Raw genomic sequence first — 57,671 nt, forward strand, 5'->3', positions numbered from 1 at the left:
ACAACGCCTTGGCCGAGACGATCAATGGCCTCTACAAGGCCGAGGTCATCTGGCGCCAGCGGTCATGGCCGAGCGCGTCGGCCGTCGAAATGGCGACCCTGCGCTGGGTCGATTGGTTCAACAACAACCGCCTGTTCGGCCCCATCGGGCACATCCCGCCCGCAGAGGCCGAAGCCAAATACCATGCAGCCCAAAAGACCCTCGATATGGTTGCATGACTCAAATGAAACTGCCTCCGGAAAACCCGGGACGGTTCAAAGTCATATAATCTAACGCAGATGGAAGGGCAGGTAGATGGTCGTGCTGGCGTGTTTGAATGGCTTGTTGATTCAAGCGGTCAACTGACACATCAAAGGTTTATTCCTGATGGCCGTATAACCGGTATGCCAAATCAAATTCCATCACGGCTACCGTAAGGGATAAGGGACTGAAATAATGAGCAAGATTGATGGCAGATTTTGCTATGAACAGGCGCCTTGGATTGGGTGGGCGGGACTTTGTTATGGGCTTGATCGAAGGCTTGTGGACGCGCGAGCTGTCGTTGATTTTGCCAAACTGAATCTGTCGGAGGAGTCCGTTCCTGAAGAATACGACTTGGCGATTTGTGATCCGAGTGATGAACTGGAAGTCTATCATGCTCTTGCAAGCCTTAGCAGAGATCAGCCTGCTGGCACAATTTTTATCAAAAAAGCATGGATTTTTCTTTTATTAAAGGATCTGTATGAGCGCCGGAACGAGGTGCTTAACCCATTTTCTTGCGTTGAAGAGATTTATGCGGATTTTGATTATCCCGATTTTATGAGTCCGATCATACATTACATGCCTGTGCAGGATGGGGAGCTGACAGGTGAAGATGAAATGCTCCGGAAGTGGGAAGACTTGCTCTCTCGGTTGCACAACGAGCTCACCTGCGAAGGTTCAAAGGTGTGCCTCTGATTGCCAAAGTGTACAGAGACGGTATTCGCCTGACAGTGCCGCATTCTGACTCAGGGTCAAGTGGCTCGGATTTCTGGCTGCATTGAAGCCTGTTTAGGTCTGACCGTCTTGACCTTGCCCCGCCGTCTATACCGGCGAAGCCACTGGCCTGAGGATTTCGAAGCACTGGAACGAGCCTGACCCGCGCCTTCAGAACCAGCTGAAGGGCGGGACGGCTGCCGTCTCTGTCTTCCTTCCCTCCGGCTCCATCAACATGCTCAAGCGCCTCAAGCTGGCAAAGGAGACCGGCCGGGTTGAGGAGGTGTTGGGCGGGGCGAACAGGGCGCCCGATGGCTGGCGTCAGGTGAGTGGCGTTAGCGCACAGATCAATGCGCCTGCAGGGTTTAAAACGTACCGAACGATTTAGGGCGATCTGGTTCATGTGTCGCCGGGTGGTTTGGTTTATGGTGCGGACCCAAAATTTGGAAATCGCGTGGACCACGTGCTTGATCACACCGCCCCCAATCCCAATAAGCCTGTTCACTCTGTGTTCAATGTGCAAGATGGGGGTGCACCAGCCCGCAGATAGATGGATCTCTCTATTTTGGCGTGGTGCATGCAACCCCCGGCTTTGCGTTGGCGCAAGGGTTAGTCCTCGGCCGTTCTCGGACCGGTGGGCTGGCCGGCGTGCTGCTTTGTGGCTTGGCGGCCTTGTCACGAGCTGCTACGCGCTGTGCCATGATTGCTTCCGCTTCGGAACGGGTTGGTGAATCGCAGCGCCATTCGACGGGAGGGATGGAGTTTCTATAGCGCTCTGGTGGACGGATATAGCCTGTCGCGCAAAGGGTGATGCCATTGCCCGGGCCGTTTCCGCCCGTTCTGCTGCCCGTTGCAGGTGAGGGGCCATTGAGTCTCCTGCGGGTCTCTTCAAAGCCTGCTTCCTGCCGCAGAAAGCCGGATGCTCCCTGCGCGATCCCCAGGCCGATCATCTGGCCGGTCGTTGTGCCGCGTGCCTGCCGGCCAGCTTCGACCCTGGCGCGCAGTTCGGCCTTCAACCGCCTTGATTCCGCAGCTTCAGATGCAAGGTCACGGGCAAGGGCGGCGCGCATTCTCTGTTGCAGATCCCGCGCAAGGGCCTTCACGGCTGCATGCTCTTCCGGCGGCATGGCGGCTGCAATCTCGCGCAGAACCTGTGCCGCTCCCTTGCCATCAGAGTTGGGCGGGACTTCCATCCACATGCGTACGCCTGACATGGGCAGTGATGAATCGGTGCCGGTGATCTCGATGACAGCCGGAGCCTGACCCGAGTAAAGCAGGAAACTGTGATGACGGACGTCACCGTTGTTTGTTCTGCCGGAACTGCTGGCGACAGCTACAGGAGGAAACATCCGCATGATGCCAGCGAGTATCGTCTGGGGACGCAGGCCGAGCGTTGGACGTGCCTGACAGCTAAAGACGGCCCCATCGCTGCGTACAAGTTCGCTGAGAAAGCCCAAATCGCTGTTGGGCCGGAAGCCGCGCCACACCACCCAGTTGATCGTGTTGGCAAGATCGGTATCCCTGTCTCCGTGGAAGAGAGGAGGGACGATTGTCCCCCGGGCAGGCCAACTGCCGCCAAACGTTGCTGCTTGGGCCTGCGCAAGGTCGAGCTGGCCGCACTTTTCGGCAAGTGCTTCGAGATAAACATTTGTTCGAGCTGTCATCGCAGGTTGAGATGCGCTCATCTTCCCTGAAGTGCCATTGCAGGCTGACAGGGCCAGCAATGCTATCGCAAAGCCGGTCTTCTGGTTTCGCATTCGAGCCCTCCGCAGTTGTACCGGCCGGCACACTAGTTTGGACCGTCATGCTGCAGCATCCCCCGTTCAGGGGATCAGCGTTGCAAGGCCTGGTACCGTTCGAAGGCTGCGAAGATCAGTTTCTGGGATGGCATGGCCATCTTGAGCATGGCCGACTTTAACTGGTCCTGAACCGTATAGAGGCTGGAACCTGTCCGGTTTGCGAAGGTGGAGAGCGGCAGGCTCGACAGAACGGCGTGCACGACCCTGCATTCTGCTGGTGTGATTCCGAATGGCCGGCAGAAGTCTGCAACCTGCTCTGGACTGGGCGCGGCGATGGTCAGAGGTGTGACCGTCAGGATCTGGCGGGATGGTCCAATCCGTGCCGTGCCGGCGCTCCAGCGCCGCAGGGCGTAAAGGGTGTTGCTGTCCGGGTGACGCAGATGCAGGGTGACCTGGCCGGAAGCCGCATCCGCAGACTGCTGAAAGGCTGCAAGACGCGCATTTTCGAGCGTATCGGTACAGGACAGCGTCCCGGCGGGGGAAAGCCGGAACCAGCCTTCATTCAGAAGCTGCCCGGCGAAGCGGTTCAGTTCTGCAAGTTGCTTTCCGTTGAACACGAAAACGGCTGAGGCGATCAGGTCGGCTACGTCCGTGCGGGTGCCGGGGGCATCGTCAAGGCCGAGCCGTGCCATACCCAGCTTGAACGCGCGCAGCAAATGCGGTGACAGTGCCGTCAGCAGCTTGACGGCCGGTGGCTCGATACCACGGTCCCGCCGCGACGAGCCAATGCCGAACCAGCCGATGTTTCCATCAAAGCTCAGATTGCTGCCATGGATGTCATGGATGCCGAAGCGGGGCAGAAGTTCCTGATGGATCCTGCTTTTGCGCGCCTCTGCCTCTGATACATAAACATGCTCGGAGCAGAAGCTGCCTGCTTCACGTGCCATGACACGCGGCACGCGGAAATCGTCTCTGGCGTAGCCATCCAGATAGACGGGCGCGAAGTCAGGGTCGCCGCCCACATAAAGGTTCACATGGGCGTGGCCGGATGATCCGGACACCAGAAACATATGAACTGCCGCCCCATCCACCAGTCCTGCAAGACTCTCGGCAACCGGCTGCCAGCCCTCCGGCTCCAGCGCTGCTTCATAGATCTGGTGAAGGATCTTGGCTCCGGGTTCTATGGCTCAGGCCTTTCGGTTGCGGGACGTTTGCAGGTGGCTGGATGATGTTCAAGGCATCCGGTATGCTGATGCATTATGCCCCGGAAAAAACCCGGATGCCTCAAATTCTTGTTCTGTGCTTCCGGCCCTCCGCCGCAAGCGCCGCTTGCTTCAGCTTGATGAAATCCACCTAGACAAGCCAAGGGTTTTTATAAAATTGTCCTGGCGCGGATATGGTCCAACGTGAAACGAGTAATCCTGGCTGCTCTTGGGATGATGGTTGTTCTGCCGCTGACGACCCGGCTTCCGCAGAACGCATGGGGCCTGCTTGAAGGGCGCGGGAGCTATTTCATCCCGGCAGAAAGCAGCATTTGGACCTTTCGGGCCGATGTTGAGAATGCAGGCTCAGGGAGTTTCTGGCTCCGGGGGAGCGATCGTACCCGCTACTATGCGCTGTCCGAAACGGGGTGGGAGTATTTCCATATTGAAAAGGAGAACGGGTGCGAGCGATTTGATCTGGGCGATATCGCCACCTGGTGCGAGCTGCGGACGGCGCCCATTCCACTGCCAAACTGAGTTACGCTGCGTCAAGGGGCGCACTCTTCGTGCCTTCGCGCGTCAAACGGCCCGGGGTCCTATAATATCAAGGCTCTGAGATGCTGACGCATCACGCCTTGAAAATGCTCAAGCGCCGCACGGGCTTAACCAACGCTCGATGAGCCAAGCTCATCGAGCGTTGGTATAACTTCGGCATGAGCTGTTCGTACTCATGCACAAAACGCCGTTCACCTGAGAGCCACTCCTCCCGTCCCCGCCTCACTTCAAAAATTGGATATGCGGGCCTTTGTGGTGGTCGGAGGGGCAGACGTGGGCTCTGACGCAGAAGACGCAGCGGAGCAGGTCTTCGGTCAGGATCTCTGCCGGTGTGCCATTGGCGACGATGCGGCCCTGTTCCAGCACGATGATGCGGTCGCAGAACATGGCGGCGTGGTTGAGGTCATGCAGCGCGATGATGCTGGTGACGGGCAGGCCTGCAATAAGCTTCAGCAGGCTGATCTGGTGCTGGATGTCCAGATGGTTGGTCGGCTCATCAAGGATCAGCTCGCGCGGGCTCTGGGCCAGTGCGCGGGCGATGTGCGCACGCTGCTTTTCGCCGCCCGACAGGTGCTGCCAGCGCTCGTGCCGCTTGGCGGACATGCCGGAGCGCTCCAGCGCCTCTTCCACCGCGTGTTCATCGGCCTTTGTCCAGCCGGAGAACATGGACCGGTGCGGGAAGCGGCCGAGCTTGACCACATCCTCGACCTTGAGATTGGCATTGGTGGTGGCGTGCTGTTCGACGAAAGCCACACGCTGGGCCACCGTCTTGCGGGAAATCTTCTGAATATCCCGGTCTTCCAGCAGCACGCGGCCGGAATGCGGCAGCTTGAGGCCGGCCAGCAGGCGCAGCAGCGAGGTCTTGCCGGAGCCGTTCGGGCCCAGCAGGCCAAGCATTTCGCCGGGCCTTGCCTCGAAGGAAATGTCCTCCAGAACTGTTTTGACGCCAATCTTCCAGGCGATGTTTTCAGACCTGATGCTCATGATGCACGCTGGAAACGGTAGAGGATGATGGAGAAGACCGGCACGCCGACAAGGGCCGTCACGACGCCGATCGGCAGAACCTGCTGCGGAATGAGCAGGCGCGAGGCAATGTCCGCCAGCACCATGAAGATGGCCCCGCCAATGGCGCAGGCCGGCAGCAGCCGGATGTGCAGCGGCCCCACAAGGAAGCGTGCTGCATGGGGAATGACCAGCCCGACGAAGCCGATGGAGCCCACCATGCTGACGATGGTGGCGGTGAGAAGCGCGGTCAGGCAGAACAGGCTGAGGCGGGCGCGGCTGACGTTGACGCCGAGCGCTGCGGCCGATTCATCACCAAAGGCAAAGGCGTCGAGAATGCGCGAATAGGCGAGGCAGGCGATGAGGCCGAGGCCGACGACGATGGAAACGAGCGTAAACTCCGGCCAGCGCACGCCGCCGAAGCTGCCCAGCAGCCAGAACATCACGTCACGCGCCTGCTGGGCGTTGCCTGCCGTCGTCACCACATAGGACGTGGCGGCATTGAAGAGCTGGGAGGCGGCAACACCGGCCAGAATGGTGCGGTCTGCACCGCCTCTCGTGCCGTTGGACAGCAGGGCGACGAAGAGAAAGGCGGCAAAGGCACCGGCAAAAGCGCCCGCAGACAGGGAAACCGTGCCAGCGCCGATCCCAAGGATGACAATGCAGACAGCGCCGGTCGATGCACCGGCCGAAATGCCGAGCACATAGGGCTCGGCCAGCGGATTGCGCAGCAGCGACTGCATGATCGCGCCGGAGATCGCAAGGCCTGCCCCGCAGAAGGCCGCAACAAGAGCCCGGCTGAGACGGTAGTCCCAGATGACGGACTCATGAATGCGGTTCAGCTCGACTGCAGTCCAGCCGAGCTTGTTGGTGATGGCGGTGTATGTGGTGGCAAGCGGGATCGGCATGTCACCGATCCCGACGCTGATGCCGACCACCAGAGCAATGGCTGCAAGGCTGGCAAGCAGCAGGCCCAGGGTTACCAGGGTCTGCCGCAGTGCATAGCCAGACTGGCTTGTCTCAATCACAATGCTCACCGCAGGCCGAGCGCCTTGAGCTGCTCAGCCACCTGTTCGGCGCCGAAGATCGTGCGCACGGTCGGGTTCATGGCCTGGCCGTCCATGATCACCATCGCCTTGTTTTTCACGGCGGGCATCTGGCTGGTCGCCGGGTCGGTGGTCAGGAACTCAATTTTGGCCTCGGCCTTGTCGAGTTCCCAGCGGTTACGGTCAACCCGGGCGACGACGATCACATCCGGGTTGGAGGCGATGATGCTCTCCCAGCCGAGAGCGGGAGACTCGGCTTCCGACTGAATGGCATTGGTGCCGCCCAGGACATCGGCGATGAAGCCGGATGCGCTGAACTTTCCGCCCAGATAGGCATCTGCGGACGGTGACGGGCTGGAGAACCAGAACACGTAGGACAGCTTCTTGCCATCCTTGGGGGAACCGGCGCGCAGATCGGCTTCGCGCTTCTTCAGGTCGGCGATCAGGGCCTGACCCTTCTCCTGCACGTCAAAGATCTGGGCGAGTTCGTCGATCTCCTTGAAGAGCGTGTCCATCTGCCAGAGTGTGGAGCGGTCGCCATAGCCGAACTTGTCCTTGGCTGCACCTTCCGCGACGCAGGTGCTGGGCGAAAGGTAGACCGGAATTTCCAGCTTTTCAAAGTCTTCGCGCTTTGCAACCTTGCTCGAAGCGCCGATCAGGCTCGGCAGGGCGGCGGTCACAAAATCCGGGTTTTCCGCCAGAATGGATTCGAAAGTCGGAAACTCGACCGTCAGCACCTTCACCTTGGCATTGGCTTCCTCCAGCTGAGGCAGAACCTTGTTCGGCCAGAAGGCAGTGCCAACCATCTTGTCCTCAAGGCCGAGCAGCAGCAGGATTTCCGCGCTGTTCTGGCCAAGGCCAACGGCCCGCTCCGGCGCCTTGGTGAAGGTGACCGGCACGCCGCAGTTCTCGATGGTGAGCGGATACTGTGTCTGTGCAGCGGAGGCTGCCGTTGCCGTAGCGGCAAGGCAAGCGATGACGCCCGAGGCGATCAGAAGAGATTTCATGGGGATGTTCCGGCCAAGCTGTTGAAGCTGGCGCCTTATAACTGCACGTGCTGAAGCAAACAAGACTCTGAAACTCATATTTTGTGGGCGGAAACACGCTTCCACGGCATCCTCAACTGCCCCAATTTCGCCGTTTCTGTCCTCCCGGTCCGGCAAAAAAGATCGTTCGTGCAGCGGCTTAACCGGTTCTTGGTTTCACCGCATTGGCAGCGTCTCATTTGCGTCTGCAGGGGCTGCGCGGCGGCGGGCCACAGGCCACAGGCACGAACAAGGAGCGGGCATGACGGTTTCACGGGCGGTGGTTGCCGGGGTGCGCTTCGGATTTGGCCTGACACCGGGCGAGGCACCGGAGGGCGATCCGGACGCGCTGCTGGAACAGTTGCGCAAGGCCGGGAACGCAAAGCTTCTGTTTCCCCGGGAGGGGGGTGAGACGCGCAAAAGGCGCATCCGGGAGTACCGGTTGGTGCGCCAGGATCTGACGCAGCGTATGAAAGACGGCGAGGCACTGGGAGAGCGGGAAAAGGCGCTGAACCGGGACGTCTCTGCGCGGCTCGATGCCGATGTTTCGGGCCGGATCGCCCAGGCCGCAGGCTCTCCCTTCGGCTTTCAGGAGCGGCTGGCCAGCTTCTGGCTCAATCATTTCACCGTCAGCGCCAGCAAGTCGACGGAGATGCGGCTGATCGTGCCGCTCTATGAGGCAGAGGCGATCCGTCCCAATCTGTCCGGGCGTTTTGCGCACCTGCTGAAGGCGGTGTCGCTGCACCCGGCGATGCTGGTGTTTCTGGATCAGACGCAATCCATGGGGCCAAATTCGCGGCAGGCGCAGAAGCGCGGCGGCGGCGTGAACGAGAACTTCGGCCGCGAGGTGATGGAGTTGCACACGCTCGGCGTCAACTCCGGTTACAGCCAGGCGGATGTGCGCCAGCTGGCGCTGCTGCTGACCGGCCTCGTGTCTAACCGCGAAGAGGTTCAGGCCGGTTTTGACCGCGGCAGGGCGGAGCCGGGCAGGTTCAAGGTTCTCGGCAAGACCTACGAACGCGGTGAAGGCGTCTTTGACATTTCTGGAGCCGTGCTGGAGGACCTGGCGTCGGATGAGCGCACCATGCGGCATGTCAGCACGCAGCTTTTCACTCATTTCATCAGCGAGACGCCCGATGAGGGGACGATTGACGCCATGGTGAAGGCCTGGAAGGCGAAGGACGGGGATCTGACGGCCGTCTACCGGGCCATGCTGCAGAGCAAGGCTGCCTGGGAAGAGCCGGGGCAGAAATTCAAGAAGCCCTTTGACTATGTCGTCTCCACCTTGCGGGCCGCAGGGCTGACAGAGCCTGAGGATCTGTTCAACGATGAGGACAGGCCCCGTGGCGCCTTTGACCTGCCGGATGCAGAGCCGCAGCGGCTGGCGATGGCGGAGGCAGATGACGATGAAAACCGCAAGGGCATGGAGGGCAAGGATGGCGGCGAGGATATGAAGGCCCGCCCCAAGGCCAAGCGCTCGCTTGCCCGGCAGGCCGGGCAGATGATTGCCGCCCTTGGAGAGCCTGTGTGGCGGCCAAGTGATGCGGCTGGCTTCAAGGACAACAATGCCTACTGGTTCAACCCGGCGCAGCTTTCCATGCGCATCGAATGGGCGCGGCAGCTGGTCCGGCGCATTCCCGGCAAGCCGGACCCGCGCAACTTTGCCCGTGACGTGCTGGCCGATCTGGCGCGGGACGACACGGTGCGCCTCGTCTCCCGCGCGCCGAGCCGTGAGGCCGGGCTGATGCTGGCGCTTGCTTCACCCGAATTCAACAGGAGATGAGCCGATGGCTGGCAAGCTGACCGACACGCTTTCTGGCATGACCCGCCGCGGATTTCTGGCCTCGGCCTGTTGTGCTGCGGCAGCGCCTCTCTTCACGCCGCTGGCGCTCGCCGCCATGCCGGGGGACAACCGGTTCGCGGCCATCATCCTGCGCGGCGCCATGGACGGACTGGATCTGGTGCAGCCGGTGGGCGACAAGGGTTTTGCCGGTCTCCGGCCCAAGCTGGTGGAGGCATCCGCCCCCAGGCTCATCCCGCTGGATGATTTTTTCGGCCTGCATCCGGCAGCGAGCCCCCTGCTGCCACTGTGGAAGGTAGGGGAGCTGGCCTTCGTGCATGCGGTTTCAACACCCTACCGCAACATCCGCAGCCACTTCGACGGACAGGACATTCTGGAGGCGGGAGGAACGGAGGGAGCTGCGAAAACAGGGGGATGGCTCAACCGCACCCTGTCCCTCACCGGTCAGCCTCTGAAGGCGATCAGCGTCAGCACCGCGCAAGAGGTCATTCTTTCCGGCGCCAATCCAGCGGATGTCTGGTCGCCGCGATCGGACATTGCACTGGGGCGCGATGAGCTGAGCTTTCTGGCGGAGCTCTACAAAGGCGACCGGGCCTTTTCAGAGGCCTTGCAGCAGGCGGTTGGCATCGACAGTTTCATCGACGCACTCTATGCCAGTGAAAAGCGCAACGGCAGCGTTGCCCATGTCGCGCGCATGGCGGGGGCCTTGCTGAAGGACGAGTACCGCATCGCCAGCTTCTCCATCACCGGCTGGGACACGCATGTGCAGCAGGAAAAAGAGTTTGCCAGTGCGGTGAAGGACCTCTCCACCGCCATCCTGTCCCTGCGCGATGAGATGGGGCCGAAGGTCTGGGCGAAGACGGCGGTGGTGGCAATGACCGAATTCGGCCGCACCGTGCGTCAGAATGCCAATGACGGGACGGATCACGGCACCGGTGGCTGCTGCGTCATTGCGGGTGGAGCCATCCGTGGCGGCAAGGTTTATGGCCGCTGGCCGGGGCTCGGGGATGGCGATCTTCTGGATGACCGGGATCTCACCCCCACAGGAGATGTCCGCGCGGTGGCCGCTGCCCTTCTTGGCCAACAGTTCGGCATCAACGCCTCCGTGCTGACGAACACCGTGTTCCCTGGCCTTGAGTTGGGCGATAGGCCCGGTTTCATGTGAACCGGCGCCAGTCAGTACCGGCGCCTGTTGAAGTGAATTTTTCGGGTGATTTTCAGCCCTCGTTCCCGAAACGGTCTAGATCTCGCGTGTGGCTGGGTGCCTTGTGGGCAAACGGAAAATCAATTTTCAGCTTGTCTTTTTCAATCCTTCGAAAGGGCGGTCTCCGGGCCGCCCTTTTTTCTTGCATCTCGTGCCGAGTGCTTCCGTTTGAAGCTCTTTCCGCAACGTATTCCCCATTTGGGGGATGAACATGACGCCTCTCCCTGTTGAGATGCCTTCCGGGCAGTCCGGTTCATGAAAGAACCGGGTGAGTGAGGTTTCTCTAGGCTGGAGCGTGGGCGCATCCGGCACGGGGCCGGGACGGAAAGCATGACGGCAAGGCAGCAGAGCGGCTCAGGTGCGGATATGACGCCGTATACAGAAGGCGCATTCCTTTCGAGTAATATTGCCAGAGCCATCCGGTGGTGCGTTGTGGTGGCAGTGATTGCGTGGGCAGCGGTATTCCCTGCCGCATCCCCCCTTGCGCAGTTCGCGACAGGTGCCGTGTTTGACGAGCAGGTCTATGGAGCCGTGCCCAAGGGAGCGCCCATGGCGCGGGGCAACTACGCGTTCCTGCCGCCTCGCGTGTCGCTGAAGGCTTTTGCCCCCACGCCGGGCGATCAGGGCCGGCAGGGAAGTTGTGTAGGCTGGGCCTCTGCCTATGCCGCACGCACCTTGAGTGAGGCCAGGCGTCTGGAGATGACGTCCCGGAACGATATCAACCGCAGCGTTTTCTCGCCGGCCTTTATCTACAACCAGATCCGTCAGGGCGGTTGCGATGATGGTTCGCTGCCCGCTGATGCGCTGGAACTGATGGCAGAGGACGGGGTGCCGCTGCTGCGCGATTTTCCCTACACGGACAAGAGCTGCAGCGCCCGTCCGGGGCCGGAGCATCTGAACCTTGCAGCCTCCTACCGTATCGGCGGTTACAAGCGTCTGTTTGACCGGCGCTCCAACGCAAAGCATGTGGCGGTGCGCCGGGCGCTGGCCAATGGCAATCCGGTCGTTATTGGCATGCTTGTTTCAGATGCCTTCATGGGCTCGGGCGAGCGCTACATGCGCGGCAGCGAGGATATCGCCCTGCGGGACCGCCGCGAACTTGGCGGGCATGCCATGGCGGTGATCGGCTACGATGATACGAAGTTCGGCGGAGCCTTTGAGCTGATCAACAGCTGGGGCACGGATTGGGGCAACGGAGGCTTTGTCTGGGTCTCCTATGACGACTTTAATGCCTTTGTGATGGAGGGCTTCGAGATGATCCCGCCGCAGCCGGCGGAGCCTGAAAAGGTGGTGGACATGAGCGGCAGCCTGCGGCTCATCCATATCTCGGGCAAGGAGCTGCAGGTTTCACGGCTCGGCGAGACCTCGCAGCTGACCGACCCCATGCCGTCTGGCACGCGCTTCCGGGCGGAAATTTCCAGCAGGACCGGTGGCTATATTTACGTTCTGGGCGGCGACAGCGCCGGGCACTATGTGGAGCTTTTCCCGAGAAACCGTGGCCTCAATCCCAGGGCAGAGGCGGGTAATGCGCTGCTTGTGCCGGGGCCGACGGAGGATTTCTTCACACGGCTGAATGATGACACCGGGCGGGATCACTACGTCGTGCTGTTCTCGCGCGAGCCGCTGGATGCCAGCGCCATTGCCGGGCGGATGAATTCTGGCCGGGCGGGTCCGTTGCCGCGTCTGGAGGCGGCGCTGGGTGCCGCTCTCGTTGCGGAACAGGACATCACGCGCAATGGGCCGCTCTCCTTTGAAGCGGCGAGCGGAGAGGCCACGGTGGTGCCGCTGATCGTCGATATCGAGCATGTGGCTCCCGAGCAGAACATGCAGGACCGCACCGCGCCAAGGCTGGTGGTGTCGGAACCTGCCGCTGATGAGCTGGAGGTCATTGCCGGGCAGGCTGCCATCCGCCGTATCTCTGAAGCTTCCTTTGTGCTCAAGGGCAACGCACAGGATGAGGGGCTGATCCAGTCCGTCACCATTGCTGGTGCCCTTTCATCGAAATTCTCCTCACGCGGGCCATTCGAGGCCAGCGTGGAGGTGCCTGCGGATGGCAAGGCCCATCCCGTCACGATTGTTGCCGTTGATGCTGCCGGCAACCGGTCCGAGACAACAATTGAGGTGCAGGTGGCCCCATGACTCAGACCCTAGCACCCCGGACCGCCCTTTCTTCTCCGCTTTCCAGAACTTGCTGGAGCCTGAACCGAATGACCCGTCTTCTTTCCGCGCTTGCAGGTGCCAGCCTGTTTCTCGCCATGCCCTTTGCGGGTGGTTACACTCTTGCGCAAGGCGTCTCTCCCTACCAGGGACTGGAGCCGGAGCAGCTGCTGGATCTGAGCCTTGAAATCCCCGGCCATTTTGAGCGCTCGGCCATGCGCAAGCATTTGGCAGACACCTTTCCGGACACTCCGGAGGGCCTGTTTGCCCGGACCTGGATCGAGGACCGGAACTTTGCCGACCGGCAGGAGGTGATCGCCAATTATCTCAAGGTCATCAATCAGCGGCCGGATTTTCCGACAGCTTATGTCTACCTCGGTCTTACCTTTGAAGAGGTCGACGATTTCGACCGTGCCCGCGACATCTATGAGAAGGGTCTCGAGGCTGTTGGCTTCGAGACCGATCTCATCCGTAATCTCTATTTCCTGCTGCGGGGAAAGTTGAAACAGCCAGCCGAGGCTGACACCTTCCTGCAAGGCATCGAGCGCAACTTCGGTAACCGGGATGGTGACGTGACCTTCATCCGCGCCATTGCCGCCCAGTCAGATGGCAATACGGAGGAGGCGGAGAAGCTCTTCGATGCCGCCCTGAAGGATGGCGCGCCCTTCGAAGCGCTGAAGCGGCTGACACAGCTCCGGATGACACGGCTTGAGCGCAGTGGTGCCACTGCCGAAACACGGGCTGCAGAGTTGAAGCGTGTTCTGGAGTATGCGGTGGCGGAACGCAGCGCCGAAGCGCTGATTTTCGCGGCAGGTGAACTGAAAGACCGGTTCAATGCCCGCCAGCAGGCCATGAAGCTCTATGAGCAGGCCTATGCCATGTCAAAGGTGGCGGAAGCTGCACTGGATGGCTTCGAGATGATGGCCAGTTATGACTTTGACCGCAGCTATACCCTGTTACAGAAGGCCTATCAGGATCTGCCGCAAGTCAGCCAAGTGGCCACGTCCATGTGCTGGGCCAATTTCGCCTTTGCGCTCAAGCCGGAGCAGGCTCTGGCTTATTGCCGCGAAGGTGAGGCCAAGGCTGTGCTCGTTGAGTACAGGCACAAGGCTGTGCGCCAGACTGCCGACCTGCTGGAGACGGCGGGGCGCATGGATGAAGCTGAATCTGCCCTGAAGGCGGCTCTGGATGACACCCCGTCAAGCCGGAAGTACTCGATTCTGGCGGAGCTGGTGAAGAACCGGATCTGGGCTCAGGACTATGCGAAGGCTCGAGCCTATCTGGACGAGGTGTCAGGCGCCAAGGGTCTCAGCGGCACTTGGCTGGCTCTTTGGCAGCAGCGCCTCGGTATTGCGGAGGCGCTGGAAAACGAGCGGCAGGCCTTCCTCAAGGCCAATCCGTTCCTGAAGGACTGGGAAACCCGTATCGGAGTCAGCCTGACGCTGGCTGTGGAGTTCGAGACGAACTCGGACGTGATCCGGGCGGACACCTATCCGGCACTCGATAAGGCGGCTGCAGCACTCAATGCACCGGGCGGAGAGAAATATGTCTTCCTCATCGAAGGGCATACGGACAGCCGCGGGTCTGACGAAATCAATCTGCCGCTGTCTGCCCGCCGCGCCCAGGCCGTTGCTGCCTATCTGGAGACACGTCACGGCATCCCGGCAAGCCGTTTGCGGACTGCTGGCCACGGTGCGGGCCAGCCTATTGCGGGCAATGACAGCGAAGCAGGGCGTCAGCGCAACCGGCGTGTCGAGGTCCGGCCCTATGGCAATGTCAGCGAGCCGGAAATCGCAGTCACAGGCAGGCTTGACGCCGGAGGGCTGCAACTTGCGCCAGGCGGGCGTCTCGCGGCAACAGGCTTTGAGCCTGTGCAGCTCTGGGATCTGCAGCAGAAGGTGAAACTGCGGGACTTCTACCGGGGCGGATATCATCGCGCCTTCTCGCCCAACGGCCGGTACTTTGCCACGATCTCGACCTATACAGAGGTCAGCGGCAGCAAGTCCTTCGTGCTTTATGTCTACGACACAAAGACCGGGCATGCGGTGGCGCAGGTTCATGGCGAGGTTGAAATTGCCAAGTTTGCCTGGAGCCCTTACAGTGATGAACTGGCCTATACGGATGGTGAGGGTTTCCTCAGGGTCTACAATGTGCAGTCCCGCAGCCAGCGTGCCTTCACCCGGCTGAGCACCACACGGATCAGTGGGCCACTGGTCTGGCTGGCCGGCAGCGGCAAGATCGTGGCGGGGCAGGCACAGCGGGAAGGTATCAGGATCTTTGACGGGCAGACGCTTCAGATGGAGCGTCATCTCCCCGGAGTGGACTGGCCTCACGCCATGGCGGCGAGCCGTGACGGCCGCTATGTGGTGGCTATCGACAACCGGCGCCAGATGGTGATCTGGGATGCGCTTGACTGGAGTGTGGTTGCCTCCAGCCGGGTGCCGGTCATTCCCAACAATATTGCTGTGCATCCCTCCCGGCCATTGGCTGTCATGAATGATACCTTCAACAGTGAAACGAGCTTGATGCTGGTGGACCTGTCTGACGGACAGATCCTTGCAAAGCGCAAGGGTGCGCAAGACATTTTCCTGTCTTTCACGCCCGATGGAAAGCGCATTGTCGCAGGCAGCGGCAGCTCCGTGGAATGGCTTGATGCAGCCTCTCTCGAGCCCGTGGCGGAAATGACCGGCCTTGCCCCTGAGGGACGGGGTATCTCAACAGACAAGACGAATGCACTGCTTGTTTCGCGCGACAGCTCTGCCAGCCACGTCTGGGACCTGACGACAGGCCAGCGCGTGCATACCTTGCAGGCAGCCTCCAAACTTGGCTGGAGGGCGCTGGAGAAGGATGGATCGCGCCAGTTCATGGTGGATGCAGACAACCGGGTCGTCACCTTCAGCACGCAGGACTTCCGGGAAGACGTGGTGGAGGAGCTGGGGTTCAATGTCCAGTTCGTCAGGACCAGCGACAAGTATGTGGTCTTCGCCGGTCAGCCGACAGGCAAGACGGATTCCCGGACGGGCGTTCTGGAAGTACGGGAGCGTCCTTCCTTGCGGAAGTTGTCGCGTATCGAGTTCGACTTCGTCACCAGCCGCTTGCGCTATGACAAGAGCTACGAGACCTTGGTGAATGACATTTCCATCAGTGATGTGGATGGCCTGGTCGCACTTGCGACTAGCTGGCAGGACGGCTACGGCCACGGCTGGACCAATGGCAAGACCGTCCGTGTCTATGACATTGCCTCTGGACGCGAAACCAAGGTCATCAACCTGAACAAGGAAGTGCGGGACCTTTCGTTCCGGGATGAGGAACCCGGAAAGCTGCGCGTTCTGGAAGTCGCAGGCGGCTGGCGGATCTACGATGTAGCGAGCGGGCGGTATGAGAAATGGGAAGCAGACAACGGCCTCTGGACGCGCAAGCTGGATGATGGCCGGACGATCGAATGGTCGCGCGATCTTCTGAAACTGGGAGACCGGACAGCCTTCTTCCGGGGCACCTTGCGTGACATTGAGGTGCTGGAGCCGCGTAATCTTCTCGTAGCGATGACCTCGGGCAACGAACTTGTCTATTTCGACCTCAGAACGCTTGAGCGCCAGCTGACCGTGGTGATCAAGAACGGCAATGAGTGGATTGCCTACGCTCCCAGCGGTGAGTTTACGTCCTCACTGGGCGGGACAGACGGTGTCTTCTGGTCTCTGGGGGACAACTATCTGCCCTTTGATGCCCTGAAGCAGCGCTTTGAGCGGCCGCGTGTCATTCAGGAGCGTCTGAGCCGACTGACCGGGGAGGGCGGTTCGCCCTCCGTGCCTGAGACGCCGCAGGTGGAGCCGGAACTTTTCGAGGCACCTTACAAGATGTCCGTGGATGGGCCGCTGAAAGCTGCCTCCGTCGAAGACAGCTTCATCCTGAAACTGCGCATCGAGAAGACGGATGCCAGCCTGCCTGATCCGGAGCTTGTGTATACGCTCAACGGCCGGCCCATTCCGCGCGGGCGTGGATTCGATGAAGAGCCGGTCTATGAGGGCGGCGAGGTGATCGGCACGTCGCGTCAGTTCATACTGCAGGAGGGTGTCAACGTCATCGAGGCCAGCATCGCCTACAGGGATGCAAAGATCCTGACCCAGCGGCTGGAAATCACCCGTAAAGTGGAAGCGAAGCCGCAGAAGCGGGCATCCAATGTGCAGCTTTGGTTCTTCGGTGTCGGTATCTCGGACTATGAGATTGCCACTCAGAACCTGGAATATGCCCACAAGGATGCGCTGGAACTGGAAAAGGCCTTCAAGGCGCAGGAAGGCGTGCTTTACGGCAAGGTCAACACGCGGGTTCTGGTCAATGATCAGGCAACCGAGCGCAACATCCGGGTAGAGATGAACGATTTCCTGCGGCAGGCCTCCGCCGAGGATGTGATCGTGCTCTTCATTGCCGGGCATGGTGTGCAGGACAATGAGCAGCAGCTTTATCTCATCACCCATGACGGCGATATGCAGCGGCCTTACACGGGCATGCAGGTGGACAAGTTCCGCGATTTCCTGGAGGGCCGCCCGGTCAACCAGAAGGCCGTGTTCCTGATGGATATCTGTCATGCGGGTACGGTTGGACCGCGCAAGCGCGGGCGCGTGACGGCTGAAGATGCGGTGAAAGCGCTGACGGAAGGCACTGGCACCATTGTGGTTGCTTCATCAACCGGCGCGCAGTCCTCGCTGGAGGATGAAAGCTACCGGGGCGGCCATGGTGCCTTCACGGCTGCTCTGCTGGAAGGGCTTGACGGGGAGGCAGACCGCAATGCCGGTGATGCCAACGGCTTCACCAGCATTCAGGAGCTTATCAGTTACACCTCCCGCCGTGTGCCGCAACTGACGGATGGGGCACAGCATCCGACCATTCCGAAATCGGAAAATGTGCTCGACTTCCCCGTGGCTCAGGCCAACTGAACTGCCTTGCGGCGCAGGCGTCACTGCTTGTGCCGCAAGGCCCCGGAATTTTGCCGAACGCCGCAGTGGCGGGAGGCACATTCATACTTGGAAGTACTTTTCAGTTGATCGGAAGGGCGGCTCTTGCTGTCCTTCCTTTTTGTTACCGCAAGGCAAACAGGCAGAAGCGTTCCAGCCGGGAAATGAGTGCTTTCTGGCTGGTGACACCGCATTTTGCCATGGCGGACTTCAACTGCTTGCGGGCCGTATCGAGCCGGATGCCCTGCTGGCTTGCGTGATCATCCAGTCCTGTGCCTGCGGAAATGGCCTCGATCACCCGGCATTCGGCCGGTGTCAGCCTGAAGAGCGCACCAAAGCGGGCAACCTCTGCGGAACTGATTGCCAGACCCGGATTGATGGGCGTGAGCAGCATTAGCATGGCAGGGGCAGTGAACATCGGAAACTGTTCGAGAATAGGGGCCGCCGAAAGCACTCGGACACCCGTCATGGCGAGCGTTTCAGGGTTTCGGCCATGAAGCTTGCTGATCCCGCGCCTTCCCCGTCCTGGAGATCCTGCAAGGCGCGTTGCCAGGCCATTTCACTGTTGCGGTGCCGGAAGGTGACAGTGCCTTGGCGCACCGAAATGAGGCCGCTGGAAAACTGCGTCTCGGCAAGTGCATTGGCAAACAGCACCCTCCGGTTCATGTCCAGCACCACGCCCCCCTTGCCCTCAAGGGCAAAGAGATCAGCCAGCATCTGCCGTTGCAGTTGCAGCTGAATTTTGATCGTATAGAAGCTGAGCGCATTGCGCAGATGCGGCAGTAACCGGGCCAGCCGTGTCAACTGATCTGGTTCGAACGGGTCTGTATCATTCTGCGGGGCTATGCCGATGCCCATGAGAAGGCGGCCGCTGGACAGGTTGGCAAGCGCGAGATTGCGCATGCCGTTGCCGGCCAGAATCTCATTGTAGACCGTGTCCTGCCGCTTCTCTTCCTCGCTCAGCACATCCTGTTCCAGCAGGATCCTGCCGACCTGTGCCGCCGCAATCCGCGGCACCCGGCGCTCAATGGCGAAATAGTCACCGAGATAGCGGGCGTAGGCTGCATCATCTCTCCGGACAAAATGCTCAATCACCGGTGGCGCGCCGGGCTTGTCCAGAACGACAAGGTTTACAGAAGATCCGCCGGTGAAATCTGAAAAACCGGCGAGAGCCCTGTCCCATAGGTCAGGGTTGACAGCTGCCTCAAAGAATATGTCCCCCAGCTTGATGAATTCCGTATCCTGATCGTCCATGAAAGGTCCCCCGTCTTGCTGGCTGAGGCGCAGAATGATCTGATAACAGATCTACGAGGACTTTTGCCGCTACGAAAATTTATGTCCAGAAATTATCCGAAGCAGAACGCATCTTCTGAACAGCCCGGTGTGATGCTTGCGCAGCTCCCGGACAAAAAGAAAGCGCGGATGACCGGGGTCATCCGCGCCGAGGTGCGTCTTGGGAGGACTTTGAAAAAGGCCCGGACTTGCCGGCATGGCCGGTGTCCAAGCTCTTCTTGTTGTGGCGGTCCTCGGACCGCCGGGGTTCTTGTGGCGGGCGCTGCCGCCCGCCTCTGATGTCAGGCGGCCGGAACGGTGACCGTGGCGCCGTTTGCAGCCACAACGCCGTTCACTGTCAGCTTACGCGTTTCGCCGGCCGGCAGGATCACCTTTGCCTCAGCCCATGCCGGGGAGTAGGTGCCCGTGCGGGAGAGGGTGAGGCTGATGCTGTCTGCATCGCTGGTCAGTTCCATGCGGATCAGGGCATGGTTGCCGTCCAGCGCGTTCGCGGCAAAGCCGTCGTCCGCATATTCATGACTGACGCTGGAAGCTGCCCCTTGTGCCGGGAAAATGGCGAGGGTGCGGGCCGTGTCCTTGCGGCTGTCGGCGCGGGTCAGGCCTTCGGCCAGTGGCAGCACGCTGCCGGCGCGCACGAACAGCGGCATGGAGCCAAGCGTGACGGGCAGGGTGAGTTCCTGACCGCCTGCATGCCATTCGCCAGTCCAGAAGTTCCACCAGCCTATGCTGTTCTCCGGCAGATAGAGCTTGCGCGATGTGGCGCCCTTGTCCATGACGCTCGCCACCAGCAGGTCGCGGCCGATCAGGAATTCGTCGCTTTCGGCAAAGGTGAGTGCGTCACTCTCATGGTCGAGGAAGGTGGGGCGAAGCATCGGCTCGTCAGCCGTCACTGCCGCATGCAGCACCGTGTAGAGATACGGAAGCAGGCGGTAGCGGAACTTGATCGCGTTGCGGATGTGGTCCGTCACCTCCGGGAACATCCAGGGCTCGTTGACCGTGCGGTCGTCGTTCCAGGAATGGATGGTGAAGCGCGGGTGGAAGATGCCGTTCTGCACCCAGCGCACGAACAGCTCCGGCTCGGGACGCGGACCGGCAAAGCCACCTACGTCATGGCCGATGTTGTAGAGGCCGGAGAGCGACATTCCGAGGCCCATGCGGGTGTTGTAGCGCACGGTCTCCCAGGCGGTGCGGTTGTCGCCGGACCAGGTCTGGGCGTAACGCTGCAGCCCCGGTGCACCGGAACGGGAGATGAGATAGGGGCGCACATCCGGCTGGTGGCGCACCTGCGCCTCGTAGCTGGCGCGGGTCATCAGTACCGGCATCAGCGGACGGATCAGGCCAATGTCGATGGTCTCGCCAAAGCCGTTGCAGCGGGCGTGGCTGTCCCAGATCTCGTATTCGTTGTTGTCGTTCCAGGTGGAGTTGATGCCGTAGCCGAGCAGTTTCTCGGTCACGTTCTGCTGCCACCAGGCGATGGTTTGCGGGTTGGTGAAGTCGAGGTGCGCGCCCTCGTCATCCCAGAACACCGAACGGGCGGGCGTGCCGCTCTCGCTGTCGAGAACGAAAAGCTTCTTCGCTGTCACATCGGCGAACATCGGGTGGTCCTGCAGCAGGCAGGGCTTGATGTTGGCCGCCAGATGCAGACCGGCGGCGGCGAATTTCGCCGACATGCCTGCTGGGTCCGGCACCTTGTCCGTGTTCCAGTTGAAGACGTAGCGCTTCAGGCCAATGGAGGTGTAGCCCGAGGACAGCTGGAAGCTGTCGCAGGGAATGTCGTGCTCTTCCACCAGCCGGACGAAGCCTTCCAGCTGCTCCTGCGCGTTGTCTGCATCGGTGTAATGCATCGTCGAGCCGGAGTAGCCGATGGTCCACAGCGGTGGGAAGGCGGTGCCGCCGGTGAGGCGGACATTGGCCTTGACCACATCCAGAACCGAGGCGCCCCAGCTCATGTAATAGTCGAGGTCGCCGTCCTCGGCGCGGTAGGCACGGTAGGGCTTGTGGTAGTTGTCCAGCTCGTTGCCGAGATCGAACCAGCTGCCTGCAAGGTTGTCGTAGAAGATGCCGAAGGCACCGGCTGAGGCCGTGCGGGTGACGCTGAAGGGCCAGTGCTTGTAGAGCGGGTCCGTCGAGCGGGCGTCGTAGCCCATGGCGTCGAGGTTGCGCATCTCGAAACGGCGGCCGGAGCGTTCCACATCGCCTGCCTTTTCGCCAAGGCCGTAGACCCGCTCGCCGGTCTTGCGCAGCAGGAAATGGGCATGGGCGTGGGACTTCACGTCCAGCAGATAGGCGCCGGTCGGGCGGTCTTCGGCAAAGACGAGGAAGCTGCCATCGGCCTGTTTCGCTTCCCACACGAAGGTGAGCGGCTTCGTGATGGTGAGGCGGAGCTTGTCCGTGGTGAGGACGATGCCCGCCTCGCCATTGTCCGTCAGCTTGAAGGCCGGGCAGGTGAAGCCGGAAAGGTCACGCCGCGAGCGGCCTTCCCACGGGGTTTCGCAAGGTGTGGCCGTGCCTTCAGGCTTGGGGGCCACGGTCCAGCTGCGGCCAAGGCGGAAGTCGCCGTTTTTGCGCAGCTGCACGCGGAACAGGGCGTCTTCCAGCACTTCCACGGTCATCACGTGGCGGCCTTCGATGGCCAGCTCGATGCCAGCCTCGATGGAACGGGTGAGGGTGAATGTCTCAAGCGTTTTCATGACTTGTCTCCAGCGTCAGCCGCCATAACCCAGCAGCAGGCGCGGCAGCGCCAGGCTCAGATCCGGAACGTAGGTGATCAGCAGCAGCACGGCGAGCTGCATGGCCATCATCGGCAGCAACGGGCGGATGACACGGGCGATGGACACCTTTGCGACCGAACAGCCGACAAACAGCGCCGAGCCCACCGGCGGAGTGCAGATGCCGATGCACAGGTTGAAGGTCATCATCACGCCGAAATGGACCGGGTCCATGCCCAGATCTTTCACCACCGGCAGGAAGATGGGCGTGAAGATAAGCAGTGCTGGCGTCATGTCCATGAACATGCCGACGATCAGCAGCGCAATGTTGATGATCAGCAGCAGCACCAGCGGGTTGTCGGAGAGTGACAGCAGCAGGTCGGACACCGTGAAGGGGATGTCGGCAAAGGCCATGACACGGGACATGGCGATGGAGCAGCCGATCATCAGCAGCACGATGGACGTGGTGACGGCAGACTCCAGGAAAATGGCCGGCAGGTCCTTGACGCCGATCTCACGGTACCAGAACAGCGCAAGGATCAGGGTGTAGACCACGGCAACGGCAGAGGCTTCGGTCGCCGTGAAGGCGCCGCCGATGATGCCGCCCATGATGACGACGATGAGGCCCAGCGGCAGAATTGCGTCACCGGTCTTGCTGGCCACTTCTTTCCAGCTTGGACGGGGGGCGACCGGATAACCGCGCTTCTTTGCCACGATACCGGCGATGATCATGATGCCAAGGCCCATGAGGATGCCGGGCACATAGCCTGCGACGAACAGTGCAGCGATGGAGGTGCCGCCGGAAATCAGCGAGAAGACGATGAAGGTGGTTGACGGCGGAATCAGCAGGCCGGTGGGGCAGGAGGCAATGTTGACGGCTGCCGAGAAGGCGGGGTCATAGCCTTCCTTCTTCTGCAGCGGTGCCATCACGCCGCCAACGGCAGCAGCTGCAGCCACGGCGGAGCCGGAGATGGCGCCAAACATCATGTTGGCCAGCACGTTGCAGTGGGCGAGCGAGCCCGGCAGGCGGCCGCCAAGCACCTTGGCGAACTCGATGAGGCGCAGGGCAATGCCGCCACGGTTCATGATGTTGCCGGCCAGAATGAAGAAGGGCACTGCCAGCAGGGTGAAGCTGTCGAGGCCCGATGCCAGCTGCTGCGCCGTGTTGAAGATCGACTGGTCGAAAGTCAGGAACAGGGTGAAGGTGACGACCGTTGCAATGCCGATGGCGAAGGCGACCGGAACGCCAATGAACATCAGCAGGAAGAAGGCGCCAAACAGGGTGAGGGCGCTGATCAGTTCGCTTTCCATCATGGATTATCCTTGGCCCTGGTCAGTGCCGGCAGTTGCATCGGCTTCAAGATCTTCAACGGGGGCATAGCGGCCTGTCACGAGGCCCGCGGCAAATTCGGCGCAATAGAGCAGCATCATGCCGCCGGACAGTGGCACGGCAGCATAGACATAGCCCATCGGCAGGCGCAGCGACGGGGTGACCTGGCCGGAGGCAAGTGTCTTCTGTACGAGCGCAAGTCCGCCCTTGACCATGACGATGGCGGCGAAGGCCGCGATCAGGGCGGTGACGATCAGTGCGAGAATACGCGCGACCTTTGGGGACGACATCTGCAGCAGCACGTCAATGGCCAGGTGCTTGCGCTGGCCAAGGGTGTAGGCAGCGCCGATAAGGCCAATCCACATGAACAGGAATCTTGCGGTCTCGTCCGTCAGGGTGCTGGGCGTGCCAAGAATGTAGCGCGACACCACCTGCCAGACGACGCAGGCGACCAGAACCGCGAAGACCGCGGCGATGAACAGGCCCAAAGCGTAGTCTACGCGGGCTTTCAGTGCATGCATGGCTGCATGTCCTCCTCGTGGGGCAAAGATGCAAGGCCCCTGTTTCCTCCCGGGACCTTTTATGTCCCGGCCTGCCTTTCAAGCTTGGTCTGCCGGTTTGCCATACCGGTTGTCCGCTTTCCTGCCCCAGGCCCGCGCCTTTTAAGGGCGTACTGGTCATGCGGCGGTTCGATGCGGCGGTTTATGCCACCTCTGCTGACAACTGTCCCGGTGTTGAAAACCTCAGACAATGCCCGGAAAAGAGGCGTTTTGCTCCTTTAACCGGCTGGCCAGAGAAAACCTATTTCCGGTAATTGGTCAACCAATTTTCAAAACCGGTTGACATTGGCTGTGCTTTGACGAAATTTCTGGTCGCGCGCCGGGCCTTTTTGATCAACCAATCTGGTCGGAGGGTGCCGCCGGTTTCCGATGTAGCCGGCAGGGGGAGGTTCCTCGCCGCGCGCATCCTTGAAGTATCATCGGGAGGTAATTTGACATGCGTATGACCTATCGTCTCGGCGCTCTGGCTGGTGCAGCCCTGCTGGCTTTTTCCGCAACCGCCGACGCCCGCACCCTGAAGCTCAACCACAACAACCCGGAAGACCATCCGCTGCACAAGTCGATGGAATTCATGGCCAAGCGTGTGGATGAACTCACCAACGGCGATCTCAAGATCCGCGTCTATGCGAACGCGCAGCTGGGCAACCAGCGCGAATCCATGGAAATGCTGCAGAACGGTTCGCTCGACATGGCCCGCTCCAACGCCAGCGAGCTGGAAGCCTTCGACGAATCCTACACCCCGCTGAACCTGCCGTTCCTGTTCAAGGACGAAGAGCACGCCTACAAGGTGTTCTCCGGCGAGATCGGCACCGACATTCTCGAAGCTTCGAAGGACAAGGGTTTCGTTGGCATCGCCTATTACGTGGAAGGCGCGCGCTCCTTCTATGCCAACAAGGAAATCAAGTCCCCGGCCGACCTGAAGGGCATGAAGATCCGCGTGCAGCCGAGCCCGACCGCGATCCGCATGGTCGAGCTGATGGGCGCAAGCCCGACCCCGATTGCCTATGGCGAGCTGTACAGCGCCCTGCAGCAGGGCGTGGTTGATGGCGCCGAGAACAACCCGCTGGCTCTGACCACTGCCCGTCATGGTGAAGTCGCCAAGATCTTCTCCGAGGACGAGCACACCATGGTTCCCTCCGTGGTTCTGGTCTCCACCCAGACCTGGGACAGCCTGTCGGATGAAGAAAAGACTGCACTGAAGCAGGCTGCCCATGAGTCCATGGACCTGCACCGCGCCAGCTGGAACGAGCAGGTTGCCGCCGGCAAGGTGCAGGCCGAGAAGGAAATGGGCGTGAAGTTCGTGGCCGTCGAGAAGGCTCCGTTCGCTGAAGCCGTGAAGCCGATGATCGAGGAAGCTGCCGCCAAGTCTCCGCGCGTGGCTGACCTCATCAAGCGCATTCAGGCTGCTGGCGAGTAAGACAACCGGAATCCGGGTGCTCTGCACCCGGATTCCTCTTATGTTTCAGGGGGAAGGTGGGCATTAGCGCTGCATCCTGCAATTGACGCGATGTGGCCGTTTGCCGGACACTTGAGGATTGAAGCAGACCGGCAGGAGGAGCGGGGCCATGGGAACGGGTCCTGACGCCGGATGGAGGAAGAAGATGATCGAGGCATCCGGCAGGCGGCGCTACGAGGAGGTGGCGGAGGCCCTGCGGCGGGAGCTGGCCGGGGGAACCTATCAGCCCGGCGACCGCATGAAGCCCGAGCGGCAGATTTCTGACGAGCTGGGTGTTTCGCGCTCCATCGTGCGCGAGGCGATCCTGAGGCTCGAAATCGAAGGGCTTGTCGATGTGCGCAAGGGCTCCGGCACCTATGTGGTGAAGGTGCCCGCCGGTGATGACACCGGCACGCGCGGAGACATCGGCCCTTTCGAATTGCTGCAGGCGCGGCAGGTGCTGGAAAGCTCCATCGCCGCCTTTGCAGCCACCACTGTGACCAAGGCCGACATCCTGCGCCTGCGCGAGGCGATGGAGATGGAGCGCCGTGCCATCGCAGAGGACACGGGTGACTATTCCGGTGACGAGCTGTTTCATCATCTCATCGCCGAAGCCACCCAGAACAGCGTGCTGGTCGACATGATCGACGAGCTGTGGCGCAAGCGCGAGCAGAGCCCCATGTGGGCCCGCCTGCATGCGCGCATCTTCGACCGGACCTACCGGCACCGCTGGCTGGAGGATCATCAGGCGATCCTCACTGCCCTGCAGTGCCGCGACCCGCGCGCAGCCCGGCAGGCGATGTGGCAGCACCTTGAAAACGTGCGCCAGACCCTGATGGAACTGTCCGACGTGGATGACCCGCAGTTTGATGGCTATCTGTTCGACAGCCGCCCCGCCGCAACTGCCGTCTCCTGAAGGCGGGCTCTGCGGGGAGAGAGTGGAGCACTGACGAAGGGCATTGGCCCGCTGAACCGAGTTTCCGCCGGAACCTGGCCCGCCCGCAGGATTGAGCAGGGCAGGCCGTCCGGCATTTCCTTCCAAGTCCCCCCAACCGCCTCCAATTGAGGAAACCCATCATGGAACAGACATGGCGCTGGTTCGGCCCGGCCGATCCCGTCTCGCTCGCCGATATTCGTCAGGCTGGTGCCACCGGCATCGTTTCCGCCCTGCATGACCAGCCCAATGGCACGGTCTGGCCGGTGGAGCGCATTCTCGAGCGCAAGGCCATGATCGAGGCAGCCGGGCTCGCCTGGTCGGTTGTCGAGAGCATTCCGATCCATGAAGACATCAAGACCGCCGCGCCGGGGTGGGAGCGTTATGCCGAAGCCTGGGTGGCGAGCATGGTGAACCTTGCCCGCTGCGGCATCCGGACCATTTGCTACAACTTCATGCCGGTGATCGACTGGACCCGTACGGATCTGGCCTTCGAGCTGCCGGACGGCGCCCGTTGCCTGCGCTTTGATGCCGATGCCTTTGCCGCCTTCGACCTGTTCATCCTGAAGCGCGAAGGCGCAGAGGCTGAATACAGCGCGCAGGAAATCGACCAGGCCCGCGCCGCTCACGCTGCCATGAGCGAAGCTGATGTGGCCAAGCTGATGGCCAACATCATCGCCGGCCTGCCGGGTGCAGAGGAGAGCTATTCGCTCGACAGCTTCCGCGCCCGCCTTGCCACCTATGCCGAAGTCGATGCGGAGCGCCTGCGCGCCAATCTCGCCGCCTTTCTGAAGATGGTGATTCCGGTGGCCGAGAAGGAGGGCGTCGTGCTCGCCATCCATCCCGATGATCCGCCGCGCCCGCTGTTCGGCCTGCCGCGCGTGGTTTCCACCGCCGCTGACATGAAGGCGATTGCAGCGATGGTGGACAGCCCCGCCAACGGCTTCACCTTCTGCACCGGCTCCTATGGCGTGCGGCCGGACAACAATCTGGTCGAGATGTTCGAAACCCACGCAGACCGTGTGCATTTCCTGCATCTGCGTGCCACCAAGCGCGAGGCCGATCCGCGCAGCTTCCATGAAGCCGCTCACCTTGATGGCGACGTGGACATGGTTGCGGTGATCAAGGCCGTGCTTCTGGCCGAGCGCCGCCGGGGCATCGAACTGCCGATGCGCCCGGACCATGGTCACCAGCTGCTGGATGACCTGCGCAAGACCTCCAACCCCGGCTACCCGGCCATCGGCCGCCTGCGCGGCCTTGCCGAATTGCGCGGCGTCGAACGCGCCATCCGCGCCTTCATCTGACCGCTGCGTCAGAATAGGAACGCCAAAGGCCGGGCAGAAATGCCCGGTCTTTGTGTTTGGAGGTTGATGTAGGCATATAATGTTTCGTCATGCCATGACTTGATCATGGCATCCACCCCGTTTGATTCAGACTTGATAAGTGAGAGTAATCTCTCTGTCTGACAGGGTAATTTCGGGTTTTCTGCAATGGAATGGATGCCATGATCAAGTCATGGCATGACGGAAGTTTTTGGATGTTTTGTGAAAACCTAACTCACACCTGTGCCAGCGCCCAAATGTCGTCCTTTGCCCCCGGTCCTGCTGCAATGACAGGGGCGCCCTTGCCGAGGCCGAAGGCGGTGGCGGGGAAGGGCTCGTGGAAGCCGCCAGCCTCCTTGACGAGGCAGAAGCCGGCCATGCAGTCCCAGGCGTGCATGTAGGGCTCGTAAAAGCCGACGAGCCGGCCGGCTGAAACATAGGCCAGCATCAGCGCGCCCGAGCCATTGCGGATCATGTTGCCGCCCCTTGCCGTCAGCGCCGTGACGATTGCCCCGGTGCGCTCGGGCGTCACATGGCTGTTGCTGCTGATGCCGGTGAGGCCGTTCTGCATGGTGCGGGACGGGTCAAGCTTCAGCGGCTTGCCGTTGAGTGTGGCGCCATGGCCTTCGGCGGCGGCAAAAGTCTCCTGCAGCACGGGTGCGAGAATAACGCCCACCACGGGCGCACCATCGCGGGCAACGGCTATCGAAACGCACCATGTGGGCAGGCCGTTGACGAAGGGCGCCGTCCCGTCAATCGGGTCCACCACCCATGTATAGGGCGAGGTGCCGCCCGTCTGGCCATATTCCTCGCCGAGGAAACCGTCATCGGGGAAGGCGGCAGCGACCTTTTCGCGGATGAGCTGTTCCACGTTGCGGTCGGCGATGGAGACAACGTCCTGAAGGTTCGCCTTGGTCTCGATCACCAGCGTTTCGCGCCGGTTGAAATAGTCGAGCGCAAGGGCGGCGGCTTCGGTTGCGATGGATCTGGCCAGATCGAAGCGGGCGGCGATGGCGGCGGAATGCGTGTCTGCGGTCATTTCGGGGACTGTGTCCTTTAACTGGCAGGATCAGGCTGCGATGAGGGCAATGCCGCGCTGGCGCAGGCGGATGGTCACGTCCGTGCGGGCGGGCAGGGGGGATGGGGTTTCATGGTCTACCACAAACAGCGTCCCGGCAACGGTTTCCACCTCATATTCGGCATGGTCGCCGAGATAGGCCGAGGTGAGGATGCGCCCGGCGAGGCTGCCCGGCGCGGCTTCTCCGGCAGCAAGGCTGACGGCGCCGGGGCGGATGGCGAGCTGCGCGCTGCCGGTTCTCGCGCCCGTCGCGGCAAGCTGATGCTCCAGCGGGCCCAGGCGGACGCGGGCGCTCGTGCCATCGGTCTCGATCACTTCACACGGCAGCACGTTGGCTTCGCCCATGAAGTCGGCGATGAAGCTGGAGGCGGGCGCCTCGTACAGCTCGCGCGGGGCACCGGACTGGGCGATGCGGCCATCCTTCATGACGATGATCGTGTCCGACACGGCCAGCGCCTCGTCCTGATCATGCGTCACATAGACGGCGGTGAAGCCGAGGCGCTGCTGCAATTCGCGGATCTCGGTGCGCACCCGGCGGCGCAGGCGGGCGTCGAGGTTGGACAGGGGCTCGTCGAGCAGCAGAACCTGCGGCTCCAGCACCAGCGCACGGGCAACGGCGACACGCTGCTGCTGGCCGCCGGAGAGTTCCGCCGGCAGCCGGTGGCCCATGCCGGCGAGGCCGACCTGCTTCAGCCCTTCTTCGGCGCGCTCGCGGGCCTGCTTGCCCTTGAGGCCGGAGGATTCAAGACCATAGGCCACATTTTCCAGCGCACTCATGTGCGGGAAGAGGGCATAGGACTGGAACACCATCGACACGTCGCGGGCGTGGGCGGGCAGCATGGTCACGTCCTTGCCGCCGATGAGGATCTTGCCCCCGGTCGGGTGCTCCAGCCCCGCCAGCATGCGCAAGGTGGTGGTCTTGCCGCAACCGGAAGGGCCGAGCAGGGTGACGAGGGTTCCCGGTTCGATCGTCAGCGACAGATCGGGAACGGCGGTGAAAGTGCCGAAGTCCTTGCGCACATGCTCGAAGACCACGGAGCCGGGCTTGTGAGATGTCATGCGGTTTTCTCCTGAGCGGACTTGAGTTCGGAAGATGCTGCAAGGCCGGAAACCCGGTTCTCGCGGCGCAGGCGCCGTTCGCCGACCAGGAACTGGAACCCGGCGATGACCGTGATCATCACGGCGATGAGCATCGAGGAATAGGCGATGGCGACGCCATATTCGCCGTTCTCGACAAGGCCGACGATGTAGGACGTGGCCATGTTGTATTCCGCGCTGACGAGGAAGATCACCGCGCTGATGGAGGTGATGGCCCGCACGAAGGAATAGACCAGCGCGGCGGTGATGGCCGGGCGCAACAGCGGCAGGATCACCTTGCGCAGGGTCCGGGCGCTGGTGGCCCGCAACGTGAGGGAGGCCTCGTCAAGGCTCTTGTCCAGCTGGCTCATGGCCGCAATGCCGCCGCGCACGCCCACGGGCATGTTGCGGAAGACAAAGCAGGCGATGAGGATCAGTGCCGAGCCTGTCATTTCCAGCGGCGGCAGGTTGAAGGCCATGATGTAGCTGATGCCGATGACCGTGCCGGGGATGGCAAAGCTCATCATCAGCGCGAATTCGAAGGCATTCTGGCCCGCGAATTTCTGCCGGACGATGATGTAGGCCGTCAGCAGGCCGACAGCCGCAGTGAGGGGAGCTGCCAGCAGGGCGATCTTGATGGTGGTCCAGAAGGAGTTCCAGGCAACGCCGGTCCAGGCGAAGCTGGCGCCGTCGAAGCTGACCGAGAAGGCCTTGGCATAGTGGGCAAGGGTCAGCGTGTGGTCTAGACCCCAGGTCTTCACGAAGCCGCCAAAGAGGATCATGCCGTAAATGACCAGCGTGAAGGCCATCCACGGCAGCACGATGGCATAGACCACGCGCGAAACGCTCTTCGGCAGGGGAATGTGCGAACCGCTGTCGCCCTTGCCGGTGACGGTGGCGAAGTTCTTGCCCTTCAGCCAGAAACGCTGGGCGAGAAAGGCCGTCAAGGTGAAGCCAAGCAGGATCATCGCCAGCACGGCAGCGCGTGAGGGATCATTCTGCGAGCCGACGACGGCGAAGAAGATTTCGGTCGAGAGCACGCCATGGCTGCCGCCGAGCACGAGCGGGTTGCCGAAATCGGCCATGCTTTCGATGAAGCCGATGAGGAAGGCATTGGCGAGGCCCGGCTTCATCAGGGGCAGGGACACATGCCAGAAGGTGCGCCAGCGGTCGGCCTTGAGGGTTTGAGAGGCTTCTTCCAGCGAGGGGCTGACCCCTTCCACCACGCCGATGAGCACGAGGAAGGCGATGGGCGTGAAGGACAGCACCTGCGCGATCCAGATGCCGGTGAGGCCATAGAGCCAGCGGCCCGGCTCGATGCCGAAGAGGTCCGACAAGGCTTGCGTGACCACACCGGAGCGGCCGAACAGCAGCACCAGCGCAAGGCCGATGACGAAGGGCGGCGTGATGATCGGCAGCACCGTGATGAGGCGCAGGCCCTTCTTCAGCGGAAAGCGCGTGCGGGTGGCGACCAGCGCAAAGGCAAGGCCGAGCAGGGTGGAACCAAGGCCGGTCATGATGGCCAGCCAGAAGGTGCGCCAGGCAACGCCGCAGCGGCCGTCTCCGGTCAGGCAGGAAAGACTCCAGATGCTGGGGTCCACCACGTTGCGCAGAAAGCCGTCCGGCTTGAACGAGCCGTCGAAGTCCTGCACCGACCCGGCAAACATGCTGCCGATGGGATAGAAGACGAAGACCGCGACAAGAAACACCAGTAGCGAAATGGCGCCGGCGATGAAGGCATCGCCTTTCATGGCGCCGAGTTCCGCGCAGCCAAAGGCGAACATCAGCACGAAGACGACGGTGAGCGTGATGGCCCCGGCGCCCATGGCGGGCTGACCGGTGGAGAGCGCGCCGAAGAGGGTTTCGCTGATGGTCCAGTTCCAGCCCGTGAAACCGATGGCGAGCCCTTGCAGGCTCATGAACAGCACCCCGGCGGCTCCTGCCGCCGCCAGAAGGCGGCCGCGGGCGGGCTGGGCGCTCATCAGGCGCGATGCGCTGCCTGCTGCAAACAGCGCGATGGCCACGAAAACCCAGGGGCGGCCGTTGGCGGCTGCCTGCAGCAGGCCCGGTTCCAGATCAGGGGTGGAGAGAAAGCTGGACACCCAGCCCAGGCCGAAGAAGCCGCCTTCGACCCTGTACCACGGCACAAGAATGAGGGCGGCTGCGCCGAGGGCCAGAAGCAAGTCCAGTCGCCGGTTGCTCGTCTGCATGAAACTGCCTGTTGTTTAAGCGGGAAGGAATGCCGGATGCAGCACCCGGGCCGTAAAACCCGGGTGCTGCAGGTTCACAGGCCGGACGTCACTGCGCGATGGCGCCGACTTCCCGGTCCCAGCGCTCCAGCAGGGCCTTGCGGGTTTCGCTGCTGCCGAAGGTGGCGAAGTCATAGTCGATCAGCTTGATCTGCTCGAAACGCGGCGCTTCTTCGGGGATCTCGGCGCTCTTGTTGGACGGCAGCTGGAAGGACTTGGCCTCCTTCATGCGCGACTGCACTTCCGGCTTCAGGGCCCAGTCGTACCAGATCTTGGCGTTTTCCATGTTGCGCGCACCCTTGACGATGGACATCGAGCCGATCTCGTAGCCCGTGCCTTCGCAGGGGGCGATGACCTTGACGGGGAAGCCTTCGGCCACCTGCGACACGGCGTCATGCATGAAGACGATGCCAAGGCCGGTCTCGCCGCGTGCGGCCGCCTTCACCGGGGCCGAGCCCGATTTGGTGTACTGGGAGACATTGGCGTTGAGGCTCTTGAGATAGTCGAACGCCCGGTCCTCGCCCATGATCTGCACCAGCGTTGCCAGCGCGGTGTAGGCGGTGCCGGAGGAGTTCGGGTTGGCCATCTGGATTTCGCCCTTCAGTTCCGGGGCAAGCAGCGATGACCAGCAGGTGGGTTCGGCGAGGCCTTTCTTGGCGAAGATTTCGGTGTTGTAGCCCCAGCCAAGTGCACCGGCATAAACGCCGACCGTGCGGTATCCGGAGCTTTCCGCCTGGCTCTGTGCCCAGGTGTGCAGCTGGTCCAGCATTGGCGACTTGTATTCCTCCGTCAGCCCGTCAGCGGCTGCCTGAAGATGCGGATCGCCGGTGCCTGCCCACCAGAGGTCCGTCTTGGGGTTGCGGGCTTCGGCGCGGATCTTGGCATAGGTCTCGCCCGACGAGAGGCGCACCATGTTGACCTTGATGTCGTGGTCCTTCTCGAAATCACCCTTCATCTGCTCGCAAATCACCACGTCGGCAGAGCAGATGAGGTTGAGGTCTCCGGCGGCCTGTGCAGCGCTGGTGCCAAGAGCTGTGCCTGCGGCAAGGGCAAGAAGCGTGAATGCGGATGTGGTCTTCATGGGTCGTTCTCCTCCGTTATGGTCCGCCCTGGCAGGCGGTCTTGTTGTGCGGACGGCGCGGGACAAACCTCTCCCGTGCGGCCCGCCTGTTGGCGGCCCGCCAGTCAGTTGTCAGATCTGTGAGACTGGCCGGTGCGGGACCGGTTGGTTTGCGCGGGCCCCTATTGCGTCAGGGTCATTTCCCGCGCGAAGCGTTTGAGCAGGCGGCTTCGCTCTGCCGGTGAACCGAAGGTGGCAAAGTCGTAATCGACCATGCGCATGAGCGAGATATCCGGCGCGGCCGCCGGGAGAGCGGCTTTCGCGTTTGCGGGGATCTGGTTCTGGCCTGCCTGTGCGCCGGTGGCCTGTCCCTCGGGGCTGAGGGTGAAATCGGCAAAGAGGCGGGCCAGTTCCGGATTGCGGGATCCCTTGATGAGGCTGACGGCGCCGATCTCGTAGCCCGTGCCTTCGCAGGGCGCGACGATGACCAGCGGGGAGCCCGCCAGCTTCTGGGTGACGGCATCGTGGATGAACGAGATGCCGATCAGCGTATCCCCCCGTGCTGCGGCCTTGACGGGTGCCGCGCCGGATTTCGTGTAGCTGGAGACATTGGCGCCAAGCCTGCCGAGATAGGCAAAGGCCTCGTCTTCTCCGAAGAGCTGCACCAGGGTTGCCAGCGCGGTATAGGCGGTGCCGGAGGTTTCCGGATGGCCGATCTGGATATCCCCCCGGTAGGCCGGATCGGTCAGATCGTTCCAGCAGGAGGGAGCAGGCAGGCGGCGCTGTGCCAGAAGATCGGCGTTATAGGCAAAGCCGAGCGCACCGGCATAGACGCCGGAGCTGAGGCTTCCCGACATGGCATGAAAGTTCTGCGCCCAGGGCAGCAGGTCCGCTTCATGCGGCGAGGTATAGGCTTCCAGCAAACCCTCTGCGGCGGCCTGAAGATGGGTGTCGCCGGTGCCGCCCCACCACACGTCAACGGTGGGTGCTGCGCTGTCCATGCGGATGGCATCGAGGATTTCGCCCGTGCTGAGCCGGGTCATGGTGATCTCAAGGCCGGAGTGGCGCTCGAACGCCGTTTCCATGGTGGCGCACCAGTCCTCATCCACGCCGCACAGCACGTTGAGCGTGCCGGGTGCCGGGCTGGTCTGTTCAGCCAATGCGGTGCCGCCCAGCCAGAAGCCGAGCGCAGCCGCCAGAGCGGTTGCTGCCTTCACCTTGTTCCTCCCGCCAGACATCCTCCATGTCCGGACAGGAGAAACATGCGCAGGAAACCAGGGTTGTGCAATCAAAGAATGGTTTCAGTTGTTGCCGTGTCCCGGCAAGGTTGTTTCAGTTGCTGCAAAGATTACAAATATTACAATTCATCGCTTCAACAGATGCTTTGAATGCCGGACTGGCAGCTTCTATAGTGCGGATGGGAGGACTGCAAATTGCTGGCACAGAAGGTGAGGATTCTGGTCGTCGAAGACGATCCGGACATGGCCGAGCTGATCTGCGATCTGCTCGAAGCGGAAGGCTGGGAACCTGCGCATGCGGCTTCTGCCGAGGCGGCGGCGGAGGTGCTGGGGCGAGAGCGGCTGCATCTGGTGTTGATCGATCACAATCTGCCGGGCACCTCGGGCCGCGCCTTTGCGCAGCGCCTGCGGGCCAGCATGGATATTGGCATCATCATGGTGACGGCGGCAGGAAGTGCGGCCGAACGGGTGCTGGGACTGGAAACGGCGGCAGACGACTATGTGGTGAAGCCTTTCGAGCCCATTGAACTGACGGCCCGCATCAAGGCGCTGCTGCGGCGCATGAACCCTTCCCTGCGCGGCGGAGAGGCCACCGAACGGCCGGGCAGCAGCACGAGAGAGACGGGCAGGGCTGCGGCCATGACGGAGGGGGTGGATGGGGCGGCCCTCGTTCTGGGAGACTGGTCCATCGACCTGCAAAACCGCCGTGCCGTCTGCCGCAACGATCCGGGCCGCACGCTGACGGCGGCGGAATTCGCGCTGCTGGAGATCCTCGCCGCAACGCCTGAAACGCCTGTCAGCCGCGCCCAGATCCTCGACCGGCTGGGAGCTGAAACAGACAGGCATATCGACCGGAACGTGGATGTGCTGGTGCTGCGGTTGCGGCGCAAGATCGAGCCCAACCCCGATCTGCCGCGCCATGTGCTGACCCGGCGCGGCAAGGGCTACATCCTGCATACGGGTGCAGGCGGACCGCACACGTGATCGCCCGCGTTCTGAGCCGCCCCTATCTCTCCTCCATCGCCTTCCGGCTGCCCTTTGCCATCGTCTTCATCTGTGCGCTGGTCTTCGGCCTGTCGGGTGTGGCGATCTTCGGGCTGGTGCGGGCGCGCGATGAAATGGCGGCCTACAGGCTCGATGCCTATACGAGCCTGGCCAAGGCCTCGCTGGTGTCGCGGCAGGTGTCGGATCTCGTCTCCAGCGCACCCCTCCTGATGAATGCGACCTCGCCCTACCGGGTTTCCAGCAAGAGCCGGGCGCTGGTGGAGCAAGTGGACACATTGCTGGCCGCCATGGCCGGCCAGCCGTCCGGTGGACCGGTGACCGGGCCGGAAGAGTTGCGGATCGTGGAGCTGCTGCAGGCGATCCGCGAGCAGACGCTGGTGCTGGCCGCCAATGCGGATGCCGCACAACAGCACAAGGAAAGGGCCGCCGCTGCGCTGGGCGAGATTGCCGTGGCGGGCGATGTGGCCAATGCGGGTGTGCGGCGGCGGCTCAATGCCATCGTGCAGCTGGCGGCAGGGTCTGACAGCCTGTTCCAGCTGGGGGAGTTGAAACGGCGCTATGTGCAGGAAACGGCAGGCTCTGCCGAAGTGCCCGGTCCGCCGCCGGTTTCACCGGCGCTGCTGGCGCCTTATGACCGGGTGTTCGAGGCCCAGACCCGGTATCTTCTTGAAATGTATGCGATCCGCTCGTCAGTTTCCCGGCTGCATGCGGTGGCGCGGGAGCTATCGCTCGCCTCCGAAACCCAGTCGGATGCGGTGACGCGCGGCCTCAACGAGAACATTCTGGCCGCCTCCGGGGCGCTGACGCGGCTGCTCATCATGGTGGCGCTGGCGGCTGTTCTGGTGCTGGGGCTTGCCATCCTCTCCATCCGCTCGGCCATGCGGGTGTCGCGTGGGATTGTCGATCTGTCGCAGGGCATGCAGGCGCTGGCCAAGGGCCAGAAGGATGTGGGCCCGCCTTCCTATGCGGGCGGGGAGAGCGAGCTGTTGCAGCTGCTGGATGCCTTCCGCGCCTTCCGCGACAGCGTGGAGCGGGTGACGCGCCTGCGCAAGACGGCGGAAGCGGCCGCGCGCACCATCCGCTCCACCTTCCGCAGCATGAACGAAGGCATTGCCCTGTTCGATCCGCAGGGGCAGCCCATCACCATGAACCGCCGGGTCATCGAACTGGTGGGCCACAAGGGCGCTGCGCGCAAGCTGCCGGCGCGGCGCTTCGTGGGGCCGGTGACGGGACTGGATCCGCGCCTTCTGCCGGGCGATGGCGAGCCGGGGCTGCTGGCGGGGCCTGTCTCCCTGCGCCACCGGGATAGCACCGGCCGGGTGACGGAAATCTCCCTCTCCCGGCAGGCCGACAGTGGCATCGTGCTGCTGGCGCGGGATGTGACGCAGACCGACCGGCAGGAAGCGGAAGCGGCGCGGGCGCAGCGGCTCGACGGCATCATGCGCATGACCCATCAGGTCAGCCATGAAGTGGGCAACATGATCGGCATCATCACCGGCAGCCTTGGCCTGCTGGAGCGGGACGACAGTTTCAACGAGCGCCAGCGCCGCCACCTCGCCCGCATCCGCAAGGCGGCAGACCGGGGCCGGGCACTGGCCTCCAGCATGCTGTCCGTCGGCAGCCAGCAGCCCATCACCCCGGCCAGCGTGGATGTGGGCGCGCTGCTGCGCAGCATGGCCGATGTGCTGGAAATCGCCGTGGGTGAGAGCTGTAAGGTGGAGATCCGCTGCGAGGAGCGCTTGCCGAGGATCGAGACGGATGCGGCCCTCTTCGAGCAGTCGGTGCTCAACCTCTGCCTCAATGCAGCCGCCGCCATGCCGCAGGGCGGCAGCATCGTTCTGGCCTGCCGGGCCGAGGCGGGCATGCTGGTGCTGGAGGTGAAGGACACCGGCACGGGCATGACGCCGGATGTCGCCGACAAGGCCTTCGAGCCCTATTTCACCACCCGCCCGGGCAGCGGCGGCGCGGGGCTGGGGCTTGCGCTGGTCTATGGCTTCATGCGCCAGTCCGGCGGCGATGCCCGTATCCTCTCCGCCCCCGGTGAGGGCACGGTGGTGACGCTGGTGTTTCCGGCACCCGCCGGGGCCTGATGCTCACCCGCGCCCAAGCGTGCGGCTGACGGACTGGGCGATGATTTCGCGGATCTGGCGGTGGAGCGGGGACTTGTGCACTCTCTCGGTCCAGACCATCAGCACGTCGAAAGGGGCCGGCACCGGGCAGGGGGTGATGTGCAGCTCGTCCGAGAAATACTGCGCCAGCAGGCCCGGCATGGTGGCCACATAGCCGGTCGTGCGGATGAGGCGTGGCAGGCCCGCCGGGCTCGGCACCTCGAGACTGGGCTTGAGCCGGTGGCCCATGGCCTCCAGCTCCCTGAGATAGCCGGACTTCCACAAGCCGCCATAGGTGGCGACGACATGATCCAGCGCCAGATAGTCCTCCAGCGTCAGCGCCTTGCCCGCCAGCGGATGCTCCTTGTCCATGGCGCAGACATAATGCTCGTCGAACAGTTTGCGGCTGTAGAAAGCGGCATCGTTGCGGCGGAAGGGGCCAAGCAGCAGGTCCGCATGGGAGCGCACCAGCTGGTCCGGGCCGATGTCGGCGGAGGGGATGATCTCGATGCTGAACCCGGGCGCAGCCTGGCGCAGATCGCGCACGATCTCGGGGATGATGATCATCCGCTCATAGTAGTTGCAGGCGATGACATAGCGCCCTTCGATAAGGGCGAGATCCAGCGGGTCCGGCTCAGCAAGGCGCAGGAAGTCGTCCAGCATGGCACGGGTGGTGGAGAGGATCTGCTCGCAGCGTGCGGTGGGCATCTGCTGGCCTTCGACCCGGAGGAACAGCGGATCGGCAAAGACCTTGCGCAGCTTGTCGATGGTGTAGCTGACCGCCGACTGATTCAGCCCCAGTACCTCCGCTGCCCGGCTGAAGGAGCCTTGCGCATGCACCACATGCAGGGTGTTGAGCGCGGCAAAATCCACCCCCAGAGGCCCGGCCCGGCCTGTGCCCGGTTTGTTATCCGGCTTTTCCTCCTGCATGGTGCGCTCTCCCAATCGCTCCATCAAATTTTCCGATTTCAGGTATCAGGGAAACCGCATTGCCGCGTCAAGGCGCATGCGCTTTCGTGGGACCACGGATTGCAGATCAAGGGAGGAGGACTGCACATGCCGCTCGCGCCACTCGACGAGACCACCACGATTGCCCAGCTGACGGACGACCCTTATCCGGTCTACCGCCACATGCGGGCTGAAACGCCTGTCATCCGCGTTGCTTCGGTCAAGCGCACGTTCCTGACCAAGGCCGTTCACACCAAGGCGGTGAAGGACAATCCGGACCTGTTCAGCTCCGATGATCCCAACACGCCGATGAAGCCAGCCTTTCAGGCCCATACCCTGATGCGCAAGGACGGGGAAGAGCACCGGCGCGAGCGCATGGCCATGCAGCCAGCCTTCACGCCGAAGGCGATCCGCTGCAACTGGGCGGAGCTCTACCAGTCCATCGCCGAGGACTATGTCTCCCGCCTGCCGCACGGGGAGACGGTGGATCTGTTCACGGATCTTTGCGGCCCGGTGGCGGCGCGCATTCTGGCGCATATCCTTGGCGTCGAGGAAGCGACCGACGAGGAGATGCAGCGCTGGTCGCAGCTTCTCATCGACGGGGCAGGCAATTTCGGCTGGAGGCCGGAGCCTTTCGAGGCCAGCGACAAGGCCAATGCGGAGATGAATGCCCTGTTCGACAGGCTTCAGGCCCGCCACAAGGCCGAGCCCAATGCATCGGCTTATTCGATCATGCTGAATGCGGCCGATCCGATCCCGCTCAGCCAGATCTACGCCAACATCAAGATTGCCATCGGCGGGGGCATCAACGAGCCGCGCGATGCGCTGGCAACGATCATCTATGGGCTGCTGAGCAACCCGGATCAGCTGGCAGAGGTGCGCCGTCAGGAGGCCTGGGAACAGGCGTTTGAAGAGGGTGTGCGCTGGGTGGCACCGATCCAGGCCTCGTCCCGCCGGGTGTTGGAGGATACGGAGATCGGCGGCTTCGAGATCCCCAAGGGCGACACGGTGATGACCATCCAGGCCTCCGCCAACCGGGATGAGGATATCTATCAGAACGGCGAAGAGTTCTTCGTCTTCCGCGACAAGAACCCGCATCAGGCCTTCGGCAGCGGCCCGCATCACTGTGCAGGGGCTCATATCGCCCGCCGCACGGTGGGTCAGATCATGCTGCCGCTGCTGTTTGACCGGTTCCCGGACATGGAGCTGCCGGACCCTTCTGCGGTGAAGTGGAAAGGCTTCGGCTTCCGTGGACCCATCAATCTGCCGGTGAAGCTGAATTAGGCTGGCGGTTTCAAATTTCGCAAGGTCTCGAATGGAGGAGGGAGAGACATGGTGAAGGTGACCTACGTGCACCACGATGGCACGCGCACCGAGGTGGACGGGAAAGAGGGCGACACCGTGATGCACACGGCGGTGGCTCATGATGTGGAAGGCATCGTTGGCGAATGCGGCGGTGCCATGATGTGCGCCACCTGCCATTGCTACGTGGACGATGAGTGGCTGGACGCCGCCGGAGAACGGCGCGACGGCGAGGAAGACATGCTGGACTGCGGTGCCGCCGAGGTGAAGCCGAGCTCGCGCCTGTCCTGTCAGATCCGTCTCAGCCCGGCGCTGAATGGGCTCGTCGTGCATCTGCCAGAAGAGCAGATGTAAGCTGAAAAAGGGGGCAGACCATGCAGCGGATCGTCATCATTGGGGCCGGGCAGGGCGGCCTGCAGGCGGCCATGAGCCTCCGGCAGGAAGGATTTGCCGGGGCCATCACGCTGATCGGTGCCGAGCCTGGCCTGCCCTATCAGCGCCCGCCACTGTCCAAGGCCTATCTGAAGGATGGTGACGGGTCGCGGCTGGAACTGCGCCCGGCCGCTTTCTTCGAAAAGAATGAGGTTACGCTCGTTTCCGGCGTCCGGGCGGAACGTATTGACCGTGAAGGCCGTGAGGTGCATGCGGGCGGCACGGTCTATTCTTACGGCCATCTGATCCTCGCCACCGGCACCCGCAATCTACGACCGCCGATCCCCGGGCTGGAGCGGGCGCTGGATCTGCGTACCCTGGAAGATGCGGCAAGGCTGCGCGGTGAACTCGAACGGCCCCTGCGCATTGCCATCATTGGCGGCGGCTTCATCGGGCTGGAGTTTGCCGCCGTTGCCCGCGCTGCCGGGCATGAGGTGACGGTGGCGGAAGCCGCTCCCCGCCTGATGGCACGGGTGCTGTCGCCGGAACTTTCCGCCCGGTTTCTCTCCCTGCACGAAGGCATGGGCACCCGCATTCTGCTGGGCCAGCCGGTGAGTGCAGTGACGGACGAAGGTGTTACGCTTGCCGATGGCTCGGGCATCGCGGCGGATCTTGTGCTGCTGGCGGCAGGTGTCGTGCCAAATACTGAGCTTGCGGCAGAGGCGGGGCTTGAGATAGCGAACGGCATCGCGGTGGATGGCCAGCTTCTGACCTCCGATCCTTCCATCTCCGCGCTGGGGGATTGCGCGTCCTTCCCTGATCCGGTGACGGGGGCGCGCATCCGCCTTGAAAGCGTGCAGGCGGCCACCGATCACGCCCGCCACATTGCCCGGCGTCTCGTGAAAGGTGCGGGTGCTGCCTATGCCGCCGTGCCGTGGTTCTGGTCGGATCAGGCAGACTGGAAGCTGCAGATCGCAGGCCTTGCCGGGCCGGGTGATGACAGTCTGGCTCTCGGGCCTGATGCCGTTCTGCGCCTGCGCGGCGGGGTGCTTTCGGCGGTCGAGACGGTCAATGATGCGAAAACCCACATGCAGGCGCGCAAGCTGCTGGCAGGGGCAAATCCGCCCTCCCGTGCAGAACTGGAAGCCTGCGGCTTCGATCTGGCTGTGCTGGCAAAGGCTCAGGTGGCAGCCTGAACCCATGAGCCGGATGTTTCCGGAGACAGCAGGGCTCCCGCGTCAACCGAACCGGCAAGCCCTGCGATCCGGGTGAACAGGCCTGCTGCATCCTGTCTGCCGCTGTAGGCGAGGCAGTCGTGGATTTTGGCACCCATCTGCGCGGCAGACAGGGGCAAATCTCCTGCGCCGCAGAGCTGGCCGCGGATGATGCTGATGGTCTTGCCGGAGGTGAGGCTGACCTCGATCCGGTAGGGGGCATGCACGCCTGCACTGCCCGGATCAAACGGAATGCGGCGGATCTTCTGCATCAGGGCCGCATAGGGGGCGGTGGCAAAGCCCTCGCCGGAAAAATGGCGCAGGGTCAGCTCTCCGTCTGTCAGCAGGGCGGCCATGGGATAGCTGAGGCTGAAGCGGCCCTCTGCACCGGTAACGGGGGTATCAAAGCGCAGATTGCGGGCAAGAAGCTCAGGCATGTGCACGGCAATCTGCGCAATATGATCCGGTGCGATCCCTTGCTGATGCAGGATCTCCGCTGCATCAAGCGCCTTGTGGGAAGCTGCGCAGCACGGGAAGCGCTTGACCATCAGGCCATCGGCGGCGAGCGCCCAGCGGCTGCCCAGACCGCCGAGGTCCATGGACGCAGTGCCGCCGTAGAGGCTGACGAAGCCCCAGGGGCCGGTCATGAACTCCGGCTGCGCGCCAAGCCCGGCTTCCGCCAGAAGTGCGGAAAGCACTGCGGCTCTGGCGGCAAGACCCGCGTGCAGGGGCTTCGCATCGCTGCCGAATTGCAGCTTGGAGCCGGCGGCCTGACTGAAGCCGAGGCTCATGGCGCGGGCGATGCCGTACGCATCCAGTCCCAATAGCCATGCGGCCGCGCCTGCCGTGCCAATGGTGCCAACGGTGGAGGTCGCGTGCCAGCCTTTTCCGTAATGGTCCGGGTTGACGGCGGAGGAAATGCGGGCGTGCAGTTCCAGCCCCACAGTATAGGCGCTCAGCAGCCTTGCTCCGCTAATGGTCCGGGTGGAGCAAAGAGCCGAGAGGGCAGGCACTAGCACGGCACTGGCATGGGTGATCCCGGGCGCGAAGTTGTCGTCATAGTCCAGCGCGTGGGCGGCGGTGGCATTGACCAGCGCAGCGCCCGCCGGGCTAAGAGTCACGTCATGTCCGTAGACGGGCGCCCGGCCCGGCCCCTCTGCGGCGCGGGCGGCTGTGAGGGCGGCCAGAACGGCAGCATCATCGCAGCCGGCGTGCATGCAGGCGAGCGTATCGGCAAAGGCCTCGGCTGCCCGTGGCATTAGGCTGCCCGTGTCCGCAGGCGTGACACCTGCGGCCCAGCGGCTGAGCATCATCACAGGTTCGCTTTCAGTCTGCTGCATCACCCAGTTCCAGCGCCACGATGTTCATCCAGTAGGCGACCCCGTAGGGGATCAGCTCGTCGTTGAAATCATAGCCCGGCGTGTGGACGAAATGGGAATTTTCCCCATCGCCATTGCCAATCATGACATAGGCGCCCGGCACCTTCTCCAGCATGAAGGAGAAGTCCTCGCTGCCGCCGAGAGGCGCGCAGTCTGCGTCCACATTCTCTGCGCCGGAGGTGGCTGCTGCGGCGCGCACGGCAAGCTCCGTCTGGGCGGGAGCATTGACCAGCGGCGGATAGCGGCGGGTGTAGATCAGATGTGCTTCGACGCCCTGCGCCGCCGCGCAGCCTGACGCCAGCTCTCCAAGCCGCCGCTCCAGTGTGTTGCGGACATCAGGAACATAGCTGCGCGCCGTGCCCCGGACGATGACACGCGAGGGGATGATGTTGGGGCTGTTGTAATCACCCGCATGAATATGCCCGACGCTGATGACTGCCCGCTCATTGGCGGGAACATTGCGCGAAATGATGCTTGAAAGGCCGGAGATGAAGTGCCCTGCGGCAACTGTGGCATCGGTTGCCATGTGCGGCATCGCGCCATGGCCACCCGTGCCCTTGAAGATCACTTCCCAGGTGTCGCCTGCTGCCATCAATGCCCCAGGGCGGGTTTCCACCTTGCCCAGTGGAGACTTGGGGGCATTGTGAACGCCATAGACGGCATCGCAGGGAAAGAGTTCGAACAGGCCGTCCTCGATCATCACCCGCCCTCCGCCAAGGCCTTCCTCTGCGGGCTGGAAGATGAAATGCACCGTGCCGGCAAAGTCCGGGTCTGCGGCCAGCTTCCCGGCAGCGCCCAACAGCATGGTGGTGTGCCCGTCGTGGCCGCAGGCATGCATCTTGCCGTCAATCTTCGAGGCATAGGGCAGGCCGGTGGTCTCGTGGATGAACAGCGCGTCCATGTCGGCCCTCAGGCCAATGCGCCGCTGGCCGGGGCGCTTGCCCTGCAAGGTGCCGACAACGCCTGTCTTGCCGAGGCCCCTGTGGATGGGGATTCCAAGCTCCGTCAGCGCCGCAGCGACGAGATCGCTGGTGCGCACTTCCTCGAAAGCCGTCTCAGGATGCTGATGGATATCGCGGCGGATTCCGGTCAGCTTGTCGAGCAAGCGGGTGTCGGCGGCAATGGCCCCGGCGCTGGTGAATTTCATGACTATGCCTGATTGTCTGCGCGGTGCGGCCGGGTCAGTTCGTTCGCCATGCGGGCGAGGCCGTGGACGAAGATGACGGCGATGAAAAGCGGCACCGAAATGGTGATGAAGATGGAGGGCAGAGGAAAGGTTTCGGCGCTGGTCTGCAGGCTGCGGGACAGGAAGGACCGTGCCGTCGACATGCCGGGCCCGAAGAAGCAGAACCAGAGCACCGGGGCGAGGAAAATGAAGACGCTGAGCGCCCGCACGGCACCTGCTGCCAGCTGCAGTGCCCGCGGCAGATGCACCGGCACCGGGACAAGGGTGGGGTCGAATTTCGCCTTGAAGGCGACGGTCGCGCCCAGAAGGCCTACCCAGACCATGGCGTAGCGCGCAGCTTCCTCCGTCCATGCCGGCGGAGAGGAAAAGCCGTAACGGGCGACCACCTGCAGGCAGATGGCCGCCACCATGACCAGCAGGAACAGCACTGCCGCCCCCCGCATGATCCGGTCCAGCCCGTCGCTGATCCGGCCAAGGATGTTCGCAATGTGCTTCATGCCTTACGCTCCATGCGGGGGCAGGGGTTACTGCAAATAAGGGCTCAGGACGTCGATGTAGTCCTGCGGCACGGTCTGGGCCCAGACGCTCCTGGTCGCCGCCATGAACTTGTCGCGCTCGCCCGGCTCCAGCGGGGTGATCTGGATGCCGCCGTCGGCGATGACCTTCTCGAAATAGGCTGCCTGTTCTTTCGCCCAGACGCGGTTGGCGGCAATGCCCTTTCGGGTTGCCTCGTCCACATAGCCGCGCGTTTCGCCGTCAAGGGACTGATACCAGTCATCGGAGAACATGATGACCTTCGGCACGGGACCGGCATCAAGCGGGGTGTAGTACTTCAGGAGATCCACCTGACCGGCAGCCACCACCGTGGAGGGCGGGTTGAGGTGGCCGGAAGCCACGCCAGTCTGCAGCGCCTGCGGCGTTTCGGCCCAGCTGACCACGGTGCCCTTGGCACCCCAGGATTCGAAGAACTTGATCTGGTCGCCGTTCTGGGCGCGAAGGCGCATGTCCTTCACGTCTTCCAGCTTCGTCACCGGCTTCTGGGTGTTGAAAAGGCCTAGCGTGCCGCCGCGCATGGCGTAGCCAGGCACACGGACGCCGATGCGGGAGGCCTCTTCGTTGACCCGGTCCATCGCACCAGACTTTTCCATGACCGCATCGAACTGCTCTTCATCCGCCATGATGAACAGCAGGAACAGGGTGCGTGAGAAGTCGGAGGCCTTGAACAGCATGCTGACATTGCCGACGTTGACGTTGATGAGGCCCTGCGACACCTGGTCGAGCCGGTCCTCTTCCTTGCCCATGGTGTTGGCCGGATGCACCACAGTCTCGATGCCATGCTCCTTCAGACTTTCGCTGAAGGCGTGGATGAAGACGTATTCGGCATCGTTTTTCAGGTCTTCCTGGCCGGCAAAGGCAATGACGACCGGGTCTGCGGCGAGCGCGGTGCCCGCCATGAAGGCACCTGCAAGGGTGCTGGCAATCAGTCTTTTCAGCATGTCTGTTCCTCTGTCTGGAGTTCTTGTCAGTTGATGAGCCCGAGGTAACGGGGAAGGGCGAGGCTGATCGACGGAACGTAGATCAGCACGGCAAGGAGGATCAGCTCGACCACGAGGAAGGGCATTACGGCCCGGACAAGGCGCCAGTAGCCGATGTTTACCACCGTGGAGAGGATGAGCAGCACTCCGCCGAGCGGAGGGGTGAGCAGGCCGACCGTCAGGTTGAAGCCTACCAGAATGCCCATATGCACCGGATCAACACCCAGGGCGATGGCAGGCGGGATGAGCAGCGGCCCGAGCAGCGCCACGGCTGCTTTCACATCCATGACCATGCCCGCCAGGAGGAAGATGACGTTGAGCACCAGCAGGTAGCCGGTGGGGCCAAGGCCCAGTTCCCCGATGAAGCCACCAAGTTTCTGGGGCAGCTGTTCGATCGATGTAAGGTAGCCGAAGGTTGCTATGGCAACGAGGATGATGAAGACAGCACCCGACAGAGTGATGGTGCGGCCCAGCGACTCGATCACGTCTTTCGGTGTCAGCCGGCGGTAGATGAGGCCGACGATGAAGGCCGCAACCACGGCAACGCCTGCCGCTTCCGCCGGCGTCATGACGCCGAAGAGGATGCCGCTGAGGATGATGACCGGCAGCGTCAGCGCGGGAAGGGCGGCAAACAGCGAGGGGAAGAAAGCCGGAATGGCAGTGCCGCGGCCACCTGGATGATCATGCTTGTGAGCCAAATAGGCGTTGACCGCCATAAGCACCGCAGCCAGCAGCAGGCCCGGCACCACGCCGGCCGCAAACAGGGCCACAACGGACGTGCCCATCAGCGCGCCGTAGAAAATCAGGATGATGGAAGGGGGGATGATCGGGCCGATGATCGAAGAGGCCGCCGTGACCGCGGCGGCATACTCACGGCTGTAGCCCTCCTTCTCCATCACCGGCACAAGCGTGTTGCCGAGCGCTGCCGCATCCGCAGTCGCGGAACCGGAAACCCCTGCGAAGAAGACGGAGGTCAGGATGTTCACATGGCCAAGGCCGCCCTTGAACCGGCCCAGCATGGACATGGAGAAACGGATCAGCGCCTCCGTGACGCCACCCCGGTTCATCAGTTCCCCCGTCAGGATGAAGAGCGGCATGGCAAGGAAGGCGAAGACATCAAGCTGTCCCATTACCCGCTGGGGCAGGGCCGCAAGATAGCGGGCATCGCCGAGAGCGAAGAAGCCGATGATCGTCGCGCTTCCGACGAAATAGGCGATGGCGCTGCCGGCCATGAGCGAAATGATCAGGAAGAGAACGGGAACTAGCGTCATCGAGGGCTCCTTGTCCCGGCAAAGGGATCATCCCGCTGTCATTCGTTCAATACGAAATTTTTTCTTTAATAATAGCTTGTAGCTATGTCTGTCCTTGATTTTAAAATATAAATGATAGTTTACGGTGATTTGAAACCGTCGCTCATGGGCTGCCGTGCGTCTGATAATCTGAAAAATTCAACAGTTTTTCGAGTTTGCGAAAACAATGTGCATCCTGCCTAAGAATAGGTCAGTGCTCTGGTGTGTGGTTTCATCAGCCCTGCTTGAGGGGAGATCATGAAAGCGATCAATCTCCATAGACTGCAGATCTTCCGGACGGTCTATGAGCTTGCCGGGATTAGTGCTGCAGCGCGAAAATTGAACCTTGCCCAGCCGACGGTGAGCCGTCATCTCGCGGTTTTTGAGGATGAGCTGAAGGTCTCGCTGTTTTCCAATGTGGCGGGGCGCATAGAGCCGACCTGGGAAGCGCAGCGGCTCTATGCGGAAACCAGCGGCCTGTTCGAGCGGGTGTCGATGCTGGAGCGCAGCGTCGAAGCGCTGCAACGCGGGTCATCCGACTCCTTGCGCATCATCGGGGCGAACACGCTGTGTATTTCGCTCATTCCGGAAGCGGTTGGCAGCTTGCAGCAAAAGATGCCTGATCTGGCCATTTCCGTTGATGGTGGCGGTGCTGCCGCACAGCTCATGGCCTTGCGCGGCGGCATGGCTGATATCACGGTGGGGGCGCCTGTCGCGGGCAGTCCGGACCTGAGGCAGGATCACATAGGCCGCACGGCGCTTGTGGCTGTCATGCCGAAGTCCCATCCGCTGGCGGACCGCAAGATGCTTGATCTGCATGCCTTCAACGGGCTTCCCTGTGTCATGCCGAACCCCAAGGCGCCCATCGGCGGACTGGTTCACAAGGCGTTCGAGGCGGCGGGCGCCGTTCCGTCGCGGGTTCTGTCGGCGATGTCTCCGTCCTTCGCCATCGGTCTCGTGGCCAGCACCGGCTGGTGCAGTGTCACGGATGAGATCACCGCCCATGACTTTGGCCGCGGGCGGCTGGCGGTCATTCCTCTGGAGAAGCGCATCGAGATCGAGCTCGTGACGCTCGAACTCTCCCGAAGTCCTTCGCGCAGAAGTGCTGGTGTGTTCAAGGACGCGCTTGGGCGGGCTTTCAAGGCCTATGGTCAGCGCGCAGCGCGTTGACTGGGAGGGCATGAGCCAGCCTGATACACTCTGGTACAAATTTTCCGGGGTTTGCCGCGCTGTGCCGCCAGATTGACCAGTTTTGCTGCAAATTTCCGCTGGCAACGGGGTCAAAAAATTTTGATGTTTCCCGATGTAATGTTCACGCTACATCTCGCATGTTACAGGCGATACCGGTTTTGAGCTTGGCGGCCGAACGGAAAATTTGAACTGGAGTTTCATGTGTCGCTTTGGAGACAATCGCTTCTAAGCCTTGTCATCATTGTTGCTGGTCTTGGCCTTTGGGCCAGGTTCTATCCCGGTGCAGGTGAAATTCTGGCGCCTGCCGGTCTTGGCTGGCTCGCAGCGGCCTCCACGCCCCCGGCATCGGGTGGCGGGCAGGGGGGCGGCCAAGGGGGAGGTCAGGGCGGCCGCGGGCCGCAGGGGATCGTCAACGTGGCGCCGGTCACCCAGCAGACGATCAACGACCGCCTCTCCGCCATCGGCACGGGCCGTGCAGTCCGGTCCGTCGAGGTCCGGCCGTTTGAATCCGGCCGCATGACGGAAATTCTTGTCAGGTCCGGTGCCGTCGTGAAGCGTGGCGATGTGATTGCCAAGCTTGATTCCGAGGCTGAAGAAATTGCCGCCGAGCGCGCCGAGATCGCCCTCAAGGATGCCGAAGCGCGGCTGGGCCGCACCCGGCAACTGCGCCAGTCCAATTCGGCCAGCGACGTGCAGGTGACCGATGCGGAACTGGCGGCAGACAATGCCCGGCTGGTCCTGCGCGAGGCGCGGCTGACCCTGTCGCGCCGGTCAGTTGAAAGCCCGATCGACGGCATCGTCGGCATCCTGCCGATCACGGATGGCAACTATGTCACCTCGTCTTCGGTGATTGCCACCGTTGAGGACCGTTCGGAGCTGCTGGTCGATTTCTGGGTTCCTGAACGCTTCGCAGGGATTGCCGTCGGTGCTCCGCTGAGAGCCGTGTCCGTTGCCCGCCCGGGGGAATATTACAACGGTGAAGTGAGCGCCGTGGACAACCGGGTCGAGACCGAAAGCCGGACCCTGCAGGTGCAGGCCACGATCCGCAACGACGGCGACCGGCTGCGGCCGGGCATGTCCTTCCAGGTGGAAATGCGGTTCCCCGGCGAGACGTTTACTGCGGTCGATCCGCTGGCCGTCCAGTGGGGCGCGGATGGCGCCTTTGTCTGGGCGGTGCAGGACGGCAAGGCAAAGCGCACGCCGGTGCGCATCATCCAGCGCAACACCCGCAACGTGCTTGTGGAGGCCGAGCTGAAGCCTGGCGACGAGGTGGTGACGGAAGGGCTGCATCTGGCCCGCGAAGGCGCCCCGTTGAACATCGCCGGACGGCAGGCGCCGGGTCCGGCGGGGAATACGGCCGCCAAGCCAGCCGCTGCGCCAAGCGGTTCCTGAGATCCCGTGCGGCCGGATAGGGCCGGCGGCCGCCGCGCATGACTGCACTGGTGCCGCCCATGGCGTGGCGCCGCGGTCCTGCCTTTGAGGACAAACCTTCCCGCAGTCCGCACCGCCCGATGCGGCGGGCTGCCCGGGACACCGGAACGAGGCCAAGATGAGCTCCAGCCATAAGCCTGACCGCAGCTTCACCGCCCTGTTCGTCCGCCGCCCCGTGCTGGCCTTCGTGATGAACATGCTGATCGTCGTCGCCGGCCTTGCCGCATTCTTCGGCGTTGAAATCCGCGAGCTGCCGGATGTGGATCAGCCGGTCATTTCCATCCGCACCACCTACAATTCCGCCTCTGCCGAGACCATCGACCGGGAAGTGACCGGCGTGATCGAGGGCGCGGTGTCGCGGGTGTCCGGCGTCAAGTCGATCTCTTCCTCATCCTCCTATGGCGAGAGCCGGGTGACGGTGGAGTTCTATGACGACGTCAACCTTGATGCCGCTGCCGCCGACATGCGCGATGCGCTGGGGCGCATCACCAACGATCTGCCTGAGGATGCGGATGCAGCCCGTATCGTGAAGGCGGATTCCAATGCGCAGCCCGTGGTGCGTCTTGCGCTGACCTCCGATGCCATGTCCGTCGAGGACATGACGGTTCTGGTGGAGGACGAGATCGCGGATGTGCTGTCCGCCGTGCCCGGCGTCGCGGATGTGCAGATTTCGGGCGACCGGCAGAAGATCTTCCGCATCGACATCGATCAGGCAAAGATGGCCAGCCTCAATCTGACGGTTGGCGATGTGGCGTCGGCCCTGTCCACGATGGCCTTCGATACGCCTGCCGGCTCGCTGACCAGCCAGACGCAGGACCTGATCGTGCGGGCAAGTGCGGCCATCGATACGCCGGAAGCCTTCGAAAGCATCATCCTGAACCGGCGCGCCCGGCTTGGAGACTTTGCAACGGTGACGCTGGGACCGGATATCGGCCAGTCGCTGCTCAGGGCCAATGGCAAATCCGGCATTGGTCTTGGCATCATCCGCGCGGCCCAGTCCAACACTCTCGAAATTTCGCAGGGTGTCGCGGCGGCGGCAGAGCGGATCCAGCAGACTTTGCCGGAAGGCACGAAGATTGAAGTCACCAGTGATGATGCAACCTTCATCACCGGCTCCATCCACGAGGTGGAGATTGCGCTGATGATTTCCGTCAGCGTGGTGCTGCTGATCATTTTCCTCTTCCTGCGGGACTGGCGGGCCACGCTTATTCCGGCCGTGACCATGCCGGTCGCGCTGATCGGCACGCTGGCGGCAATCTATCTGGCCGGTTTCTCCATCAACATCCTCACCCTGCTGGCGCTGGTTCTGGCGACGGGCCTCGTGGTGGATGACGCCATTGTGGTGCTGGAAAACATCGTGCGCCGCCGCAACCAGGGCATGGGGCCACGGGCGGCCGCCGTTCTGGGCACGGACGAGGTGTTCTTTGCCGTGATCGCGACGACGGCAACGCTGGCGGCCGTTTTCGTGCCGCTGTCCTTCCTGCCCGGGCAGACCGGCGGCCTGTTCCGGGAGTTCGGCTTCGTGCTGGCGATTGCGGTGCTGCTGTCGTCGGTCGTGGCCCTTTCCCTGTGCCCGATGCTGGCGTCCCGCCTGCTCAAGGGCAAGGTCGCCAATATGGGGGCGGACGAAACGGTCATCCTTGAAACAGAGGCACAGGATGGTGCCGGAGAAGCACAGGCTGCTATCCCTGCCGGACAGGCTGCCAGCCAGGCCGCCAGACAGGCCGATAGCGGTCTGGCAAGTCTCTACCGCCGGACCCTGAAAGCCTGCCTGGATGCGCCCATGGTGGTGCTTGCCGTGTCGCTGCTCTTCGCCATGTCCGCCGTGGTGCTTTTCGGCACCATCAAGTCCGAGCTGACGCCGTCCGAGGACCGGTCCATCGCCTTCATGCGGATCTCGGCCCCGCAGGGCGTAAGCCTTGACTATCTGGCGGAGCAGATGACGCGTGTCGAGGAACTGATCCAGCCGCTGCGCGACAGTGGTGAGATCACCAGCACCTTCTCCGTTGCCGGGCAGGGTGGCCGGTCCAACAACGGCTTCATGGTGATGCGTCTGGCGCCCTGGGAGGCACGCACGCGCTCGCAGCAGGAGATCGTTGCGGATGTGTCGCGGCTCGTGCGGGACGTGCCAGGCGTGCGGGCCTTCGTGTTCCAGCCCAACAGCCTGGGCATTCGCGGGGCAGGCTCAGGCCTTCAGTTCGCGGTGGCCGGCAGCAATTATGCGGCCCTTGGGGAAAGCGCTGCGAAGATCGTTGCGGAGCTGGAAAAGGATCCGCGCTTCACCCAGCCGCGCCTGTCCACCGAGGCAACGCAGCCGCAGCTGTCGGTCTCCATCGACCGCGAGCGGGCGTCGGATCTCGGCATCGACATCAACGGCCTTGGCAATGCCATGCAGGCGATGCTGGACGGGCGCCGCGTCGGGCAGGTCTTCATCGAAGACCGCAGCTTCGATGTGAAGTTTGTTTCCACTACCAACCCGATCAACGATCCGACGGACCTGGAGAACGTGTTCCTGCGCACCGGCGACGGCCGTTTCGTGCCGGTGGCCACCATTGCGACGCTGACCGAAAAGGCGGTTCCGCCGCAGCTCGACCGCGAGCAGCAGCTGCGTTCGGTCGCCATCACCTCCAGCCTTGCGCCGGATTTTGCACTGGGGGATGCCTACAAGGTGGCACAGGAGATTGCCGCCCCTCTGCTGCCGCCGGGCGGGCGCATCGTGCCGCTGGCGGAGGCGGCGACGCTGGGCGAGCAGTCGGCCAGCATGGCCCGCACCTTCGGCTTTGCCTTGCTGATCATCCTTCTGGTGCTGGCCGCGCAGTTTGAAAGCTTCATCAGCGCGCTGATCATCATGTTCACCGTGCCGCTGGGGTTGGCCTGCGCGGTCTATGCCATGGCCTTCAGCGGCACTTCGCTCAATGTCTACAGCCAGATCGGCCTTGTGCTCCTTGTGGGCATCATGGCCAAGAACGGCATTCTGGTGGTGGAATTTGCCAACCAGCTGCGGGACAAGGGCCTTGGTGTGCGCGAGGCGGTGGAGAACGCGGCCAACATCCGCCTGCGGCCGGTGATGATGACCATGCTCTGCACCATCGTCGGCGGTGTGCCGCTGATCCTGGCCTCCGGTGCCGGTGCGGAGGCGCGCGTTGCCTTGGGCTGGATCATCGTCGGCGGCCTTGGCCTTGCGACCTTCTCCACCCTCTACCTGACCCCGGTTGCCTATCTCCTGCTCGGCCGCTTCATCAAGCCGCAGGCAGAACAGGAGAGCCGTCTTGAGCGGGAAATGAGCGATGCGCGTGACGGTGCAGCGCGGACGACACCGGGCGAGTGAGATCACTCCGCAAAGACAGAAAAGCCTCCGCCAGTGAACCTCTGGCGGAGGCTTTTGCTTGTTTGCTTCGGACTTGTTCAGCCCTTTGCCTCCCCCACCGGCAGGCGGATGTTGCGTAAGGCGAGGGCGGCACCGAGACCAACTGCGGCGATGAGGGCGGCTGTCAGGAACAGCGGATGGAAGGCGGACTGGTAGATGCTTCCAAGCAGGTGCCTTGCGGTGTCCGGCAGGGCCGCTGTCTGTGCAGGCGACAGTTTTTCCAGATGCTCGACACCGGGTACCTCGCCCATGTGGCGGCCAAGGCCTGCGGAGAGGATTGCGCCATAGATCGAGATGCCGATGGAGGCGCCGCCGATGCGGGTGAGGGTGACGCTGCCGGTGGCCGCGCCCACGTCCCGCCTGTCTGCCGCATTCTGCACGCCCAGCACGGGCACCTGCTGGCCGATGCCGACGCCGATGCCCTGCGCCAGCATGATGAGCCCCAGCAGGATGGTGGGGGTGTTGCTGCCGGTGAAGCTGTAGGCCAGAAGCATCACCACGCCGATCAGTGTCGAGAGCACGGAGAAGATCTTGTAGTTGCCCGAGGCCGACATCAGCCTCCCGGCGGAAAGCGAGCCGATGGCGATGCCGGCGGTCAGCGGAATGAAGAACACACCGGCTGCCGAGGGACTGAGGCCAAGGCCCGACTGCAGGTAGAGCGCATAATAGGTGACCAGACCAATGCCGATGGCGCCGCTTGCCGCCGAGATGGTCAAGAGCAGGCAGATCTGGCGGTTGCGGAAGAGCGAGAGCGGCAGTACCGGTTCCGGTGCGCGCCTTTCCACCTGGATGAGGGCAACGAGGGCCAGCATGCCGGTGCCGAGAACCGCAAGGGCCGTGGGCGACAGAAGCCCGCCGAACAGTTCCGAGCCATCGGCCCACAACACGATGCTGCCCGTCACCATGGCCGCAAGTATGGCGCCCGGATAGTCGATCTTCGGCTTCCGGTCCGGCCGCTTGTAGGGCAGCATGACCGCAAGGGCGGTGAGAACGATGATGCCGACCGGCAGGTTGATGAAGAAGATCGAGCGCCAGCCGAACAGGTCGCTCATGGTGCCGCCCAGCATCGGGCCGATGGCGCCGGAGAGCATCAGCACGAGGCTGGAATAGCTCTGGTAGCGGGCCCGCTCGCGCGGGGCAAAGAGGTCGGCGTTGATCGAGAAGATCGTCACCATGATGCCGCCGCCGCCAAGGGCCTGCAGCACGCGCGCTGCAATCAGCGTGTTCATCGAGACGGCAAGGGCACAGGTGAGCGAGCCAACGGTGAAGATGGCGATGGCAGCCAGCATCACGTATTTGCGCCCGAACAGATCGCCCAGCTTGCCATAGACCGGCATCACGGCGCTGGAGGCGAGAAGATAGGCGGATGCCACCCAGCCGAACCGCTCGATCTGGCCAAATTCGCTGACGATGGTGGGAAGGGCCGTGGCAACGATCTGGTTGTCCAGCGTCGCCATGAAGACGCCCATCAGCAGGAACAGGAAAATGATGACCCTGCGCGGGTGGGGCGGTCTTTCAGGCGGGGTGGTGTGGGGAAGGGCCGCTGAAGCGGCAACACCGGCTTCAAGCTCCGCCGGTTCCGTAAGATGCTTGTTCATGGCAAAAAGGCCGTCCAGAAACTCCGCCCTCCACGGAAAGGCCCGTGATCCCTCGGACGGATGATTGAAAAATATGTGCCGTTGGCATATATGTGTCAATGTCAAATAAGTGACAAGGGCATGCTTTGTGAATAGGGGGCGCGGGTCTGTTCAGGCAGTGCCAGGCAGCTCGGGCGGAAGGATGGCCATGGGGCAGGAAATGGATGATCAGGTGCCAGCTCAGAACCGGGAACGGCAGGAAGAGGATTTTTCGCTGATCTCCGCAAGTCTCGGCCGCATGCGCATGATGATCGGCCGCCGCATCATTGGCCGTATCGCCCTGCAGCAGACCGAGCCGGGGCTGGAGCTGACCCATCTGGATGTCATCGACGCCGTGCGCCGCCGCGCGCCGGACGGCGAGGTGACGGTCGGGGCGATTGCCGAATTCATCCGGGTGGACCCCTCCCGCAGCAGCCGGCTGGTGGCGGATCTGGTGCAGCGTGGCCTGTTGCGCCGGACTGTGTCGCAGGAGGATGCGCGCCGCAGCGTTGTGGAGCTGACGGAGCGCGCCCACGCGTATTTCCGCGTTGCCGACCGGGTGAAGCAGGGCTTCATCCGCGACATCACGGCAGACTGGAGCGCGGAGGATCTCGACAGGTTCGCGGTGCTGCTGGAGCGTTTTGTGACGGGCTTTGAAGACCGGGCCCGCATGCAGGGGGAGGCTGGCCCGGAAAGTATGCAGGCAAGGGCAGCATCACAGGCCCCGGCACAAGGCCGGGGCGGCGCGGAAGACTGAGGCGGCCTGCCTCACTCCGCGATGACGATTTCCAGCGGACGCGGGTGCGACAGGAAGTCGAGATGGCTCATGGAATAGCCATAGGCGCCCGCGAGCCCGACGACGAAGAGATCGCCGATATCGGCCGCTTCAAGTTCCACCGGAGTTGCCGTCAGCTTGTCGGCGGAATTGCACAGGGCGCCGCCGATGAAGGCGGTTTCGTTGCGCACCGACTGCTGGCCGTCAAAAATGGCCGGGGCATTCATGCGCACCACGTCCACCGGGTGGTTGATCTTCAGGGCAATGGGACGGCGGAAATGGTGTGAGCCGCCCTGGCAGACGATCTGCTTCATGCCGACGCTGGTCTTGATGTCGACGATCTCGGTGCAGTACCAGCCGCTGTCGGCGGTCAGATAACGTCCCAGTTCCAGCACGAAATGGCGGCCACCGAAGCCATGTTCGGCAATCAGCGCCGTCAGGCGCGCAGCATAGGCTTCCGGCTGGAAGCCGCGGCCTGTCTCCAGATAGTCAATGCCGAAGCCGCCGCCGAAGTCGATGGTGCTGCACTGGAGGCCGGGCACACGGGCTTCCGTTTCCTTGGCCAGTTCGAACACGCGGCGGCAGTTTTCCAGAAGATCATCCAGCTGCAGCACGCCCGAGGCGGAATAGACATGCAGGCCCCGGAAGGCGAGATGGGGCAGGGCGGCGATCTGCGGCAGCTGGCCGAAATACAGTTCCTGATCGATGCCGAACTTGGAGCTGTCGCCGGAGAAGCTGGCCTGCGCATCATGCACATGGAAGTTGGGATTGACGCGGACAAGGATCTCCTGCGTCACGCCATGGCGGGCGCAGATCTGCTCCAGCCGGTGCGCCTCGGTCAGCGATTCCACATGCACCAGCTTGATGCCGGTCGAGACCGCCCATTCCAGCTCTTCCGGCGACTTGCCGGGGCCGGTGAAGACGATCTGCTTCGGCGCAAAGCCCGCCTCCAGCGCCTTGCGGCCCTCGCCGATGCTGGCGATTTCGACGCCTGCCACATCCGCCGCCAGTGCCGCCTTGAGGAACGAGCCGTTCGGATTGGCCTTCATCGCATAGAAGATGCCGACTTCCTGCGGCAGTGCTGCCTTGAGGGCGGCAATCTTGGCCTTCATGACCGTGAGATCATAGACGAAGAAACTGCGTCCGTTGGTCTTGTCCGCACCAAGCTTTGCGATGGACTGGCGGACATGGGCAGGCAGAAACATGGATGAGGCCCCTCGGGGTTGCGTGCCGTCCTGTGGCTGGTCCTCTGGCTAGTACCGCATCTGTCACTGCTGGCAAGACAGGCCCTGCACATGGTTCTGTGCGAGGCGGAAGGCCTTGACGGGCGGCAGGCACGGGGGAGGGGCTTGAGGAGCCACCGGCTGGTTTTCAGCCTGTGATAGACCGCCTTGCCCTTCCGATGCCAGCCATTTTTACGGGAATTTGCAGAAGCATTTTGTCCGCAAGAGCGGGGTTTGATCCGGGTGGCAGGCAGGTGCGAGGTCCTCTCCGGCTGGGTAGGGAGCGTTCACAACGGACTGTCAATGAGCCTCCAACTCCTCTCCCCCCTTGAGGGGGAGATGCCCCCGTCAGGGGGCAGAGGGGGGTAACGGACTGTCCGTTTATGAGAGAGATCTGCCGTATTGAGGCGCTGCTACCCCCCTCTGTCTGCTTGCGCAGACATCTCCCCCTCAAGGGGGGAGAGGAGCGCTGCGGTCATATGGAAGCGCCTTGCCTCTATGCCGCCTCTCCTGCATCCAGATCCGCGAAGGTCTTGCCTTCGCTGGCAAGGCGGACGAGCAGGGGGGCGGGGCGCCAGAAGTAGGCGTCGTCTGCCGAGAGCCGCCTGATGTCCTCCAGCACCGAGGCAATGCCCACCGTGTCGGCGTAATGCAGCGGGCCGCCGCGCCAGCGGGGGAAGCCGTAGCCGGTGAGCAGCACCGTGTCGATGTCAGATGCCCGGCGGGCGATGCCCTCTTCCAGAACGCGGGCGGCCTCGTTGATCATCGCTGCCATATAACGCCGCTGAATCTCGTCTGCCGTGAAGCTGCGCGGGATGATGCCGGCCTCCTTGCGGGCCTCCTCCAGCAGGGCGAGGATTTCCGGGTCCGGGCGGCCCTTGGGGCTCTGCTCATCGTAGATGTAGAAGCCGCGCCCGGTCTTCTGGCCGAGCCAGCCCCGGTGATAGAGCCCGTCGGCAAAGGTCACCACCCGCTCTTCCGGCGGGCGCGTGGGGGCGCGGCGCTGGCGGGAGGCATAGCCGATGTCGATGCCCGCCAGATCCGAAACCTGGAACGGCCCCATGGCAAAGCCGAAATCCGTCAGCGCGGCGTCGATCTCGTAAGGGCTGGCCCCGTCCATCATCGTGTAGTCGGAGGCAAGGCGGTACTGCATCATCAGCCGGTTGCCGATGAAGCCGTCGCAGATGCCGGAATAAACGCCGGTCTTGCCGAGCTTGCGGGCCAGATCGAAGGCACGGGCGATATGGGCAGGCGCCGTCTTTTCTGCCACGACGATCTCCAGCAGCCGCATCACATGGGCGGGGGAGAAAAAGTGAAGGCCGATCACGTCTTCCGGGCGTGAGGTGACGGCGGCGATGGCGTTCACATCCAGATAGGAGGTGTTGGTGGCCAGCGTTGCGCCCGGCTTGGCGATGGCGTCCAGCGTGCGGAACACGTCCGTCTTCACCTCAAGGCTTTCAAATACCGCCTCGATGATGATGTCGGCCTCCGCCAGAGCCTCATAGGTGGTGGCGGTCTTCAGCTTCAGGCTCAGGATTTCATCGCGCTGTTCCGCGCTCAGCTTGCCGCGAGCGACGGCGCCATCGAGATTGCGGGCAATTGTTGCGCGCGCCTTTTCGGCAAAGGCCTCCTCGCGCTCGATAAGGGTAACGGGCAGACCGGCAAGCAGCGCTGCCGTGGCAATGCCCGCGCCCATGGTGCCGCCGCCGATGACGCCTGTGGAGGCATAGGGCGGCGGGGTCAGCCCGGCGATCTCCTTCGCCTGCGCGGCCTTGCGCTCGGCAAAGAAGACGTGGATGAGGGCGGCGCGCT

At 62.8% G+C, this 57,671-nt stretch carries 43 protein-coding genes (1 of these 43 running past the window's edge); 19 read left to right on the plus strand and 24 right to left on the minus strand.

Features of this window, described 5'->3' with window-relative positions; genetic code table 11:
• On the plus strand, positions 1-218 hold a 218-nt coding region (locus H163_RS0106865), incomplete at its 5' end, for an integrase core domain-containing protein (protein ID WP_019963821.1).
• Positions 219-435: 217 nt separating this feature from the next.
• A complete protein-coding gene (locus tag H163_RS0106870; RefSeq protein WP_026355543.1) occupies positions 436-936 on the plus strand; it encodes a DUF2247 family protein in 501 nt (166 codons plus the stop codon).
• 578 nt (positions 937-1,514) lie between these two features.
• On the opposite strand, the gene H163_RS24305 is transcribed toward H163_RS0106870, so the two are convergent.
• Positions 1,515-2,711 carry a serine/threonine-protein kinase gene (locus H163_RS24305; protein WP_147290449.1) on the minus strand — a complete coding sequence of 399 codons (1,197 nt, stop codon included), beginning with the start codon at positions 2,709-2,711 and terminating at the stop codon, positions 1,515-1,517.
• Between the two features lie 74 nt (positions 2,712-2,785).
• Positions 2,786-3,763, minus strand: a complete 978-nt coding sequence (locus H163_RS0106880; protein WP_019963824.1) for a helix-turn-helix transcriptional regulator — start codon at positions 3,761-3,763, stop codon at positions 2,786-2,788.
• 336 nt (positions 3,764-4,099) lie between these two features.
• Here H163_RS0106880 and H163_RS0106895 point away from each other — a divergent pair, with 336 nt between their 5' ends.
• Positions 4,100-4,432 (plus strand): hypothetical protein, encoded by a 333-nt coding sequence (locus tag H163_RS0106895; protein WP_026355544.1) that lies wholly within the window; start codon positions 4,100-4,102, stop codon positions 4,430-4,432.
• A 240-nt stretch (positions 4,433-4,672) separates the two neighbouring features.
• Here the strand turns inward: H163_RS0106895 and H163_RS0106900 are convergent, their stop codons facing one another.
• Genes H163_RS0106900 through H163_RS0106910 form a run of 3 tightly spaced genes read right to left on the minus strand, consistent with a single transcriptional unit; the run spans position 4,673 to position 7,505 of the window.
• Entirely contained in the window at positions 4,673-5,434 is a 762-nt protein-coding gene (locus H163_RS0106900; protein ID WP_019963828.1) for an ABC transporter ATP-binding protein, read from the minus strand.
• Positions 5,431-6,450, minus strand: a complete 1,020-nt coding sequence (locus H163_RS0106905; RefSeq protein ID WP_026355545.1) for a FecCD family ABC transporter permease — start codon at positions 6,448-6,450, stop codon at positions 5,431-5,433. The genes H163_RS0106900 and H163_RS0106905 overlap by 4 nt, the downstream gene beginning before the upstream one ends.
• 35 nt (positions 6,451-6,485) lie before the next feature.
• A complete protein-coding gene (locus H163_RS0106910; RefSeq protein WP_019963830.1) occupies positions 6,486-7,505 on the minus strand; it encodes an ABC transporter substrate-binding protein in 1,020 nt (339 codons plus the stop codon).
• A gap of 280 nt (positions 7,506-7,785) precedes the next feature.
• On the opposite strand from H163_RS0106910, the gene H163_RS0106915 reads away from it, so the two are divergent.
• From H163_RS0106915 to H163_RS0106930, 4 genes are all read left to right on the plus strand, one after another.
• Positions 7,786-9,306, plus strand: coding sequence for a DUF1800 domain-containing protein (locus H163_RS0106915; RefSeq protein ID WP_026355546.1), 1,521 nt, complete (start codon positions 7,786-7,788; stop codon positions 9,304-9,306).
• A gap of 4 nt (positions 9,307-9,310) precedes the next feature.
• Positions 9,311-10,489 carry a DUF1501 domain-containing protein gene (locus tag H163_RS0106920; protein ID WP_019963832.1) on the plus strand — a complete coding sequence of 393 codons (1,179 nt, stop codon included), beginning with the start codon at positions 9,311-9,313 and terminating at the stop codon, positions 10,487-10,489.
• Between the two features lie 474 nt (positions 10,490-10,963).
• Positions 10,964-12,667: a C1 family peptidase gene (locus tag H163_RS0106925; protein ID WP_208975346.1), complete on the plus strand. Its 1,704-nt coding sequence runs from the start codon at positions 10,964-10,966 to the stop codon at positions 12,665-12,667.
• Between the two features lie 68 nt (positions 12,668-12,735).
• Positions 12,736-17,616 (plus strand): OmpA family protein, encoded by a 4,881-nt coding sequence (locus H163_RS0106930; protein WP_019963834.1) that lies wholly within the window; start codon positions 12,736-12,738, stop codon positions 17,614-17,616.
• Between the two features lie 142 nt (positions 17,617-17,758).
• Here H163_RS0106930 and H163_RS0106935 read toward each other — a convergent pair whose 3' ends face one another.
• The 5 genes from H163_RS0106935 to H163_RS0106955 form a co-directional block, all read right to left on the minus strand.
• Positions 17,759-18,103, minus strand: a complete 345-nt coding sequence (locus tag H163_RS0106935) for a helix-turn-helix transcriptional regulator (protein WP_147290448.1) — start codon at positions 18,101-18,103, stop codon at positions 17,759-17,761.
• The gene (locus H163_RS0106940; RefSeq protein WP_019963836.1) at positions 18,100-18,888 is read right to left on the minus strand and encodes a hypothetical protein; all 789 of its coding nucleotides are present in this window, start codon (positions 18,886-18,888) and stop codon (positions 18,100-18,102) included. Before H163_RS0106940 ends, H163_RS0106935 begins: the two co-directional genes overlap by 4 nt.
• Positions 18,889-19,208: 320 nt before the next feature.
• Positions 19,209-21,617 (minus strand): glycoside hydrolase family 31 protein, encoded by a 2,409-nt coding sequence (locus H163_RS0106945; protein ID WP_019963837.1) that lies wholly within the window; start codon positions 21,615-21,617, stop codon positions 19,209-19,211.
• 15 nt (positions 21,618-21,632) lie between these two features.
• Positions 21,633-22,949 carry a TRAP transporter large permease gene (locus H163_RS0106950; RefSeq protein ID WP_019963838.1) on the minus strand — a complete coding sequence of 439 codons (1,317 nt, stop codon included), beginning with the start codon at positions 22,947-22,949 and terminating at the stop codon, positions 21,633-21,635.
• 3 nt (positions 22,950-22,952) lie between these two features.
• The gene (locus H163_RS0106955; protein WP_019963839.1) at positions 22,953-23,486 is read right to left on the minus strand and encodes a TRAP transporter small permease; all 534 of its coding nucleotides are present in this window, start codon (positions 23,484-23,486) and stop codon (positions 22,953-22,955) included.
• A gap of 475 nt (positions 23,487-23,961) precedes the next feature.
• On the opposite strand from H163_RS0106955, the gene H163_RS0106960 reads away from it, so the two are divergent.
• The 3 genes from H163_RS0106960 (at position 23,962) to uxuA (ending at position 27,198) form a co-directional block, all read left to right on the plus strand.
• Complete coding sequence (locus tag H163_RS0106960) at positions 23,962-24,942, plus strand: TRAP transporter substrate-binding protein (protein ID WP_051105338.1); 981 nt, start codon at positions 23,962-23,964, stop codon at positions 24,940-24,942.
• A 184-nt stretch (positions 24,943-25,126) separates the two neighbouring features.
• Positions 25,127-25,876, plus strand: coding sequence for an FCD domain-containing protein (locus H163_RS0106965; protein ID WP_019963841.1), 750 nt, complete (start codon positions 25,127-25,129; stop codon positions 25,874-25,876).
• A gap of 161 nt (positions 25,877-26,037) precedes the next feature.
• The gene (uxuA, locus tag H163_RS0106970) at positions 26,038-27,198 is read left to right on the plus strand and encodes a mannonate dehydratase (RefSeq protein WP_019963842.1); all 1,161 of its coding nucleotides are present in this window, start codon (positions 26,038-26,040) and stop codon (positions 27,196-27,198) included.
• Between the two features lie 253 nt (positions 27,199-27,451).
• Here the strand turns inward: uxuA and H163_RS0106975 are convergent, their stop codons facing one another.
• From H163_RS0106975 to H163_RS0106995, 5 genes are all read right to left on the minus strand, one after another.
• Entirely contained in the window at positions 27,452-28,255 is an 804-nt protein-coding gene (locus H163_RS0106975) for an inositol monophosphatase family protein (protein WP_019963843.1), read from the minus strand.
• A gap of 30 nt (positions 28,256-28,285) precedes the next feature.
• Positions 28,286-29,353, minus strand: a complete 1,068-nt coding sequence (locus tag H163_RS0106980; protein ID WP_019963844.1) for an ABC transporter ATP-binding protein — start codon at positions 29,351-29,353, stop codon at positions 28,286-28,288.
• Positions 29,350-31,581: an ABC transporter permease gene (locus H163_RS0106985; RefSeq protein ID WP_026355550.1), complete on the minus strand. Its 2,232-nt coding sequence runs from the start codon at positions 31,579-31,581 to the stop codon at positions 29,350-29,352. The genes H163_RS0106980 and H163_RS0106985 overlap by 4 nt, the downstream gene beginning before the upstream one ends.
• A gap of 88 nt (positions 31,582-31,669) precedes the next feature.
• On the minus strand, positions 31,670-32,701 hold the full coding sequence (locus tag H163_RS0106990) for an ABC transporter substrate-binding protein (protein WP_019963846.1): 1,032 nt from the start codon (positions 32,699-32,701) through the stop codon (positions 31,670-31,672).
• A gap of 161 nt (positions 32,702-32,862) precedes the next feature.
• Positions 32,863-33,897 carry an ABC transporter substrate-binding protein gene (locus tag H163_RS0106995; RefSeq protein ID WP_026355551.1) on the minus strand — a complete coding sequence of 345 codons (1,035 nt, stop codon included), beginning with the start codon at positions 33,895-33,897 and terminating at the stop codon, positions 32,863-32,865.
• 216 nt (positions 33,898-34,113) lie between these two features.
• On the opposite strand from H163_RS0106995, the gene H163_RS0107000 reads away from it, so the two are divergent.
• Together H163_RS0107000 and H163_RS0107005 are read left to right on the plus strand one after the other, a co-directional pair.
• Complete coding sequence (locus H163_RS0107000; protein ID WP_019963848.1) at positions 34,114-34,902, plus strand: response regulator transcription factor; 789 nt, start codon at positions 34,114-34,116, stop codon at positions 34,900-34,902.
• On the plus strand, positions 34,899-37,013 hold the full coding sequence (locus tag H163_RS0107005) for a sensor histidine kinase (protein ID WP_019963849.1): 2,115 nt from the start codon (positions 34,899-34,901) through the stop codon (positions 37,011-37,013). Before H163_RS0107000 ends, H163_RS0107005 begins: the two co-directional genes overlap by 4 nt.
• Positions 37,014-37,016: 3 nt before the next feature.
• On the opposite strand, the gene H163_RS0107010 is transcribed toward H163_RS0107005, so the two are convergent.
• Entirely contained in the window at positions 37,017-37,985 is a 969-nt protein-coding gene (locus tag H163_RS0107010; RefSeq protein WP_081625977.1) for a LysR family transcriptional regulator, read from the minus strand.
• Positions 37,986-38,087: 102 nt separating this feature from the next.
• Between H163_RS0107010 and H163_RS0107015 the strand changes: the two genes are divergently transcribed.
• The 3 genes from H163_RS0107015 to H163_RS0107025 are packed head-to-tail and all read left to right on the plus strand — an operon-like array spanning position 38,088 to position 40,849.
• The gene (locus H163_RS0107015; protein ID WP_019963851.1) at positions 38,088-39,263 is read left to right on the plus strand and encodes a cytochrome P450; all 1,176 of its coding nucleotides are present in this window, start codon (positions 38,088-38,090) and stop codon (positions 39,261-39,263) included.
• A 48-nt stretch (positions 39,264-39,311) separates the two neighbouring features.
• Positions 39,312-39,635, plus strand: a complete 324-nt coding sequence (locus H163_RS0107020) for a 2Fe-2S iron-sulfur cluster-binding protein (protein ID WP_019963852.1) — start codon at positions 39,312-39,314, stop codon at positions 39,633-39,635.
• Positions 39,636-39,655: 20 nt separating this feature from the next.
• Complete coding sequence (locus H163_RS0107025) at positions 39,656-40,849, plus strand: NAD(P)/FAD-dependent oxidoreductase (protein WP_019963853.1); 1,194 nt, start codon at positions 39,656-39,658, stop codon at positions 40,847-40,849.
• Here H163_RS0107025 and H163_RS22350 read toward each other — a convergent pair.
• From H163_RS22350 to H163_RS0107050, 5 genes are read right to left on the minus strand one after another with little or no spacing between them, the layout of a single operon-like run.
• The gene (locus H163_RS22350) at positions 40,834-42,207 is read right to left on the minus strand and encodes an MmgE/PrpD family protein (protein WP_019963854.1); all 1,374 of its coding nucleotides are present in this window, start codon (positions 42,205-42,207) and stop codon (positions 40,834-40,836) included. The two genes, H163_RS0107025 and H163_RS22350, sit on opposite strands and share 16 nt — an antisense overlap.
• Positions 42,194-43,393: a M20 aminoacylase family protein gene (locus H163_RS0107035; protein ID WP_019963855.1), complete on the minus strand. Its 1,200-nt coding sequence runs from the start codon at positions 43,391-43,393 to the stop codon at positions 42,194-42,196. Before H163_RS0107035 ends, H163_RS22350 begins: the two co-directional genes overlap by 14 nt.
• Before the next feature lie 2 nt (positions 43,394-43,395).
• Entirely contained in the window at positions 43,396-43,929 is a 534-nt protein-coding gene (locus tag H163_RS0107040) for a TRAP transporter small permease (RefSeq protein WP_019963856.1), read from the minus strand.
• Positions 43,930-43,956: 27 nt separating this feature from the next.
• Positions 43,957-44,928 carry a TRAP transporter substrate-binding protein gene (locus H163_RS0107045; RefSeq protein WP_019963857.1) on the minus strand — a complete coding sequence of 324 codons (972 nt, stop codon included), beginning with the start codon at positions 44,926-44,928 and terminating at the stop codon, positions 43,957-43,959.
• Positions 44,929-44,954: 26 nt separating this feature from the next.
• Positions 44,955-46,238 (minus strand): TRAP transporter large permease, encoded by a 1,284-nt coding sequence (locus tag H163_RS0107050; protein ID WP_019963858.1) that lies wholly within the window; start codon positions 46,236-46,238, stop codon positions 44,955-44,957.
• A 276-nt stretch (positions 46,239-46,514) separates the two neighbouring features.
• Between H163_RS0107050 and H163_RS0107055 the strand changes: the two genes are divergently transcribed.
• From H163_RS0107055 to H163_RS0107065, 3 genes are all read left to right on the plus strand, one after another.
• A complete protein-coding gene (locus H163_RS0107055) occupies positions 46,515-47,426 on the plus strand; it encodes a LysR family transcriptional regulator (protein WP_081625978.1) in 912 nt (303 codons plus the stop codon).
• A gap of 222 nt (positions 47,427-47,648) precedes the next feature.
• Positions 47,649-48,839, plus strand: a complete 1,191-nt coding sequence (locus H163_RS0107060) for an efflux RND transporter periplasmic adaptor subunit (RefSeq protein WP_019963860.1) — start codon at positions 47,649-47,651, stop codon at positions 48,837-48,839.
• Between the two features lie 157 nt (positions 48,840-48,996).
• Complete coding sequence (locus H163_RS0107065) at positions 48,997-52,206, plus strand: efflux RND transporter permease subunit (RefSeq protein ID WP_019963861.1); 3,210 nt, start codon at positions 48,997-48,999, stop codon at positions 52,204-52,206.
• A gap of 77 nt (positions 52,207-52,283) precedes the next feature.
• Here the strand turns inward: H163_RS0107065 and H163_RS22355 are convergent, their stop codons facing one another.
• Positions 52,284-53,843: an MDR family MFS transporter gene (locus H163_RS22355; protein WP_019963862.1), complete on the minus strand. Its 1,560-nt coding sequence runs from the start codon at positions 53,841-53,843 to the stop codon at positions 52,284-52,286.
• Positions 53,844-54,024: 181 nt separating this feature from the next.
• Between H163_RS22355 and H163_RS22360 the strand changes: the two genes are divergently transcribed.
• The gene (locus H163_RS22360) at positions 54,025-54,618 is read left to right on the plus strand and encodes a MarR family winged helix-turn-helix transcriptional regulator (protein ID WP_019963863.1); all 594 of its coding nucleotides are present in this window, start codon (positions 54,025-54,027) and stop codon (positions 54,616-54,618) included.
• 11 nt (positions 54,619-54,629) lie between these two features.
• On the opposite strand, the gene H163_RS0107080 is transcribed toward H163_RS22360, so the two are convergent.
• Positions 54,630-55,841 (minus strand): alanine racemase, encoded by a 1,212-nt coding sequence (locus H163_RS0107080; RefSeq protein WP_019963864.1) that lies wholly within the window; start codon positions 55,839-55,841, stop codon positions 54,630-54,632.
• Positions 55,842-56,355: 514 nt separating this feature from the next.
• Positions 56,356-57,671, minus strand: the 3' portion of a protein-coding gene (locus tag H163_RS0107085; protein ID WP_019963865.1) for a 3-hydroxyacyl-CoA dehydrogenase NAD-binding domain-containing protein. 793 nt of this gene lie beyond the right edge of the window; only the last 1,316 of its 2,109 coding nucleotides appear in the window; its start codon lies off the right edge, out of view; its stop codon occupies positions 56,356-56,358.

Source organism: Pannonibacter phragmitetus DSM 14782, assembly GCF_000382365.1.
Classification (GTDB): Bacteria; Pseudomonadota; Alphaproteobacteria; order Rhizobiales; family Stappiaceae; genus Pannonibacter; species Pannonibacter phragmitetus.

Bases quoted from the DNA above. Each gene is read 5' to 3' on its own strand.
- H163_RS22350 (WP_019963854.1), bottom strand. From the start codon at position 42,207: ATGCAGCAGACTGAAAGCGAACCTGTGATGATGCTCAGCCGCTGGGCC.
- H163_RS0107050 (WP_019963858.1), bottom strand. From the start codon at position 46,238: ATGACGCTAGTTCCCGTTCTCTTCCTGATCATTTCGCTCATGGCCGGC.
- H163_RS0106940 (WP_019963836.1), bottom strand. From the start codon at position 18,888: ATGGACGATCAGGATACGGAATTCATCAAGCTGGGGGACATATTCTTT.
- H163_RS0107010 (WP_081625977.1), bottom strand. From the start codon at position 37,985: ATGGAGCGATTGGGAGAGCGCACCATGCAGGAGGAAAAGCCGGATAAC.
- H163_RS0106900 (WP_019963828.1), bottom strand. From the start codon at position 5,434: ATGAGCATCAGGTCTGAAAACATCGCCTGGAAGATTGGCGTCAAAACA.
- H163_RS0106880 (WP_019963824.1), bottom strand. From the start codon at position 3,763: ATGTTTCTGGTGTCCGGATCATCCGGCCACGCCCATGTGAACCTTTAT.
- H163_RS0107045 (WP_019963857.1), bottom strand. From the start codon at position 44,928: ATGCTGAAAAGACTGATTGCCAGCACCCTTGCAGGTGCCTTCATGGCG.
- H163_RS22355 (WP_019963862.1), bottom strand. From the start codon at position 53,843: ATGAACAAGCATCTTACGGAACCGGCGGAGCTTGAAGCCGGTGTTGCC.
- H163_RS0107025 (WP_019963853.1), top strand. From the start codon at position 39,656: ATGCAGCGGATCGTCATCATTGGGGCCGGGCAGGGCGGCCTGCAGGCG.
- H163_RS0106955 (WP_019963839.1), bottom strand. From the start codon at position 23,486: ATGCATGCACTGAAAGCCCGCGTAGACTACGCTTTGGGCCTGTTCATC.
- H163_RS0106930 (WP_019963834.1), top strand. From the start codon at position 12,736: ATGACCCGTCTTCTTTCCGCGCTTGCAGGTGCCAGCCTGTTTCTCGCC.
- H163_RS0107015 (WP_019963851.1), top strand. From the start codon at position 38,088: ATGCCGCTCGCGCCACTCGACGAGACCACCACGATTGCCCAGCTGACG.
- H163_RS0106915 (WP_026355546.1), top strand. From the start codon at position 7,786: ATGACGGTTTCACGGGCGGTGGTTGCCGGGGTGCGCTTCGGATTTGGC.
- H163_RS0106990 (WP_019963846.1), bottom strand. From the start codon at position 32,701: ATGAAGACCACATCCGCATTCACGCTTCTTGCCCTTGCCGCAGGCACA.
- H163_RS24305 (WP_147290449.1), bottom strand. From the start codon at position 2,711: ATGCGAAACCAGAAGACCGGCTTTGCGATAGCATTGCTGGCCCTGTCA.
- H163_RS0106980 (WP_019963844.1), bottom strand. From the start codon at position 29,353: ATGACATCTCACAAGCCCGGCTCCGTGGTCTTCGAGCATGTGCGCAAG.
- H163_RS0106960 (WP_051105338.1), top strand. From the start codon at position 23,962: ATGCGTATGACCTATCGTCTCGGCGCTCTGGCTGGTGCAGCCCTGCTG.
- H163_RS0106985 (WP_026355550.1), bottom strand. From the start codon at position 31,581: ATGCAGACGAGCAACCGGCGACTGGACTTGCTTCTGGCCCTCGGCGCA.
- H163_RS22360 (WP_019963863.1), top strand. From the start codon at position 54,025: ATGGCCATGGGGCAGGAAATGGATGATCAGGTGCCAGCTCAGAACCGG.
- H163_RS0106965 (WP_019963841.1), top strand. From the start codon at position 25,127: ATGATCGAGGCATCCGGCAGGCGGCGCTACGAGGAGGTGGCGGAGGCC.
- H163_RS0106945 (WP_019963837.1), bottom strand. From the start codon at position 21,617: ATGAAAACGCTTGAGACATTCACCCTCACCCGTTCCATCGAGGCTGGC.
- H163_RS0106870 (WP_026355543.1), top strand. From the start codon at position 436: ATGAGCAAGATTGATGGCAGATTTTGCTATGAACAGGCGCCTTGGATT.
- H163_RS0107065 (WP_019963861.1), top strand. From the start codon at position 48,997: ATGAGCTCCAGCCATAAGCCTGACCGCAGCTTCACCGCCCTGTTCGTC.
- H163_RS0107035 (WP_019963855.1), bottom strand. From the start codon at position 43,393: ATGAAATTCACCAGCGCCGGGGCCATTGCCGCCGACACCCGCTTGCTC.
- H163_RS0106910 (WP_019963830.1), bottom strand. From the start codon at position 7,505: ATGAAATCTCTTCTGATCGCCTCGGGCGTCATCGCTTGCCTTGCCGCT.
- H163_RS0107055 (WP_081625978.1), top strand. From the start codon at position 46,515: ATGAAAGCGATCAATCTCCATAGACTGCAGATCTTCCGGACGGTCTAT.
- uxuA (WP_019963842.1), top strand. From the start codon at position 26,038: ATGGAACAGACATGGCGCTGGTTCGGCCCGGCCGATCCCGTCTCGCTC.
- H163_RS0106975 (WP_019963843.1), bottom strand. From the start codon at position 28,255: ATGACCGCAGACACGCATTCCGCCGCCATCGCCGCCCGCTTCGATCTG.
- H163_RS0107040 (WP_019963856.1), bottom strand. From the start codon at position 43,929: ATGAAGCACATTGCGAACATCCTTGGCCGGATCAGCGACGGGCTGGAC.
- H163_RS0106935 (WP_147290448.1), bottom strand. From the start codon at position 18,103: ATGACGGGTGTCCGAGTGCTTTCGGCGGCCCCTATTCTCGAACAGTTT.
- H163_RS0107080 (WP_019963864.1), bottom strand. From the start codon at position 55,841: ATGTTTCTGCCTGCCCATGTCCGCCAGTCCATCGCAAAGCTTGGTGCG.
- H163_RS0106920 (WP_019963832.1), top strand. From the start codon at position 9,311: ATGGCTGGCAAGCTGACCGACACGCTTTCTGGCATGACCCGCCGCGGA.
- H163_RS0106950 (WP_019963838.1), bottom strand. From the start codon at position 22,949: ATGATGGAAAGCGAACTGATCAGCGCCCTCACCCTGTTTGGCGCCTTC.
- H163_RS0107020 (WP_019963852.1), top strand. From the start codon at position 39,312: ATGGTGAAGGTGACCTACGTGCACCACGATGGCACGCGCACCGAGGTG.